Origin of the sequence: Chromobacterium vaccinii (assembly GCF_001855275.1) — a bacterium.
In the GTDB taxonomy this organism is placed as follows: Bacteria; Pseudomonadota; Gammaproteobacteria; order Burkholderiales; family Chromobacteriaceae; genus Chromobacterium; species Chromobacterium vaccinii.
Genome location: NZ_CP017707.1, coordinates 2,864,329 through 2,920,797 on the forward strand (window position 1 = coordinate 2,864,329; position 56,469 = coordinate 2,920,797).

A 56,469-nucleotide genomic window follows, 5' to 3' on the forward strand; every position below is an offset into this window, starting at 1 on the left:
TCGGCGCGCTGTACGTGAACGACTTCAACAAGTTCGGCCGCACCTTCCGCGTGCAGCTGCAGTCCGAAGCGCCGTTCCGCACCAAGGTGGATGATCTGCGCAACGTCTACGTGCGCTCGCAGACCGGCCAGATGATCCCGCTGACCGCGCTGGTGAACATCCAGCAAACCACCGGCCCGGAAACGCTGGAACGCTTCAACGTGTTCCCGGCGGCCAAGCTGGTGGGCGGCCCGGCGCCGGGCTACAGCTCCGGCCAGGCGCTGACCGCGCTGGAAGAAGTGGCCAAGGAAACGCTGCCCGAGGGCTATAGCCTGGCCTGGACCGGCTCCGCCTTCCAGGAAAAATCGACCAGCGGATCGTCCGTTCTGGTGTTCGGCTTCGGCATGATCATGGTGTTCCTGATCCTGGCGGCGCAGTACGAACGCTGGAGCCTGCCGATCTCGGTGCTGATGGCGGTGCCCTTCGCCGTGTTCGGCGCGCTGATGGCCAACTGGCTGCGCGGCCTGGCCAACGACGTGTACTTCCAGGTGGCGCTGGTGACGCTGATCGGCCTATCGGCCAAGAACGCGATCCTGATCGTCGAGTTCGCGGTGCAGCAGATGGAGGAAGGCATGGAAGCGGTGGACGCAGCGATGCAAGCCGCCCGCCTGCGCTTCCGCCCGATCGTGATGACCTCGCTGGCCTTCGTGCTGGGTTGCGTGCCGCTGGCCATTTCCAGCGGCGCCGGCTCCGCCAGCCGCCACTCGATCGGCACCGGCGTGATCGGCGGCATGCTGGCCGCCACCTTCATCGCCACCTTCTTCATTCCGCTGTTCTTCATCCTGATCATGAAGCTCAGCAAACAGAACAAGCCTCAGCAAAACGCCGAGGCCGGAGGAAACGCAGATGCTTAAGCGGGCCCTGATCCCCACCTTGCTGGCGCTGGCCGTATCCGCCTGCGCGGTGGGCCCCGACTACAGCCGGCCCAAGGTCGAGCTGCCGGAGGCCCAGGCCGGCGCCCAGGCGCCGGCGGTGGACGCCGACTGGTGGAAACGCTTCGACGACCCGGTGCTGAACCAGCTGATCGAGGAAGCCGTCAAGAGCAACCTCGACCTGCAGGCCGCCGCCGCCCGCGTCGATCAGGCCGCGGCGCAGGCCGGCATCGCCCGCGCGGCGCTGCTGCCTCAGCTTAACGCCAACGCCGGCTACCAGAGCGGCCGCACCTCGCAGCAGCTCGCCACCCCGGGCGCGCCGCTGGTCAACGACGTCCGCGCCGCCAACCTGACCGCCTCATGGGAGCTGGACCTGTGGGGCAAGCTGCGCCGCAGCAACGAGGCGGCGCGCGCCAGTTACCAGGCCAGCCGCTATGACCGCGACGCCGCCCAGCTGTCGCTGGCGGCCCAGGTGGCGCAAACCTACTTCCAGATGCGGGCGCTGGACGCCCAGCTGGACATCGCCAAGCGCACGCTGCAAAGCCGCGAGGAATCGCTGAAACTGCAGACCAAGCGCTTTCACGGCGGCCTGATCTCCGAGCTGGACCAGCGCCAGGCCGAGGTGGAGGCCGCGTCGGCCCGCGCCTCCGTGCCGCAGTTCGCCCGTTCGCTGGAGCAGACCGAAACCGCGCTCGGCGTGCTGCTGGGCCACAGCCCCAAACAGCTGGTCGACAACAGCCTGATCCGCGGCAAGGACATCAACAGCCTGGCCAGCCCGCCCGACGTGCCGGCCGACCTGCCGTCCAGCCTGCTGGAGCGCCGGCCCGACGTCGCCTCCAGCGAGCAGCAGCTGATCGCCGCCAACGCCCGCATCGGCGTGGCCAAGGCCGCCTACTTCCCCAGCATCAACCTGACCGGCGCGCTGGGCTCGCAGAGCCTGTCGCTGGACAGCCTGTTCACCGGCCCCACCCGCACCTGGAGCTTCGCCGGCAACCTGGCCGCGCCTATCTTCAACTTCGGCGCCACCGGCTATAACGTGGACGCCGCGACGGCCGGCCAGAAGCAGGCGCTGGCGCAGTACCAAAAGACGGTGCAGTCGGCGTTCAAGGACGCGCTGGATTCGCTGTCCGCCAACAGCGCCTCCCGCGACATCCTGCAGGCGCAAACCACCCAGGCGACGGCGCTGAACCGCACGCTGAAGCTGGCCGGCCTGCGCTACGACAACGGCTACGCCAGCTACCTGGACGTGCTGGACGCGCAGCGCAACAGCTTCCAGGCCGAGCTGAACCTGGTCAACGCCAAGCTGGACAAACTCAACACCACCATCGGCGTCTACAAGGCGCTGGGCGGGGGGTGGGAGGGGGAGAAGCGGTAACGTTTTCCCGCTGCTTGAATGGAAAAACCTGCCAGGAGACCGGCAGGTTTTTTTATAACTAACGACAACAAGTCTTCCGTCAAACTACCTCATCCAGCTCCGTCACCGTCTGCGCCTTGCCAATCCGCTCCATCATGGCGCGCAACCGGGCAATAGCGGTATCTACCTGCTGCAACTTCTGCCCCGCCTCGGTCCTTAGCGCATCCGCAGGTACCGCGCCGCCCAGCATCAAAGTGAGAAGCTCTCTTACCGCTCGATGCTGATCGGTCTCCAGCCGACCGATCTCACCTTGGCAGCGCGCTATTCTGGCTTGGCGCTGCTGCTCGATGGACAGCGCCGGGCCGTCAACCAGGACCGGACAACCATTGCCATCCGACTGGATAAGCTTGCCCGCCTCCTGACCGCGAAACAGCGCCTCATACACAGAGACCTCCACCTGGACGACATCCGCGGGGTAGCCTTCTCCATGGATCTCGCTATCGTAGAAACCACCCGTTCCGGCAGAATAAAAAATCGTCATTTCGCTCTCCTCAGTTATCAATATCCAATCGCGATCCAGTCGAATGCCGTTCTTTCGCCCACGCCGGAAGAGCCAAATGTCTGGGTATAACCAATCGTCGCCTTTTCCTTTGATCGCCCCCCTACCCAGAAATAGCCTTCTTGTGTCTGGCTGTTGACACTATTCTCATTGCCGTTGACCATGATGGAGAAGCATGCCGATGGGAAGCTCGTCCGGAATGTGATCTCGCCCGTCGTGAATAGCGGGCTGTTAAAACTACTCGGCAGTCCTAATGTTGCCAATAAACTCCCCTGCCCCCACTGGATGATCAGGCCGCTGGGCAACCGCTGGTAACCATTCCCCTCCATCACACCGGAGAAAACCAGGTTGCCGCTGTGCCAGAGTTGCTGCCATGGCTGCCAGGCCTGATCATTCCAGGCTGTGCGTAGCCAAACAGACATTCCACCATGCGTTGTATAGATTTGTGTAACTCCACCAACACTTCCTCTTGGACTACCCCGCATAACTTGCAACGTCCCCCAGAAATAACTAGCTGGAGGAGCGTTTAGTCCATTAAAAGTCGTATCAACAATAGAATAAACGCCAGGCTCAAGCAGAGTATTCCAGTCCACCTTATCCATTGGTTGACCTTGCGTGCGGAATGCATCCACCTTCGACGCAAACTTATCGTCTAAAAACCCATAAGATGAAGTCCATACCCGGCCTGCGTTGCTAACTTGAAATACTCGCGTCGAGTCAATGTGCAGGAATAGATTATTTGTTCCCATATTGGCACTGCTACCCGATGTATCAGCAAATAGCCCAGTATCCCCATCCGAACCGAATGCAAAACCTGAGCTAGAGTCATCTCCCGACGGCAAACCTTTACTTGCGCGAAAGGCAGTGGCCCACACTCGGTTACCGGCATCCTTACTAGCCGCATCTGCAATACCATACCCTGCCAGCGTGGTCGGTTTACCGGTGGATATCTTGCTCCAGTCATGCGCCGGCACGTCGTCGCCGGTCATTTGCCTAGCCTTGGTAACGCGGCCCTTCGCATCCACGGTCACGATGCCGTAATCGCCCGGCTCCACGCCGCTGTCGCGCAGCGTCAGTTGGCCGCTGACATCGCGGCTGCCATCGAAGACGACATTCCAGCTACCGTCGCCGGTCGCCTCGATCTTGCGCGCGGCGCTCAGCTTGGCCGCGTTGCCGGCAGGTTGCTTGCCGCTCGCTAGTTGCTCGACCTGGTCTTTCAGATAGACGGTGCGGTTGGCAAGCTGCTTGCCTTGCAGATTGTCAATGCCGTCCGGCCCGGCCAGCACCGGGTCGGAGGTTTCCAGTTGATAGATGCCGGGCTCCCAAAACAGCTTTTCCTGCAGATTGGCCATGTCATTCCTCACGGTCATGAATAGTGATGAACTGCCGACCCGCAGGCGGCAGAAGCGAAATCAAGACCGTGGCGATGAACGCATGCCTTCCCGTCCAAACGCCTGAGCCGCGCCAGGTGCGCGGCAAAAACCGGCCTCAGACAGAGGCCGGCTTTCCGGTCAGGACGACATGGTGCCCAAGCGCGCGGCGCGCGGATTGGAACGGGATTTAGGAAAGGGGTTGACGACTTCCGTCTATCCGGCGAGATGCTCAGGCGGGCTGCGCGGGCCATGCGCTGTCCGCCAGCGACGGCCAACCTGCTTGCTGCGGCAGGCGGGATAAATCGACGCAGTAGCGTTTCCACTCCGCCAGCTTGGCCTGTTCCGCAGCGCTGGCGATGCCCAACTCCACCGCGTCCTCCAAAGGCTTGCGCAACTGCAAAGCCGCTGACAACCGCTGCTGTTGCCGCAATTGCGCCGCCGCCGTCTGGGCCGCCCGTTGCGCCGCGTCGTCCACCATCCATGCATCGTCCTTCCACACGGCGAAAGCAGGAGGTTGCTGCATCGTGGCATTCAGGCTGTCCGGCGTATCGCCGATTTTCGGCATGACCAGCTGAGCCGTCTGTTTGCTCCACAACGGCGTAGCGCGCCAATCAACCTGCAAGGCCCACGCGCCATCGCAGAAAACAGCAACCTGACGCTCTCCTGCCTGCGGCGGCTGTTGCTCGCTTGTGAAACCCGGGATCAGCCAGACCTCCTCCGCATCCAGCGGCGAGCGATCCGCCGACGCCAGGCCCAAATACTCGCCGGTTTGCGGGTGATAGCTGTAAACGATTTTCTGTTGCTGCATGGCGAATCTCCTCAGTATTTGACGCAGGCGAGCAGGGCGATGTTGCGGGGGCGGGTGGAACCATAGCCAAAATTCCAGCCATTGCTATCCAAATCAGGATGAACTTCCTGGCCAGGAATCCAGGCTCGGCTCATCTGATACCACAGCTTGCTGACCGGATCCGCGCCTAAGTCTTGATATCCATCTAGCGCGTTATCGGTCGCATGAATTGGCGTGCCTACGCAAATCGCGCCCAGTGTTGGATCCGAAAAAGTCAGCGTTCCCTTTTGCCATGAACCGAATGCCCGCTTTTCCACATCTTTGCGGCTGTCGCTCCAGCCACGGATGAATTCGCCGCACAAATTGGGCAAATAGAACTTCCCGGCATCCGAGGCAAGCTGATAACCCGCTTGGGCAGTCGGCAGCGCGAAATTGCCGGCATAACGGCACACTTTGCTGACTTTCCAGTCCTGATAGTAAGCGGTGGCCGAGCCGGCGATCCCCGGCGAGCTGCCATCCACGCCGAACACCAGCGTATTGTCCGGAATCGTCACTCGGGTCGCGCTGGCCAGGCTCCAAACTTGCGCGCCGTCGACAAACAGGCGGTAAGCGGCTCCGTCATAGCTGAAGGCGATGTGATACCAGCGCGGCGAAGCGAAGACGCCGGCCGTACCCAACGCAGCGTTCGCAAAGAAATTGCCGCCATTGCTCAGCCAAACCATCGGCGCGCGGCTAGCCCGGTCGATGGCTACAGTGATTTCGCCCGCCACGCTGGAAGCATTCATGCTGACGACCCAGGCCGCACTATAACCGTTGGATCCACCGGTTCCGGCGAAAGTCGGATAATGCCAGCCCTCGATGGTGAAGGCATTGGCATTGAACGCGTCAGTCAGACCGAAGGTCGCATAACCGCCGCCAGCCACAGTCTTCAGGCTGGCGCCGCCAAACTTGGCCTGCTCGGTGGACATGTCCGTGCCGCCGTACACAATCAGTTGCTTGTTCCAGACGCGGTCCAGCAGGGTGTCCGCGGCATCCAGCCTCAGCATCGCTTGAACGGCGGGATCCACCGGAGCGAAGGTCTGGCCAATCGCCGCGTACAGATTGCCGTAAGTGGACTGGGAAACCTGGGCGCCATTCGCCCTCAGCCAACCATCAGGAGCATTCGGCATGGAGAAATAGGCAACTTGCCCCGTCGGCGCGGCAGCGCCGCTGACCTGCCCACCGCTCAGCAAAGGCAAGCCATTCACCAGCTCGAACACCACGTCCAACTGCGCATCGGCACTGTCCGCCTTGTCCCCTCGATATCGCTCCAGGCCCTGGCCTTCGCCACATCCCGCCCGGCCTATCAACAAATAGGCGCTGCGATACTGGAATTTGTCGCTGGCAAACACCGCGCTGCTGGCGCCGCAGCGATACAGCGCCTGCGGCAGGCCGCCAGTCAGGCGATTGCCCTGCGGCTCATCCCAGGTGTAAACAATTACCGTCGCGCCATCCGGAGCCGCATTGAGCCAATCCGCCGCAGCCTTGTCCTGGCCATTCCCGCCGCACACATCGAATGTGGCGGAACGGCTGACTGCTCCGGCAGCATCCAACTGCACCATGTTGTAACTGCGGGCCACAGGTCCTACGCCCACCCCGTCGATCTCAACCCCGGAAACGCCATTTTTCGCCGAATAGCCACCCGCGCGCACGCGTATCATCCGACGGCCATTCACTCTGGCCGCCACCTTGGCCAGATCGTTAGCGCTGGCGGCATCGGCAATGCCGTAGCCGGCCAGCGTAGTCGCCTTGTCGGCCTTGCCTGCCAGCATCTTGGTCATCGATGCCGCGTAGTTGGCGTCATTGCCCAGGGCGGCCGCCAGTTCCTGCAAGGTATTCAACGCGCCCGGCGCACCGGAAACGATGCCATCCACAGCCACCTTCAAATCAGATTTACTGGCCCCATCCGTGATGCCGTACCCCGCCAGCGTCGTCGCCTTGTCCGCCTTGCCCGTCAGCTTGCCGTCCACCGTCGCCGAATACTTGGGGTCGTTGTTCACCGCCGCCGCCAGCTCCTGCAGCGTGTTCAAGTTGGCCGGCGCGCCGGCCACCAGGCCATTAACCGCAGTTTGCAAATCGTTCTTGCTGGCGGCATCGCCGATGCCATACCCCGCCAGCGTGGTCGGCTTGCCGGTGGATATCTTGTTCCAGTCGTGCGCCGGCACGTCGTCGCCGGCCATTTGCCGGCCTGCGGTGACCCGTCCTTTCCCATCCACGGTCACCATGCCGTAGCTGCCCGGCGCCACGCCGCTATCGCGCAGGGTCATCGCCGCGCTGGCGTTGCCGCTGCCATCGAACATCACGTTCCAATTGCCGTCGCCAGTCATCGCGATGTTGCGCGGCGTTTTCAGCCTATCGGCGAACTCCGCCACCAGCGCGCCGGAAACCAGATCATCTATCTGTTTTTTCAGATAGGCGGTGCGGTTAGCCAACTGCTTGGCTTGCACGTTGTCCACCCCATCCGGCCCGGCCAATACCGGGTCGGAGGTTTCCAGTTGATAAATACCCGGTTCCCAGGCGGATTTTTCTTGCAGATTGGCCATCAGGCAGTCCCTCGGTTGAATTGCTTGTTGCGGCGGATGACGCCGTTGTGGCGGTTGGCCACAGCTTGGTACTCCAGGCTGGCCAGCTGGCAACGCGCCGGCGCGTACAGCGCCAGCATGCGGCGCAGCTGGGCGGCCTGGTCGTTGGTGATGGGCTGGTTCAGCAGCACCCGGTATTGGTTCCAGCTGTTCGGGTCGCCATGGACGTAGTAGCCGTTGCGGCGGATGAGGCCGTCGCGGCGCTGGCCGGCCAGGCCCTCGATCAGCCCAACCTCGCCCAGGCCCAGGCGGCGGATCACCTCGCGTATCGCCCACGGCGTGCCCTTGTAGCGGTGCAGCTCGTTGGCGCTGTGCAGCAACGCGCGGCGTGCGTCGTCGGACTCGGCCAGCGTCCAGCCTTCCTCGCCGTGGATATGGAATTGCTCGGCCAGCAGCGGCAGCACGTCCGGCTGCACGGTGTCGATCAGGTTGACCAGGAACACCGACAGATCAAGGCCCGACACCCGCTCGGTGAGCTGGGACAGCGGCCCGAAGCGCTGGTCGCGCGCCAGGATGGAGGGAACGGCGTCAGTCATCGCGCGCGCCTCCTGGCTGGGAATATCCGCCCGTCGCCGCTTGACGGCGCGGGCGAAGGCCGGGTTGCAGATGCATGGAGACCTCCTTGTGTTTGAACGGGGATGAGAGGTGGGACGGAGCGCCTGCGCGGTCCGTAGATGGGAAGGGAGGAATGGCGGCGGAACGGCCGCCGGAGAGAAGTCAGCGGGCGTGCATAGCTACTCGCAGCACGGCCAGCGAACGGCAAACGCAATGGAGGGATGCCGGCTGCGGAATCACAGGTTCGAGACTTGGCTGAACATCCTGTTGCAACTTCACAGAATGGAAATCAAGAGTGCTTGAAGGGACGCGTGCGCCGGGTTCGGAAACAGGGAGAAGGGACATGGACAGGCTCCTTGAAGCCAGGAGAGAAAAGCAGGGATGGGCCAGAAGACCAGCATGGCCCAAGCAAGAAAGGGAACGGAAACCGCCAAGCGGAAAACCTAGAGATCAAGCGGGATAAAAATCAGAAACAACAGAGGAATAAGCCAAGAGGGGGAGCAGTGACAAGGGCGCGGGAAGCCCTGTTTTGACAAAACAGAGGGGGACCGCCGGGCATCAAGCTGAGCCCGACGGCAAAATCAAGTCTAGTGTGGGCATGACGGAAGTGGGCCGCCGCCATGCATCAGCCTTACTGCATCAAACCATACCAGCCAGTATGTGGCCGGTAGCTCAGGCGGGAAGCTGCGGCCAGGCGATCTGGCCCACATCGGCGATGGTTTCGGGCAAATCGCGCAACGCTTGGCGGTATTTGACCCATGTTGCCTTCTGATCGGCCGTCAGTGCGACATCCTGCACCTGGGTCCAGTCGCAAGCGCGCAACCGTTCATCACGCTCAATACGCAAAGTTTGCAGAACAGTCGCTTTGCGCGCATCGGCAATCGCCTGTTCGCTGGCGCCAAAAACATCCCGCGCCTCCTGTTCAGATACATTCAAAATCTCCCCTCGCGGGGTTTGCACGGAACGCAGCAGCATGACAGCTCCTTAAATATTGGCAATCGGGCTAGGAATGGAGATGGCGGAGCTCCAGATCGGATCGACAGTCGTCAACGGGGATACCTTGACCCCACCTCCTTTGTATGGCGCTGCCGCATCCGGGTACAAAATAGAATCCGGCTGCATCAAGGGCTTCAGCCCCTCCGTTCCTCCATACAACTTACCTTGGCCCAAGTCAAAATCAGCCAGGAAGTCATAATGCATGCCGCCTCCGCGCAGCCAAACCACGCGGCCAATCAAATCCGTGCGCACCTTGGCGACAGCTTGGTGATAGGCGAAACCATAGTATTCAGCCCTTGTCATCCAGAAGTCAGACCAAGCGGAACCACGAATCGACAGTTCCAGCAACAGTCCGGCAACATGGTCAGTACCAAGCGAAGACGGATGTGCTGCGTTGTAATCACGAAAGATCACCAGCCTGCCGCATTTTTCATACGGGCTAGCCCAGATCGGAACAGGATAGTAGGTATTAGCATCCCCCCCGACCTCCACGCTATAACGGAACGGCAGCGTCATCTCGTTGCGAGCGTTCTGCCGCCACGCATCCAGCTCAGCCGTCTTGGCCGCCACCTTGGCGTCGATGTCGGCTTGCTTGCCGGCGACGGTGCTGGTCAGATTATTCGATGCCGTCACCAGGGCGGCGACCTGTTGCTCCAGACTCATGGTCTCTCCTTCACTTGGGATTCAAAACACTGCGTTGCAGGGTCAGGCATTGCAGCTGGATCAACGCCGCAGCCTGGGCAGTGGCCAGTTCGGCCAGATCGTCGCGGTATTGCTGGCCGCGCCGGTCGAGGTTCAACAGCGCATCGTCATGCCGGTTCAGGCGGCCATCGTGGACGGCCAGGGCTTGTTCGGCACGCTCCTGGCGCAGCTGCTGCGCGCTCAGCTCGCCATCGCGTTTGAGGCCGCGCGCCATCTCGTCTATCTGCGCCGCGCCCAGGCTAGCCAGCTCCTCGCCCAGCGCCAGACTCAAGCCGGCGCCGGTCGACTGGACCGTCACACTGCCCGCCGGCACGCCGGACAGGGTCAGGTCGAAGGCCAGCAGCAACTCCAGTCCGGCCTGCTTGTAAGCCAGCGCCTGCTTCGGATCGGACCAGATAGCCAGCGGCTGGCCGCCTTCCAGGATGAAAGCCACCTCGCGCACCCAGAATTCGGTCTGGTCGCTGGCCAACGCGGTCAGATGCAGCTGGCGCGGGCCCTGGCTCTGGCCATCGGCGATCGGGTAACGAACGATCTCGTTGCGCAAACCGGTTTGGCCCGCATCCGGCTGGTAGCCGGCATCGCCGAGCGCGACATGGGTGATCCTGAGCTGGACGCCGTCATGGCTGGCCAGCTGAATCGCGGCCAAGCCGCCATCCAGGATCTGCGGAATCAATGGGCTACTGCTCATCGCGGTTCATCTCCATTGGAAAACGCGCCACCGCCAACGGTGCCAAAACACCAGCAAAGCGCAGCGGCTGCGATAAAGGTTTGGCCGGATTCGGCCGACACTCGGCGCCGTTGCGGTTCAGCGCCCTCCCCCGCATGGCGCCGGCCCAACGCAACGACTGGTTGAATACCGCACCGATCTTGAAGCCGTAACTGCTGCGCGCGGGTTTGACATGCTCGATCATTCGCCTCAACCGGGCATACAACTCTGGATTGAGCAGCGCCTGATCCGACATCAGGTTGTCATTGGCCCAGGCGGTGAGCTCGAAGGTATAAGGCTGGCTGGAGCCGGGCTGCTCCCACCACTCTTTCAGCTCAATCTCGATGCCCAGCACCCGGAACACCTCGTTCACCGCCCAGCGCGTGCCCTTGTAGCGGTGTAGTTCGATCGCGCGCTTGATCAGCTCGCGCTGCTGCGTCTCGCCGGCGGCCAAGAGCCAGCCTTCGTCGCCGGACACGTGGAACTGCTCGGCCAGCAGCGGCAGCAGCTTGGGCTGCGCGCAGTCCACCAGGTTGACCAGCAGATCCAGGGTGTCGAAGCGGCCTTGCGTCTGCGGATTGGCCTCGTCCCCGCGCGGCACGCCCAGGCGGCGGGTCAGCTCGGCCAGCGGGCCTAAGCGGGCGTCCCGCGCCAACAGGCCCGGCGTCGCGTCCTTAGCCATTGTTGAGGCTGTCCACGGTCAGGCCCGCGATGCCGTTGGTGCAGTGCGCCCAGCCGTAGGACGGCACTTTCTGGACGGCGGCCGGCTGCTGCAGATTCACCTGGTACACGCCCGGCACCGACAGCGCCGCCACCAGCTGCGACGGCACGATGTCGTTGCCCAGCTTGGCCTGCTGGGTTTGCAGGTAGGCTTGCAGCGCATCCTGCGCGCGCTGCAGCACCTGCTTGGCGTCGGAGCCGGCATAGAGCTGCAAGCTGGCCGCCACCTGGTAGGCGAACTCCACCGGCGGCTTCACCGACACCCTGTCGGTCAGCGGCCGCACGCGATCGGCGCTGCAGGTGTTGGCCACCTTGGCCCGCAGGTCGTCGCTGGGCAGCCCGCCGCTCACCAGCGGATACAGCCAGACTTCGCCCGGCTGCGGCACATCCTCCGGTTTGCCGCCCTCTTCCAGATTGTTGGCGCTGACCACCGCCACATCGACGATGCTTTGGTCGGCGCGCAGCGCGTGGTGGCGATAGGCGGCGGCGCTGCCTGCCACGCTGAACGATTCCGGCGCCAGGCGGATGCGCTGGCGCAGCCGCTCGTCGTCCTCGGCGTCGGCGCCGCCGGCGCTGACTTCCGTGTTCCTGACGGCCACGCTCACGCTCAGGTCGTCCACCAGCTGGTTGATGGCGCCCGGCTCCTGGCCGTTGCCGTCCATGCCCGGCTCCACCGCCACCACGGCCAGCGTCACCGGCACCTCCTGGTCTTTCAGGATGTTCACCACCGCCTCATCGATGGTCTGGAACTGGATGTCGCCGCGGCCGGCCACCAGCGTCTGCCGCTTGATGACCACCGTCTGCGGCGCGCCGGCCGCGAAGGTGAAGCTCACCTTGCTGCGCGCCGGCTGCGCCGGCAAGCGGGTGACGCCCACCAGCTCGCCCAGGTAGTCCAGCATCGGCGCGCGGGCGAAGGCCACCAGGTTTTGCCGCCCGGCGTCATTGAAGACGGCGCGGGCCACGCTTTCGCGGTAGGCGATCAGGTCGATCAGCAGCCGCTCCACCTGGCCCGGATACAGCGTCTTGCCGGCCATGTTCTGGTAGGCGGTGATCAGCTCGTTGGTGATTTGCTGCGGATCGTCGTCGATAAACTTCGGAAGGTCGGTCGTCGTCTGATTCATGGCTCTTGTCCTAGATTCACAGCCTGAGTTCGGTTTCGCGGATCACGCCGTCGGCCAGCTTCCATTGCGCGCACAAGTGCGCGCCGCCGTCGGCCTCGATGCTGAACAGCACCTTCAGCAGCTGGATGCGCGGCTCGCCGTACAGCGGATGGCTGATCGCCGCCACCGCCTCCCGCACCACATGCGGGCGGGCGCGGTCCACCGGGTAATCCAGATAGCGAAACAGGTCGCTGCCGAACTCCGGCCGCAACGGATCGCTGCCCTTGGGCGTGCCCAGGATGATCCGCAAGGCCTGGTGGATGTCGTCCAGGTTCTCGACGATGTCGGCGACGCCGGCGCCGGGTCTGGCATCGCGCGGCTGCAGCGCCGGCTGCCAGTGCAGGGATGAGATGTCGGTTAGCTGTGTCATGGCCTTATGGTGCCAAAGCGCCGCCGGCGGGGCTTTTAAACCGGATTAGGAACGGAGTGGAAACCCGCCCGTTTTCAGCGGGGGTGGCGGCGGCGCTTGGAGGAGAGTGGGTTGAGTCCGCCATCCGGATGCGGACGGGCTGGGGAAATGGCGCGCCCCGTTAAAAGAGGCGCGCCGGGCAAGGCGAAGGAACAGATGAGCGGGATGGTCCGATCAGACCGCGGCCGGGCCGCTGGCCAGCACTTCGGCGGCCCGGCCCTTGCCGATCAGGCCGGCGGCCTCCAGCGCCTGGACGCCGTTCTGGGTGACCGCGTCATCCAGACTGATGTCGCGCGCCAGGGTGAAGCGCTCCCACCAGGGCCGCAGCGCCGGATTGTCGCCGAAGGCCTTGAGCATCGCCTGGATCTCCGCGTCGGTGAAGCGCGCCATGAACTGCTTGTGCGTCATCCGGCGCGGAGCGGCGACAGCGACGTCGACCGCCCAGACGAAAGCCTGCACACTCGCCGCGTCGGTCAGCGCATCCACCGCCTGCTCGGCGGCGTTGGACGAGCGGCGGATCGCCTCGCGCTCGGCCAGCGCCGCGTCCACCTCGGCCAGGGTGCCCCAGCCGGCGGCCTCGCGCTCGCGGGCGCGCTGCAGCTTCCAATCATCGGCCTCGATCAGGTGGGCGGCCTCCAGCTTGATGCGGGCCTTGCGGGCCGACTTGGCCTGTTTGAGGAACGCTGACGGGTCGCGGACTAGACCCTTGCCGTCATAGGCCCACTCGGCGATGTCTGCTGACTGGAAGTCCTCCGGCAGATCCAGCAGTAGTTGATTTTTTTCCGCCGTCGCGCCGGCGTTGGCGATGCCAACGATGGCGTTGACGTTGAGATCGATGATCGCTTTTTGCATGTCGGCCATTCCTTAGTTCATGTTCACCACGTAAGCCTGGAACGGGAAATTGCTGGTCCAGGTGTAATGGCACAGGTTGTTGTAGGCCCTCACCCGAGGGGCCCAAGCGTTGGTGGTAGTGAATACATCGTCGCCAGCGCCGGAACCGCCAGCCAAGGTACGCATGTAGTTCGTGTCGTTGCCGCTGGCATTTTTCACGCGCAGCGTCATGCTCTTGCCGCTGACAAAGACGGCGGTGAGGTTGGATGGGTTGTTGTTCATCATGCTGACCTGCGGATGAGTCTGCAGCGCATCGAGCACCGCCGAAGGCGCGTTCTGAATCGCGGCCAGAGCCGTGGCGCTGGCCCAGATGGCGGCGCGGGCGACCGCGGAACTAAGCAAGGCGGACATCGTTGCCGCAGATGCGGCAACGACCGTCATCGCAGGTTGGGACGCCACCACCGCAGCCATCGCCGTCGGCGATGCCAACACCGCAGCCATCGCTGTCGGCGATGCGATCACCGAAGCCATCGCTGTCGATGCTATCGCCGTCATTGCAACCGACGACAACGACGCCGCCGCCATCGCCGCCGATGATGCAACCATCACAGCCATTGCAACCGATGATGTCGCCACTGCCGTCATCGCAGCCAGCGATGCGACTACGGCCGCCAACGCAGCAGGGGTCACCACCACCGCCGTCATGACAGCCTGCGATGCCGCCATTGCATTCATCGCCGTTGACGATCCCGCCACAGCAGCCATCGCCACCGGCGACGCCACCACCGCGGCTATCGCCGCTGGCGAGGCCAACGCCGCCGACATCGCGATTGACGATGCCGCCACGGCCGTCATGGCCACCGATGACGCCACTACCGCGGCCATTGCCGCTGACGATGCGACCACCGCAGCCATCGCGCTTGACGATGCCGCCAAGGCTGCCATCGCAGTCGGCGACGACACGACGATCGCCCACGCAGACAGGTTAGCCAGCAAAACAGACATCGCCGTCGATGATGTCGCGACTGCTGCCATCGCAACCGGCGACGACACGACGCTCGTCCACGCCGACGCGTTCGCCAGCAAGGCTGCCATCCCGGTCGTCGACGCCGCCATCGCGGCCATCGCCGTCGACGACACCGCCACGACCGCCATCGCCGCCGGAGAGGCGATCACGGCGACCATGGCCACCGCGCTGGCGGCCACCGCCTTCATCGCGGTGGCGTTGCCAAGCAGCAGGTTGGTGATAGGCGCATTGCCGACGATGGCCGTCATCGCCGGCGCGCTGCCGGCGACCGCGCTCATCGCCGTCGGACTGTCGGCGACGCCGGCCATGATGGCGGCGCTGGAGACGATGGACGGCATCACGCCGGCGGAGGCCAGCTGCTGCTCGAAGCGCGCGCGGTTCCCCGCCTGCTGCAGATAGTTTTCCAGCGCGGCGCCGTTCATGTCGCGCAAGTAGTCGATGTCCTGCAGATCCAGGCTGCTGACCAGGCTGTGCGCCCTGAGCAGCGCCGACTGCATCACCAGATCGGTGGCGCCGGCGTTGCCGAGATCGGCGCCCAGCAGCTGGCTTTTGATCCGCGCCAGGTATTGCGCGCGGTACTCCTGCAAATCTTTTGACATGGTTCCTCCGGGTTTACAGGCCCGCGCCGGCCAGCGCAGTCAGAGTTAACAGCTGGGCGTCGACCGCGTTTTTGCGATCGACGAACTGGGCGGCGGCGGCGTCGATGTCGCTGCGGGCGCGCTTGAAGGCGGCCACCAGTTCCTGCACGGTGTCCAGGTTGAGGTCGTCGCTGGACAACAGCGCGTCCAGGCTGGCCATCTTCTGGTCCAGCGCCGTGAAGGCGTCGCGTATGCGCAGCACGTCCTCGGCCAGGCTGTTGCCGGGATTCGGCAGCGGCAGGTTCAGATGGGGGGTCTGATTGTCCATCTCCCCTCCCTTACAGCACGATCACGCGCAGATTGCGCACGCGCGGCCGGGCGGCGCTGTTGCCGGACAGGGTCAGCTTGACCCGGAGCATCGCCTCGCTGATGGAAGCCAGCTCGTGCGTCATTTCCATCCAGCCATCGCCCAGCGGCTTGCTGCCCTGGTAGGCCACAGCCTGGAAAACATCGCCGTCGTCGATGCCGGAGGCGGCAGCCGTCACGCTGGCGCCGGCCGGGATCAGCGCGTCGAACACCACCCGCACCCGGGCGTTGACGCCGGCCGGAATGGCGCGGCTGACGTAGTCGGCGCTCTGCGCGATCTGGCCGCTGACCAGCTGGGTGCCGGGGAACAGCACCGGGGACGCGCTCTCGGTGCCGAGCAGGCGGGCCGAGACGCCAACCTGCCCGCTCAGCGGGGCCGGCAGGCGCACCGGCTGGCCGTCGGCCACCTGCACCGCGCTGCCGTCGGGCAGGCCCAGGCTGTATTCGACGCGGGCGGCGGCGGACGGGCTATCGGACAGCGACAGCAGCATCAGGTCGGTGGCGTTCTTCACGTCGATCTTGCCCAGGTCTACCGTTCTGGCGGTCACCGCGTAGCTGGCGGCCAGCAGACGGAAGGCCATGTCGCGGTCCTGGTGCGCGGTCCAGCTGCTAGCGTTGCTGGACGACAGCAGCACGCCCACCTGGTAAGGCTGGCTGGTCACCCAGCGGCTAGCGCTGTTGTCCCACTTGCCCAGCTCGGCGATGGCCAGCGCGGCGTCGGCGTCGTCGCACAGCACCACCAGCGCGTATTCGACGCTGCCCTGCAGGTTCACCGGCGCGGCGAACTGGATGCGGGTGGGGCCGGACAGGACGATGTCGGCCGACTGCAGATGCGCTTCGGCCAGCACCGAGCGGGACGGCACGCCGGTGGTGGTTTCGCGGATCTGCACCGCCACCGGGCTGGCGCCCTTGGCGGTGAACCACAGCTCGATGCCGCCCAGCTGGGTGTCGGCGTTCAGCGTGAAGGTCTGCGCCAGCGGGTCCACCTGCCAGCGGGTTTCGGTGATGCGGGTGATCTGCCGGCGCAGCTCGGTCTGCAGCTCGCCCTGGCCGACGAAGACCGCCTCGCCGCGGCTGCCGCCGGCGCCGACGAACTCGACGCGCTTGACGCCGGCCGGCACGCCGGGCGGGATGGTGAACTTGCCGGCGAGCAGGCCGGCGCTATTGGCATTGAGAGGCATGGTTTCTCCTTACTGGGCGGCGGGCGCGACGCTGATGCCGTCGAACTTGAGGCTGGACAGGGCTTCGTTGGGGCCGAAGCCGGACACGTTGAAACGCACCTCGATGGAGCGCAGGGTTTCGATCGGCTTGCGGCTGGTGGACAGCAGCGCGTCGGTGGTGGTCTGGCTGACGCTGGAGCGGTTGCCGCTGCCCACCGTCAGGCGCTCGGTCAGCGGGCTGGCCCAGCTGGTCTGCAGCTCGGTCCAACGGTCCAGCGCAGGGGTCAGCGTCACCGCGGCCGGCAGCGGGTCGAAGGCGAGATAGGGGTTGATCTTCATGCTGCCGGTGCGCATCGGCTGCTCCAGCGCCGGAACCAGGCTGAAGGCCAGGCTGGTCCGGTCGGACACATCGTTGGGCACCGAAGCGGCGCTGGCGGCGATGGGCAGGGTCAGCTCGCCGCCGACGATGGCTGCGGCCTGGACGATGCCGGCGTCGCGCATGCCGTCGGACAGGAAAGGATCGACGAACAGGCCCTTCTTGGCACCGGCTTCGCGCAGCTGGGCGTCCGAAGTCAGCCGCTGCTGGGCGATCAGCTCGGCCATGCGGTCCAGCCGGCCTTGCAGCCCGGCCAGGTCGGACATCGGCACCACCCGCACGCCGTCATTGCTGACCGCGCGGTCCCGGGTCCAGGTCTGGACAATGGAGGCCAGCGGCAGCAAGGACGCCGGCACCGCCGGCGGCTGCGGATTCCAGTCGGCGGCCACGCCCTTGATCCACACCAGCTCGCCGTCTGCGCCGATGGCCAGGCGGTCGATGCGCGGCAGTTTCTGGCTGTAGCTGACCAGCACCAGGGTGCCGGCCACCGCGCCCTCCACGGTGAAGCCGGCGGCGTCGGACTGTGTGGGCTGCGCCGCGGCGATGAACTGGTAGCGAACCGTGTAGGTGCTGCCCGGCGCCGGCTCGTTGCCCGGCAGGCTCCAGTCCAGCTTGCCGGCGCTGAGCTTGTAATCGGTGCCGGCCGCATAAACGGTGCCGCCCTGCTTCACTTCCAGCACCGAGATCACGGAAGTGTCCGGCAGCGGGTCCTGAGCGCCGGTATAGCCGCCATGGGTCAGCGTGGCGGTGACTTCCTTGGTGATCCGCACTTGGCTGATCAGGGCGATGGGCGCGCGGTCGACATTGATGCGCTGGGCGCCGGCGTTGGCGCTGGTATGCGGCTCGCTGTCGATGGGCCGCAAATCGGCCGCGGCCGGATAAACCAGGCGCCGCGAGGTGCTGAGCTCCACGCCGTAGCCGTTGACGCGGGCGCGGCCCTCGCTGACGGTGTAGACCTGCTCGCCGCCGGGCAGATCGGCTGCGGCGGCCACGGCCAGGCCGGACACCACATAGGAGCCGCCCGAGCTGTCGCGGTCATAGCGCGCCAGCGCCTGGGTGACGCCGTCCAGCTGCGGCGGCGGCTCCTTGGCGCGCAGCACGCCGTTCTCCACCTGGTAGACCGGGAAGAACTCGCCGGCCTGGCCGTCGCCGGCGAAACCCCATACCGCCTCCACCTTCAGCCGCGCGGCGCCGGCTTCCTGATAGTTGCGCGCGCCCACCGCCGGATCGCGCAGGCTGGGGTCTTCCAGCTCGGTCACCACCGACTCCTGCAGATACAGGCCGATGGCGACCACGCCGACCACGGGAATCGTCAACTGCTTGGGCGCCACGCCGCGCACCGCGCCCTTCAGATAGACGGCGCCGGCCTCGCAAACGGCCTGGCCGCTGTCGGCATGGACCACGACGCGGGCGTCGCGCACCACGTTGCCGTCGCGGAACATCGCGTCGGCAACGCCCTGGATGCGGGCGGACAGGCTGGACTGGACTTCATTGAACTCGGCCGCTTGCACCGCATAGCTCGCCCGGAACAGGTGGGCGTCGAAATGCTTGGCCGGATCGAAACGGTTGTAGTAACCGTCTGGCATGTTGGACATGGCTGCAATCCTTACAGGGAGATGACGTGTTCGAAGGTTTCGCGGGTGGCCGGCGAACGATGGATGGGGGTGATGCGCTCCAGCGCGACCAAAATGCCGGGAGCGGCGATCTGGTCCGGCGTGAAGTAGCGCTGGCCGGCCGGCAGATCAGGCTGGGTCTTGCTGCCGGCGAAAACGGCGACTTCGCGGATCACCGCGGCCGGCGCGTCGCCGAACTCGAAGGCGATGCGCAGCAGCAAATGGCGCGTCGGATCGTTGGAAACGCGGTAGCGGCCGGTGGGGACGACGATTTCGCCGGCCGGGTCTTCGGTGACGAAGCGCACCTCGGTGATCAGGCGGCGGCCCACTTCCGACACCAGCGCCGTGGCGTCTATCGGTTCGGGAACGGGCTTGTCGTCCCAGGCCGCCTGGCCGATGCCCCAGGCGAAATGCAGGGTCTGGGACGCCAGCGCGGCAGCCAGCGCGGCGCGACCGCTATGGGTCAGGGTTGCCATAAGGTTGTTTTCCTCAGGTGGTTAAGGTTTGGTGGGTGAGAGAGAGATCGCCGCGCCAGCGCCGGTCATCCCAGCGGCCGCGCCAGCCATAGTGGTCGGCGCGCGGGCCGAGTCCGGCGGTGTCGCCGGTAGTCAGCCGGTACTCCAGCCGCCAACCGGTGGACTCGGCCAGCGGCCGGTCCGACCAGCGCAGGCCGCCGTCCATCCGGATCGCGCCGCGCCAGTCGATCTGGCCGGTGTGCAACGAACGTCGGGTAGTGCGCCCGCCCATCGCGTCGCCATCGTCGGGCCGGACTGCCGCCAGGCCGTGCGCCGCCACCTCGACCGCCTCGATGACCAGACGCGTTCGGCCGGGGTTGAAATCGGACAATTTGCATGCGGAGTCGGACCAGATGAAGCGCCCGGACGAGGTTTCGGCCCAGCCGCCGAAGCGGGTGTTCGGCTCGCCCAGCCGCGTGTCGCCGGACAGCACCAGCGCGGCGCGGGCGGTGCGCCGGTGCGGCGTCATCGGCAGCCAGCGTCCCCATGTCCGCTCGTCCCAGCCTCCGGTCCAGCTTGGCGAGGGCGGATTGCCGGCCAGGATCACCGGATCGCGCAACCCTTCCTTGTTGCCCAGGCCGATCAGGCGGCTGCGCATCACCGGATGGTTGAGCACCGGCGCGTCGCCGAAGTGGGCGGTGCCATAGCGCAGCATGTCCGGGTAGAGCGTGCGCGACGCATGCGCGCGCCGGCGCCCCAACCCGGTGGCTGCCGCCGGGCAAGCCGCGAACAACAGCCGCCGTCGGCCAAAGCTCAGCTGCACGCCGTCGCGCCACACGCCGGAATCATCCGACAGGAAGGCATCCGACCAGCGGTCGCCGCTCGACGCGTTCAACACGCGGCGGTCGTAGCCGCCGTACAGCCGCGCCAGGTGCGAGCGGGCCGGCGCGGCGAAACGGGCCAGCTCCAGCACCGTCAGCAAGGCGTCGCCATCCACCGGCGCGTCCAGCTCCAGCTGGAATTCCGCCCAGCGGGTGGCCGGCGCGGCGGCGTCCTCCACCTTGGCCGCGTAACCCGCCCACGACAGCGCGACCTCCACCGACCAAGGCGAGCCCTTGGCCCGGTGCCACGCCGCCGACTCCTTGATCGCGCGCCGCTTGGCCGCGTCATCGGCCAGGTAGGCCCACAACGGGCCGACCACGTTGAATTGCTCGGCCAGCAGGGGCAGCAGCTCGGCCGGGGCCTGGTCGATCAGGTAGATCAGCGCCGGCGCCAGGTCGAAGCCGGCGCTGCGCGCCGACAGCGCGTCGAAAGCCCGGCCGCGCGCGTCGCCCGCCAGCGGCGGAACCAACAGCTCAGCCATCGCTCACCATCCTTCCCAGCGTCACCTCCACCGCCGCGCAGCGCGGCCATTGGGACGAGGACAGCACCCGCTTGTCGGCCGGCTCCAGCACCCGCACGTCGTACAAGCCGTCGATGTCGTGCAGCGCGGTCTTGATCTGCGACGGCACGATGTCGCCGCCCAGCCGGCGGGCCAGGTTGGCCGCGTATCCCTGGCAGCGCTCCTTCGCCATCCGGCACACCAGATCCGGGATGCGGGTGGTCAGTACGTCCACTTCCAGCCGGATCGCGTAATCCACCACCTCGGCCGGAACCACCTCTATCCTGTCGTTGATCATGCGGGCCTTGTCGTCCGCCAGCGCCGTCCGGACGCGGCGCAGGGTTTCCGCCGACGGCGCGCCGTCTTTCCCCAGCACCACCACCTGCACCGTGCCGTCCGGACGCGGCGAAATCACCCGCACGTCCGCCGCGTCGGCCGCCGCCGTCATCGCCGCCAGCCGGTAGCGGTTGGCCGAGCCCCAGGAATAGGCTTCCGGCGCCAGCCGGATGCGCTGGCGCAGATGCTCGTCGTCCTCCGCCTCCGCCCCGCCCCGGGGCTTCTCCGCCCCGGCCACCTCCACCTTGACGCCGGGATCATCCAGCAGCTGGTTGAGATCGCCCGCCTGCGGCAGATTGCCCGCCTCGCCCGGCACGGTGGCCTCCACCTCGCAGGCCAGATCCTGCGGCTTGTCCGTCAGATTCACCGCCAGCGGGGCGGTGGTCTGGAACTGAACCGCGGCGTTGCCGGCGATGCGCGCGCCGGCGGGCAGAATCACTTGCTTCGGCCCGCCGTCGACATAGGCCGGAAAGGTCAGCGTCACCCGCGCCGCCGCCGCCTGGGCCGGCTGGCGCGCCACGCCCACCAGCTCGCCCAGGTAATCCAGCATCGGCGCGCGGGCGAAGGCCACCAGGTTTTGCCGCCCGGCGTCGTTGAAGGCGGCGCGCGCCAGGCTTTCGCGGTAGGCGAACAAATCGATCAACAGCTGTTCCACCTGACCCGGATACAGCCGCTTGCCGGCCATGTCCTGATAGGTCGCGGCCATCTGGGCGGCGACGGTTTTGGGATCGTCGTCGATGAATTTGGGCAGGTCGGCGGCGGCGAGTCCGGGCTGGCGGTTGGCCAGCATTTCCGTCAGCAGCTGCTCCATCTGTTTCGGGTACTGCTGCCGGCCGCCCAGTTTCAGATAGGCGTCGGCCATGGCGCTGGCGGCGGCGGCCGGATCGACCATGGGCAAGTCGGGCAGATCGGGAAGGTTCGGGCTCATGGACGGGTCCTTGTCGGTTGGCTTACAGCCTAAGAGCTGCTAACAAAACCTCGCAGAGAACCTGAGCCAAGGCGCGCCGGCGCAGGCAGTACCCGCCCGTACGACAAGGAGGCGCAACGCAGGATCAGGGGTTTTGTTAGCGGGTCTACGTTCGATTTCGTGGATCACGCCGCCGGCCAGCTTCCATTGCGCGCGCAAACGCGCGCCGCCGGCTGCCGGAGCAGCCGCGGTATGCCGGTCGTCGTTATCGTCACGTCATATTTGCAGGTTGCCGCGGACGCGGCTTTTGAAGCGATTTAGGAAATCAGTTGAAGCGGGCGCGGATAGAGGGTGACCGCCTCCCGGCACGGCAGGCCCATGCCCCAGCGCAGCGGGATCCCGCCGTCCAGCCGCGTCCTCTGCCAAGGCAGAACCGTGACGGTCTCGACGCCGCCATGGGCCGCGCCCAGGCTCAGCGGCCCTTGTTGGCGCAGCTCGCGCCGCGCCTGCGGATACACGCTGGCCACCTCGCCGCCGGCGGAAACGGCGGCGACCACGGGCAGCCGCTCGCGCAGCTCCACCCGCAAGTCCAGGCTCTCCAGCCGGGAGCGGGCGTTGCGGTACTGGTCCAGCATCTGCCGCAACGCTTGATAAGTGGCTTCGCCCAGGCCGCGGCCGGACAAGTCGAGATCGACCTTGAAATGGAAAGGCCGGCCCTGGTACTCGAACCACTCGCTGATGCGGCCGTCCAGGCCCAGCGTGGCCAGCACCCGCTGCAGCGCCCAGCGCGTGCCCTTGTAGCGGTGCAGTTCTATCGCCTGCTTGATCAGATCGCGCCGCCGCGCTTCATCGGCGGCCAGCTGCCAGCCCTCATCGCCGGCCACGTGCAGCTGCTCGGCCAGCAAGGGCAGAAAATCGGCCTCCACCTGGTCCACCAGGTAAACCAGGAAAGGCGCCAGATCGATGCGCTGCAAGCGCCGGCTCAGATCGGCCAGCGGCGACAGCCGCTTGTCGCCGGCCAGCGCATTGGGTGTGATGTCGGTCATCGGATAACCTTGGGAAAGGCGCGCCGGCCGGGATGGCCGAGCATGGGAAAAACAGAAAACCGGCGGCGCGCGGCCGCCGGCCGGGGATCAAGCGCCCCGGGAAAACAGCTTTAGAGAGGAACGCCAGAAGCCGCCGGCATTGGCCGCGTCGCCTTCCGGCGCGGCCTGCGCGTCCGGCGATTCGGCAAGTTGCCGCAGCCTGGCCAGCGCGTCGTCGGCCGCCGCGCGCGCGGCATCGGCGTCGACAGCCTTGCGCACCGCCTCCTTGCCCGCCAGGCGCAACGCGCGGATCGCGTACAGCGCCTGGTCGCAGGCGGCGGCCTTGGCCAGGATGCCGTCGGCCGCGTCCTTGCCGCTCAAGCCCTTCGCATCGGCCCAGGCCCGCACCGCCGGCGGCGCGTCGCCCTTGCAGCCGCCGTCTTTATAGGATTGGGCCTCGGCGGCCGCCTGCCGGTATTCCAGCGCGCGCAGCTCGCTGCCGACATAAAGCTGGCTGGCGGCGTCGGCGGCGGCGTCAATATTCCGCAGCAGGCGCGGCAACAGCTGCGCCGGACTTTCCGCCGGTTCCGGCATGTTGCCCTCATCCAGCCAAGCCTGATAATCGGCCCAAAAGCGGTGGCCCTGCGGAATGTGCGCGCCATCTGCGATGCGGATGATCACATCCGTGCGATCGGTCAATCGATACATGATCTTATTCTCCGTTTACAGTTCGGCGTCGGCGGTCCAGCGGGTTAACAACGTTGCATCATTCACATTAACCGGCGTAAAAGCCGGATTGCCCCAAGTAAAACCATTTCTGAAATCGTCGCCGCTATAGTTGTAAAGTAATTTGACTGAAATCGGCCCCGAGCTATATATATTGGTCGCGTTATAAGTCAATGCCTGCCCTGCCACCTGAGTATCGGGATTAAAGAAGAAAACCGAAGTCGGCCCACGCTTACTCTGCCGATAAGCCACCCATCCCATGTTGTCGTCGCCTCCCACAAAACGAGCCACTGCATAGCTTGTTTCGTAATAACGCTGGCACAGTGCGAGCTCCTCTGCCGGAGCACGTCGCTCGTACAATGTCGCCACCGGCCCCTCCTCCAATTGCACCTGAGCGATATCGAACACGCCGGTTTGCGGGCCAGCGATGGCGCTATGCGCCGGCAACACCGTGCTGTATGACACGCCGAAAAACACCGAAAGATAATCATCGCCATTCGGGCCGATGGTCTTGCCTTGGATCGATGGCGAAGTGAAAGTGAAGCTGTAGCGCTGCCAGCCCGTTCCCAGCTGGATCGGCGTTTCATTCTGCGCACGGGCGATGGGGGAAACGCCATCGCCGCTGCCGAAGCCTTGCTCGACATAGAACAGAATGGTTTTGGCCGCATCGGCCTTGGCCCAGAAACTCAAGGTCATGGTCTTGCCGGAAAAGCGGCGAACCCCCTCCACCCGCTGAGTGATCTGACAGTATTCGCGCGCGGGGGCCGCCGGCACCTTGGTCACCGCGATACGCAGGAAATTGGCGGCTCCGCCCAACGCATCGGTATCCGCCGCACTGGCGGCGACTTTGGAAACAGTCACACCTGACAAACCCGGCGGCACGCCCAGATCCAGGCACCAGCGGTCCGCAGAACCGTAACCGCTGACGGTCTGGCTCACCCCGCGCTGCCAAACGTCGAAACCGCCGTTGATCAGCGCATTCCGCCGGTAAGCCTGGATCGGGAAGGTCTGAGCCGGGTCGAAGGCCACCAGCTGCGAGCCGCCCAGCACCTCGCCGCGCGCGCCCACCGTCACCCGGTTGTAGCTGCCGGCGGTGACGCCGGTGCGGCCGGAGACCCGCTCGAAGGAAAGCGGCGTCTTGCCCAGCTCCACCGGCGCGCCGGCGTCCAGCAATTGCCAGATCGACCCGCCGTTGGCCGCGCCCTGCTCCACCGCGACGAACAGCCCCGGCGTCACTTCCAGGCTGATGTTGGCGTCGGCGGCGCGCGTCCAGCTGCCGGCGCCTACGACATAGATGCCGTTGTCGGGGCCGGCGGCCTGGTTCTTGACCAGCACCCGGTCGCCCAGCTGCAGCGCGACGCCGTCCACCGTCTGCAGGCCGGCCAGCGTAACGGGGCCGGTGGTGGCGGCGCGGACCGACGGCTTGCCGTCCAGCTTGGCCAGCTCCTCGGCGATGCGCGCGTCGACGCTGCCGCGGGTGGCCAGCACCACGCTCGGGTCCACCATCAGCGTCACCGCCGCGGCGTTGGACACTTCCAGGATCATCCGCACGTAAAGCTGCTTGTTGGCGCCGTCGGCCAGCACCGGCTTGTAGCTTTCCGGGAACTTGCCCACCGCGAACAGCGCGCCGTCGGCGTCGAACACGCCCACTTCGCGGATGGTGAAGCCGCCCACCTGGTCCGGAATCACCAGCTCGGCGACGATCCAGTTGGGATTGGCCGGATCGGTGGACAGGTGGTTGAGGCCGGCGCGCCAGGCCTCGCTCTTCAGCGCGGTCTGGCTTTCGGTCGGCGTGTAGTACGCGCCGTTGTCGCCCTCGCCCACCGCCATCTGGCTGAGCTTCAGCGGCGCGCCGCCGCTGGCTGCGGCGGCCAGCTTGGCCTTGCCGACGGCGGTGAGCAGGGTGAAGAAATCGTTGTTCATCATGGTCTCCAGTCAAACTGCGAATAAGATGGCGCCGCGGCTCAGAGCGGCGGGCTGGTCGGACCGTGCGCGCCCATGTGGTTGTGGCCCACCAGGCTCTTGCCGCTGGCGGTGACGTCGCCGCTGACGATGACGCTGCCCGTTACAGTGGCGCCGCCGCCGCCCGAAACCGCCAGGCCGCCCTTGCCGGTGATCGCGCCCTGCACCGTCAGCGTGCCGCTGATCTCGGTGGCTGGCGCGTTGATGCTGACCTTGCTCCCGGCCTTGACGGTGACGGTCTGGCCGCCGTCTATGGTGATGCTGGAGGCGGCTTTGATCAGCACGTCGGCCTGGGTGTCCACCACCACGTGCTTGACCCCGCCGTTGACGGTCAGCTGGTTCTGCTGCCGGTCGTACTCCAACACCGCGCCGTCGGCGAAGCGGCGCTGCCATTTCTCCTCGCTCGCCACCGGCACCGCGTCCGCCTCGGAATAGATGGCGCCCAGCACCACGCCGTCCTCGCCGCGGGCGTCCATCAGCACCGCCACCTGTTCGCCGATGTCCGGCAGCCAATAGTCCTTGTCCTTCAGGCTCTTGCGGCTGAGAACCGGCAGCCAGGCGGTCAGCAGCTGGCCCAGCTCCGGCAGCCGCACCCGCACCCGCTGGGTGGGAGCGTCATGCTCGGCCACGCTGCCGAATTTCAGCGTCGCCAGCGCGTCGGGCAGGGAAACGTCGTTCATTTCTTCTCCTTGGCCGCGGCGGGCGCCGCGCGTTTCAGGTCCAGTTCGCAGATGTAGCCTTCCTGTCGCGACAGGCGGTGGCGGGCCCGCTCGATCAGGTAGCGGCCGGACAGCTTGCCGAAGCCGGACAACTCCACGTTGCGGCCGGCGGCCAGCTGCGGCGAACCGTCCACGGTGACGCTCATCTCGGTGCGCGCCAGTTGGCGGCGCTCCATCTCTGCCTTGGCCTGCAGCTCCGCCTGCGCCCGTCCGCCCGACTTGCGGGTGAGCTTGACCACGTCGGCGCTGCTGGCCTTGCCGCCGGGCGAGCGCGCGTCGGCGCCCACCCGCGCCGTCTGCAGCTTGCGCTTGTGCGGGTCGTGGTAGCTGACCTCCACCGCGCTGGGCACCTGCGACAGCTGGTCGCGCGCGCGCCAGGCGATCAGGTCCGCCGGCGCGAACTGGCGCACGCTGGCGGACGCCACCAGCTCGGCGCGCTTCCAGAACACCAGCTTGCGGTTGTTGTCCATCACCTTGCAGACATAGCCGTAGTGGCTGGACACCCGCTGCAGGAATTGCAGGTCGGTTTCGTGGTACTGGGTCAGGCGCTCGATTTCGACATCCTCGATCTTGCCTTCCAGCTTCATGCCGTGGCGCTTGGCGATCCGCTGCGCCAGCGCCTGCAGCGTCAGCTTGTCGTAGGCGCGGCCCTCCGGCGTGCGCAGCGGATGCTGGACGCCGGTGGCCAGCGCGCGGATGTGGACCACCGACGGCGGCGCGCTGTAATCGACCTCGTCCACGTCGAAGCTGCCCAGCACCACCAGCGCCGCGCCGCGGTAGCCCAGCTTGAAGTCCAGCGTCGCGCCCTTGTCCGGGTACCAGCCGTTCAGCCAGCGGCCGTCGCAGTCTTCCAGTTCCACCTCCAGCTCGTCCGACTCTCCGGACAGATGGTCGGTGTAGCTGATGTTGAGCGCGTACTGGGCGATGTCGGCAGTGATGGACTTGCCGTTGTAGCTGAGCTCGAACGCCGGCGCCGCCACGTCCTGGATGCGGCTGTCGGTCATGAGCGCCTCCACGGCGGCAGCTCATCCAGCGCCGCCTCGTCGCGCGCCTCCAGCAGCGGGATGGCAAGCTGGGTGCCGGCCGGCAGCGTCTCGCTGATCGGCGCCTGCGGATTGGCGGCGATCAGCATCACCATCTGGCCGACGTCGCCGTAATAGCGCCAGGCGATCTGGTCCCAGCGCTCCCCTTCCTGACAGATGTGCTTGAGAAACATGGTTCACTCCAGAATGCGGCGCAGCACCGCTTTGGCGGCCAACTTCGCCATCTCGATGTCGCGGGCCGGCCAGTTTTTGTCGATGTCGCGGACCGTCGCCTCCGCCTTGCCCAGCTTGTCGGCGACGTTGTCCAGCGTGCAGCCCTGCATCGTTTCGGCCAGCGCGCCAAGCTGGCGGCCCATGGCCTGAAACTGCGGGATCAGCGGCTTGATGCTCTCAGCCAGCCGCGAATACGGCTGGATGAACTGGTTCAGTCGCTCCACGCCCTGGGCGATGCCCGGCACCGCCGTCTGCACATCCTTCAGCACGCCCGGCACCCGTCCCAGCGCCGACAGCGGATCGCGCCGCGCCAGGTCTTTCAGCTCGCGCACATCGTTGACTACCTTGCGCGCCTGCACCGCCATGGTCTTGGCCTGGGACAGCGCCTTGCTCAGGCCGGACAGGTCCGGCTTGAAGCCGGCGCCGGCCAGCGACTGCTGCAGCTTGGCCTGCGGCAAGCCGCTGACGCTGCCCAGCAGGCCAGGCTTGGGCGACGGCGCCGCCTGGCCGCGGAATTCGCGCAGCGACAGCTGCGCTTCCACCGCCAGCAGATTGCCGGTGCGGTCGCTCTGGCGGCCGGTGCTGGTCAGCTCGGTGATCACGAAATGGCCTTTGTGATCGCCATTGCCCAGCACCAATGCCAGCGCCTGGTGCGTCTGGCGGGCGGCGTGCAGCCGCTGCAGCTCGGCGTCCGGCTGGCAATAGGCGGCGTGCAGCACCAGATCGATGCGGACCTCGTCCAGACGGTCGCCGACGAACTGCAGCACCGGTTTGCCGCCTATCCGCGCGTGCTCGGCGTAATCGCTGCCGCCGCGCTGCTCCAGGCCGTCGAAATAACTGATCAGGTCGAACTCGATGTCACCCAGTACTGCGTACATCGTTTGCTCCTTTCTTCATGGATGCGTCTCCTCAGCCCCGCGCCGCGTAGCTGCGCCGCTGACGGTCCGCCTCGTAGCGCTTCATCATTCGTTCGAACTCGGCGAAAGACTGCTGCATCGCCTGTTGCGCCTGCTGCTTGACGCCGGCCGACGCCGCGCCGTTGATGGTGATCTGCGGCGAGAAGGTGATGTTGAACACGGCGGCCGGACCGGCGGGCTTGGCCGCGGCCTTGTTGGCCGTCTGCTGGATGCGTCGCAGCTGTTGCGCCTGCTGCGCCTGAGCGGCCGGCTTGGCAGCGGGTTTGGGGACAGGTTTGGCTGGCGCCGCCGGCTTGGGAACCGCCACCGGCTTGGGCGGGATCGCCCGCTTGGGCACTGCCACCGGCTTCGGCGCGGCGCCCGGCTTGCCTGCCCAGTTGCCTATCTTCTCGCCCAGCCATTCGCCGCCCTTCTGCCCCAGCCAGCTGCCCACCTGCCGGCCGACAAAGGTGCCGATGCCGGGCAACAGCATGGTGCCGATGGCTGCGCCGGCCGCGCCGCCGGCCAAGGCCCCGGCGGTGCCGCCCAGCGTCTTGCCGTAGGCGGCCGCCTTGGCCTGCGGGCTCAGACTGGATCGGCTGGTGGACAGCAGATCCATGCCCACGCCCAGCAGATCGGCCTTGCCGATCAAACTCTTCAAGCCCTTTCCGCCCTTGCTCAGCGCTTTGAGTCCCGTGTTCAGCAAGCCGCCGCCGGACTTGGGCAGCTTCAATCCGGACAGCAAACTCTTGCTCTTGCCCGGCAGGCCGCGCGCTTCCTTCAGCGCATTGCCAGGCTTGACCGATGGTTTCGCCGCCGGCTTGGACGCGGCTTTAGGCTTGGCGGGAGACTCGGCCTTGGGAACCGGCTTGGCCCTTGTCTTGGGCTGGGGTTTGGAGGCCCCGCCGGTTTTCGGCGTTTTGGCCGCTGGCTTGGCGGCCGGGCGCTTTTTCCCCTTCCCGTCCTTGCCCCCGGCTTTGGCGCCAGGGTCGCCGCCGGAGTCATCGCCGGCCAACAGGGTGCCGGCGGCTGCCATCGCCTTTTGGAAAACGTTGCCGGACGCGCCGGAGTAAGCGCGCATGGCCTTGCCCGCCATCCCGCCGGCCTTGGACACGGTCTTGCCCAGTTCCTCCAGCTGTTCCAGCCCGCCCAGTAGCGAATCGACGCTGGGCAGCACTCCGCCCAGCTTGGCGTTGAGCTTGCCGTGGAGGAAGTCCAGCGCCTCGCGCCCCTCGCCCTTGGACAGCGCGGCACGCAGTCTGCCGCTGGCGTCGGCCACCACCGCGCCGCCGCGCTTGGCGTAATCGGCCTTGCCGAGCAAGCTCTTGCCAGCGTCGCCCGGCTTGAGATCGGACCACTTGACGCCGTCCAGGCTGCGCAGCGTGACGCCGGCCAGCTGGCCGCTTTTGGATACCACCTGGCCCACGGTCTCGGCGGTCTTGAGGCCGCCCAGTATCTTGTCGACGCTGGGCAATTTGCCGCCCAAGGCCTTGTCGAGCCTGCCGTGGACGAAGTCCAGCGCTTCGCGCCCTTCGCCCTTGGACAAGGCAGCATGCAGCTTGCCGCTAGCGTCGGCGATCACCGCCCCGCCGCGCTTGGCGTAGTCGGCCTTGCCGAGCAAGCTCTTGCCGGCGTCGCCCGGCTTGAGATCGGACCACTTGACGCCGTCCAGGCTGCGCAGCGCGGCGCCGGCCAGCTGGCCGCTCTTGGACACCACCTGGCCCACCGTCTCGGCGGTCTTGAGGCCGCCCAGGATTTTTTCGACGCTGGGCAGCTTGCCGCCCAAGGCCTTGTCCAGCTTGCCGTGGACGAAGTCCAGCGCTTCGCGTCCCTCGCCCTTGGATAAGGCGGCATGCAGCTTGCCGCTGGCGTCGGCGATCACCGCGCCGCCGCGCTTGGCGTAGTCGGCCTTGCCGATCAGGCTCTTGCCGGCGTCGCCCGGCTTCAGATCGGACCATTTGACGCCGTCCAGGCTGCGCAGCGTCGCGCCGGCCAGCTGGCCGCTCTTGGACACCACCTGGCCCACCGTCTCGGCGGTCTTGAGGCCATCCAGGATCTTGTCGACGCTGGGCAGCTTGCCGCCCAGTTTGGGATTGAGTTTGGCGTGGATCGCCTCCAGCGCCTTGCGTCCATCGCCCGTCGACAGCGCGGCGTGCGCCTTGCCGCTGGCCTTAGCGACGGCGGAGCCGGCTTTCTGGGCCAGATCGGCGGCGCGGATCAGTTCCTGCCGGGTCGGCAGGCGGAGCTTGCCAAGGGAGAGATCGATGCTGGGCCAGCGCCAGCGGGAAGAAGAGGACGGAGAGGAGGAGGAAGGGCGTTTGGCGGGCGCGTCGCCGGCATCGTTGCCGCCGCCGCTCCGATTGCCGCTCTTGCTCCCTCCCCCCTGGCCGCCGCGCCCGCTGGAGCGAGGCTCGCCCGCCGGCGGCAAATTGCGCTCGGCCTTGCCCTGGTCGCGGCGCTGGCTCTCCAGCTTCTGCTCGACTTGGCGGATGGACGCGCTCAGCCGGATCGAGGCCATCACCTCGATCCGGCTTTGCTGGATGCGCAGCGTCGACTGCAGCGCGCCGCCCGGCGCGATGTTCAGCGCCCGGCCGCGCCGCAAGCTTGCCTGCCAGGCTTCGTGCTGGCGGGTCAAGCGCCCGAGCGTGGCCTCCAGCTGGCGGTGCTGGCGCTCCAGCCGCGCCAGGTCCAGCCCGGCATAAGCCCGGCGCGTGCGCTCGACATTGCCGGCCAGGTCCTTCTGCGCGTCGGACAGGCGCAAGCTGCTCTTGCGCAGATCGTCCATCGCTGAGCGCGCGGAGCGGAAGGCGTTGTCGAACACCCCGGACAGCGTCGCGCCCACCTTAAGGCCGATGAAAAACTCGCTTACCATGGTGATTGCCTGTATTTGGGGAATAGAAAGGGCGATCGGCCCCGTCCCGGCGGGCGGGAGGCGGCCGATCAGGAAAAGATTCGGGCTGGGAGCGGCTGGGCAGCCGCCCTACATGGCATCCAGCAGGTGCTGCTGGCGTTCGTTGCGGCGCTGGACCTCGCGCTCGGCGACTTCGCACCAGAACCAGTAGTCGTCCATCGCCAGCGCGTCGATCTCCGACGGCGGCAAGTTCAGCACCGTCAGCAAGACCTCGTCGAACGATTTAAGCGTTGTCGGATCCGCCCACCATTTCGCGAAAGCTGTCGGCCAGCGCGCGGCTGTCGGCGATGTCCAGCTGGTCGATGTCTTCCAGCGTCAGACCAGTCATGCGGGCGAACAAGAAGTCTTCCTGGTCGGCGTCGTCCTGGCTGTGGTGGCTGGCGGCCTTCAGGTCGGCGCGCTTCAGGCGCGCCACTTCCAGCGTGTCGATGCGTTGGCCGGCGGCGTTGGTGAACGGGTATTGCAGCTTGATCTGCATGATGGCTCCTTGAAGCGGGTTGGGATGCCGTCATTTTCCGGCAGCCCGTATCCTGGGTATGCGAAAGCGCTTTAGGGATTGGCTTTAAAAACGGCTGGCGGGGTCGGGAGGCAGCCTCCCCGCCAGCCGCGCCCAAGCGCCCGCGGACCTGATCCGCGGGCGCGCCGGGATTAGCCGCCGATGTTCTGGCGGTACAGCTCCAGCATGTCGCTGCCGCCTACGCGGAAGATGTTGGCCATGTAGTCCAGCTCCAGGATGTCCTCGCCGTCCACCACCTGCTTGACGTAGGTCGCGGTGAAGGCGGAGCTGAAGTCGGCGTTTTCATGCTGCTTGAAGGTACCCAGCGGGTTCTTCTTGAACATCACGGTCAGGAAGGTGACCAGGCTCACCTGCTGCAGGCGGCCTTGCGAGCCGTAGGTCTCAATGCTGGAACGGGCTTGCAGCTGCACTGCCTGGAACGGATTGGCGATGATCTTGGCCACATCCTTGTACAACGAGTTCCACTTGATCTCGCCTTCCAGCTTCTCGAAGCCGGCCGGCAGCTCGATCTTGCCGACCATGCCCAGCGCCTTGTGCTCCTGCATGATGGCGGACACGTCCGGCAGCTTGATCTCTTCGGCGCGGCCCAAGAGCGAGTTGCCGTTGATGTAGATGTTGGCGTTGGTGATGCGGTTGATTTCAATCTTGCCGGCCATGATTAATTGCCTCCTTTCAGGCTGAGCAGGTATTCCGAGGTGATCTCGGTTTCAAAGGTCAGGCGCTCCAGCGGCGGGGCCACGGTGTACTTGTAGCTGATCAGCAGGTGGCCGGCGGACAGCTCGGTTGCCGGATTGCGGGCCGGGTCGAACCAGGCTTTGAAGCCCAGCAGCGCGCCGTCGCCGATCAGTTTGCGGCCATAGCCGTTCACCGATTCCACCAGCGCGTCGATGGTGGCCTGGTTCAGCGGCATGTCGATGAACTGCTGGCTGAAGTAGCGGATAGACTCGTTGATCACGTCGCCGGTGCGGCGCACGTTCTCGAAGTTGCGCATGTGGCTGACGGTCGGCCAGGCCGCGGTACGGTTGCCCCACAGGCGGAAGCCGGAGCCGTAGCTGTTGAACACGGTGGTGATGCCGGACGCGTTCAGCTGGTTCACTTCGCAGTTCGGGTCGTCGATCATCGCGGTCAGCTGGCGCTCGACGCCGACCACGCCGGCCAGCTCCTGGTTGGAGCTGGACCACCAGAAGCCCTTGTCGTTGTCCACCTTGGCGCGCAGGCCGGCGGCGCGGGACGACAGCGGCTCGTAGCGCAGGCCGCCGTTGCCGTCGGCCACCATCACGTGCGGGTAGCACAGGCGGACGCGGTCGCTGGAAGTGTTGAAGTTGATGGTGCCCGCCGGGCCGCGGCCGGCCAGCGCGTCGGCGAAGGCGGTGCCGATCGGCGCGTCGACATAGGCGATGGCGTCCAGCTTGTCGGCCATGGCCGCCATTTCCGCGGCGACGGTGTTCTGGGTGCAGAAGCCCGGGGCGATCAGCAGCTTGGCGAAGAAACCGAACTTGTTGTAGGTGTCCTGCAGCGCCTTGATGCCGGTGCGATTGCCCGCGGCGTTGACGGCGCCGATGATGTCGGCGGCGGTCACCTTGGACGGGTCGGCGTAGTCGTAGCTGACCTTCAGGCCTGCGCCGATCGCGACGGTGCCGGTCTTCAGGCGGGTGATCTTGCCGTACACCGCATCCAGCACGTAGTCCTGGCCAGCGATGTAAGCGGTGGCGCCGTCGGCGCTCTTGACCACCACATTGGCTACCGCCGGATACTTCAGGCGCGCGGAGTCGGTGGCCGGGTCCAGGGTCACGGTCTCGTCCTTGGCCGAGCCTTTGTGTACCGCCGGGTCCAGCACGTTGATCACCACCACGGTGCCGGCGCCGTGATCGTAGATCCCGGTCAGCGCCTGCGGAATGGTGAAGCCGGGCAACTGCGGGCCGAAAGCCGCCGCGTCTTTTTCCGACAGGGTCAGCGTGGTGACGTTGACCGCGCCGGCCGGCGCGGTGCCGATCAGGCCGATCACCGCCGACTTGACGGTGCGCACCGGGCGCGGGCCGCGTTCGACTTCGATCGTTTCAACGCCATGCAGATAGTTTGCCGCCATGCTTACTCTCCTTGTTCAGCGGTATGGGAAGGGATGGTTTCGCCCGCGGACTGCGCGCTCAGGTAGCCCAGCGCCACCAGGGTGCGGGTGTAGCTGTGTTCTTCCGGCATCTCCACTTCCTTGCCGGGAAACAGCATGATTTCCTGGCCGTCGCCCAGGGTGACGCCGCTGATCGGACCGGAATACAGATACTTCATGGTTGCTCCTCGTATGAGACTGCGTTAAGCATGATCACGGGCTCCAGGTCGGCCTCCGTCACTTGCAAGGTATCGGTGGCCAGCGCGATGACGTAGCGCGCCACGCCGTCGCGGTAACCCAGAAAGGTTTCCGACAGCAGCCACGCTGGTTGGCAATCCGGCGGGGCGAAGCCGAGGCAGGCCCGCCGTATCGCGTCCAGCGCGTCGCAATCCCCCAGCCCGGCGTCGCGCTGGTTCAGCAGCACCGTGATCGCCAGCTGCAGCGTGCGCACCTGGCCATAGCCGTCGCGCAGCGGGCCGAACTGGCTGCCGCGCAGGCACAGCAGCGCCGCGCCCTGCGGATGCGCCAGCGGATAGTCGTCCTCGGCGCCGGCGTAATACTCGACGGTCAGTTGCGGCGCCGCGCCGCGCAAACGCGCCAACAGCGCGCCGACAATCTGGGAAGTGCTTGCCACAGCGGAACTCCAAGCAGAGGGGAAAAGGGACGCGCGGAAACCGCGCTCGGACTGCCGGCCAGCGGGGTTGCTTGCCGGATGTGGCGAAGAATGCAGCAGGGAGAGGGTGGGGTTCTTGTAGCCGCCATTACTAAATACGGCACTGACATCGCGCTGACACCGGTCATCCGGCCCGCGATACGGGGAAATGGAACAATGCCATCCATCAGAACGACATCACGCGGGAGCGCACATGCAGGCACAACTTCGCAGCAAGGGACCGGAACTGCTGGCCGACCTGACCGACCACATCACCGCGGCGCTGCGGCAGCTGGCGAACACCGAGGACAGGCAGGCTGAGAAGATCGCGCGCGAAATCACCCGGCGCATGGCCCAGCACTGGGGCGGCCAGAACGTCTACTTTCCCTTGGGCAAGAGCAGCAAATCGGCCGAGCGCGACCGCTGCATCCTGGCGGAATTCAACGGTTCCAACCACGCCTCGCTGGCGCAGAAGCACGGCATCTCGGTGCAATGGGTATACAAGATCATCAAGAACGCGCGCAGCGCATCCTGACGCCGCCTCTCTCCACGCGTTGATTCCGTCCGATTGACAAAAGCAGGATCGGCCGACACAGTAAGCTCACGCCATGGCACCGGCGCAATATCAAAATAAACAAAGAGCATCAGGAGAGATTCATCATGAAAACCCGAAACAGTCTGCTGCTGTGCACCTTGGTGGCAGGCGTCGCCGCTTGCAACAAACCCGCCAGCCAAGCGCCGCAACAGGAACAGGCCGCCGCCGGTTCCGCGGTGGTCAAGATCGGCACCGCCAACCCGCTGACCGGCCCCTTCGCCCACTGGGGGCGCGATGCCGACAACGGCGTCAAGCTGGCAGTACAGGAAGCCAACGCCGAGAAGCTGACCCTGGATGGCAAGCCGGTCACCTTCGAAGTGGTATCGGAAGACGATCAGGCCGACCCCAAGGTCGCCACCCAAGTCGCCCAGCGCATGGTGGACGCGAAGGTCGCCGGCATCGTCGGCCACCTGACCTCCGGCGCGGCCATCCCCGCTTCCCGCATCTACGCCGACGCCGGCATCCCGATGATTTCCGGCTCGGTCACCAGCCCGTCGTTCACCCAGCAGGGCTACCACAACACCTTCCGCCTGATCGCCAACGACCTGCAGCAAGGCCAGGCGCTGGCCAAGTACGCGGTGGACAAGCTGGGCGCCAAGCGCGTCGCCGTCATCGACGACCGCACCACCTACGGCCAGGGCCTGGCCGACGACTTCGCCAAGTCCGCCGAGCAGGCCGGCGCCAAGGTGGTGAAGCGCGAATTCACCACCAACACCGCCACCGACTTCATGGCGGTGCTCACCTCGATCAAGGGCGAGAAGCCCGACCTGCTGTTCTACGGAGGCATGGACGCCCAGGCAGGACCGATGGTCAAACAGATGGCCAAGCTCGGCCTCAAGGCCGCCTTCATGGGCGCCGACGGCGTCAACACGCCGGAGTTCGCCAAGCTGGGCGGCAACAACGCCGAAGGCAGCTACGCCTCCAGCGCCGGCGCGCCCAAGGAAAAACTGCCCGGCTACGGCGAGTTCAGCCAGAAGTACAAACAGCAGTTCCAGGCCGACATCCAGGCTTACGCGCCGTACACCTACGACGCCGCCAAGGTGCTGATCGCCGCGATGAAGCGCGCCGGCTCGGCCGAACCGGCCAAGTATCTGCCGGAAATCGCCAAGACCGACTACCAGGGCGTCACCGGCCCGGTGAAGTTCGACGCCAAGGGCGACATCCAGAACGCCACCGTCTCGCTGTACCAGCTGAAGCAAGGCAAGTGGGTGGGACTGTAAGCATCCCTGTCGAACGGCAATAAAAAACCCCGCCAGAAGACTGGCGGGGTTTTTCATGGGAACGAACTCAGCGCGGCGCGCGCAAAGCACAAAGCCCAGCTCGTGTGAGCTGGGCTTCGTATGGGGCGTCTGGCGGTGTCCTACTTTCACATGGCGAATGCCACACTATCATCGGCGCTAAGGCGTTTCACGGTCCTGTTCGGGATGGGAAGGCGTGGGACCACCTCGCTAAGGCCACCAGACATAAACTGGCACAAACTGGAAGAAGCCTGGGCTGGTATTCAACCAACCCGCATATATTCGGTATTTGATGTACTTCGCACATCCACTCTCGTCGCCTAGCCTTGCTAAGCCACTCAAATGATAGGATCAAGCCTCACGAGCAATTAGTATCGGTTAGCTTCACGCCTCACAGCGCTTCCACACCCGACCTATCAACGTCCTGGTCTCGAACGACTCTTCAGGGAGGTCAAGCCTCCAGGGAAGTCTCATCTTCAGGCAAGTTTCCCGCTTAGATGCTTTCAGCGGTTATCTCTTCCGAACTTAGCTACCCGGCTATGCCACTGGCGTGACAACCGGTACACCAGAGGTTCGTCCACTCCGGTCCTCTCGTACTAGGAGCAGCCCCCGTCAAACTTCCAACGCCCACTGCAGATAGGGACCAAACTGTCTCACGACGTTTTGAACCCAGCTCACGTACCACTTTAAATGGCGAACAGCCATACCCTTGGGACCGGCTACAGCCCCAGGATGTGATGAGCCGACATCGAGGTGCCAAACACCGCCGTCGATGTGAACTCTTGGGCGGTATCAGCCTGTTATCCCCGGAGTACCTTTTATCCGTTGAGCGATGGCCCTTCCATTCAGAACCACCGGATCACTATGTCCTGCTTTCGCACCTGCTCGACTTGTCGGTCTCGCAGTTAAGCTACCTTTTGCCATTGCACTATCAGCACGATTTCCGACCGTACCTAGGTAACCTTCGAACTCCTCCGTTACACTTTGGGAGGAGACCGCCCCAGTCAAACTGCCTACCATGCACTGTCCCCAATCCGGATCACGGACCAAGGTTAGAACCTCAAACACACCAGGGTGGTATTTCAAGGACGGCTCCACTGAAACTAGCGTCTCAGCTTCAAAGCCTCCCACCTATCCTACACAAGTCTGTTCAAAGTCCAATGCAAAGCTACAGTAAAGGTTCACGGGGTCTTTCCGTCTAGCAGCGGGTAGATTGCATCTTCACAAACACTTCAACTTCGCTGAGTCTCAGGAGGAGACAGTGTGGCCATCGTTACGCCATTCGTGCGGGTCGGAACTTACCCGACAAGGAATTTCGCTACCTTAGGACCGTTATAGTTACGGCCGCCGTTTACCGGGGCTTCGATCAAGAGCTTGCACCCCATCACTTAACCTTCCGGCACCGGGCAGGCGTCACACCGTATACGTCCACTTTCGTGTTGGCACAGTGCTGTGTTTTTGTTAAACAGTCGCAGCCACCTATTCTCTGCGACCTGTCAAAGCTCCTCCCGCAGGGGATTCACCTCAACAGGCATACCTTCTCCCGAAGTTACGGTATCAATTTGCCGAGTTCCTTCTCCTGAGTTCTCTCAAGCGCCTTAGAATTCTCATCCTGCCCACCTGTGTCGGTTTGCGGTACGGTTCTTATGCAGCTGAAGCTTAGTGGCTTTTCCTGGAAGCGTGGTATCAGTCACTTCAGGTCCGTAGACCCTCGTCATCACTTCTCGGCCTTAAGGAGCGGCGGATTTGCCTACCACTCCAGCCTACCGGCTTAAACAGACTATTCCAACAGTCTGATGACCTAACCTTCTCCGTCCCCACATCGCACTGCATAAAAGTACGGGAATTTTAACCCGTTTCCCATCGACTACGCTTTTCAGCCTCGCCTTAGGGGCCGACTCACCCTACGCCGATGAACGTTGCGTAGGAAACCTTGGGCTTTCGGCGAGCGGGCTTTTCACCCGCTTTATCGCTACTCATGTCAGCATTCGCACTTCTGATATCTCCAGCATCCCTTACGAGACACCTTCACAGACCTACAGAACGCTCCCCTACCACGGACGCTTACGCGCCCATCCGCAGCTTCGGTTATCAGTTTGAGCCCCGTTACATCTTCCGCGCAGGACGACTCGACCAGTGAGCTATTACGCTTTCTTTAAATGATGGCTGCTTCTAAGCCAACATCCTGGCTGTCTGGGCCTTCCCACTTCGTTTACCACTTAACTGATCATTTGGGACCTTAGCTGGCGGTCTGGGTTGTTTCCCTCTTGACGATGGACGTTAGCACCCACCGTCTGTCTCCCATGCTCGCACTTTCCGGTATTCAGAGTTTGCCATGGTTTGGTAAATCGCAATGACCCCCTAGCCATAACAGTGCTTTACCCCCGGAAGTGATACATGAGGCACTACCTAAATAGTTTTCGGGGAGAACCAGCTATCTCCGAGTTTGTTTAGCCTTTCACCCCTATCCACAGCTCATCCCCTAGTTTTGCAACACTAGTGGGTTCGGACCTCCAGTGCGTGTTACCGCACCTTCATCCTGGCCATGGATAGATCACTCGGTTTCGGGTCTACGCCCAGCAACTAAAGCGCCCTATTCGGACTCGGTTTCCCTACGCCTCCCCTATTCGGTTAAGCTTGCTACTGAACGTAAGTCGCTGACCCATTATACAAAAGGTACGCAGTCACGGAACAAGTCCGCTCCCACTGTTTGTATGCATCCGGTTTCAGGTTCTATTTCACTCCCCTCCCGGGGTTCTTTTCGCCTTTCCCTCACGGTACTGGTTCACTATCGGTCGATCACGAGTATTTAGCCTTGGAGGATGGTCCCCCCATATTCAGACAGGATTTCGCGTGTCCCGCCCTACTTCTCGTATGCTTAGTACCAAGAATGCGTTTTCGTGTACGGGGCTATCACCCACTACGGCGGTCCTTTCCATGAACCTTCCACTAACGCAATCTCTATCACATACAGGCTGTTCCGCGTTCGCTCGCCACTACTTACGGAATCTCGGTTGATTTCTTTTCCTCGAGTTACTTAGATGTTTCAGTTCACTCGGTTCGCCTCCTCTGACCTATGTATTCAGTCAGGGATACCGCCTAAGCGGTGGGTTTCCCCATTCGGACATCGCGGGATCAAAGCTCTATTGCCAGCTCCCCCGCGCTTTTCGCAGGCTTACACGTCCTTCATCGCCTGTGATCGCCAAGGCATCCACCAGATGCACTTAGTCGCTTGACCCTATCATTTCAGCAGCCTAAACCACTAAAACAACAAGATGTGTTTGTGCGACGACTGCACCGCCCCTTTTGATATGGCGACGCAGCCTTAGATACAATCAAATACCCAAGATGACGATTTGTCCGCATGCAGAATTAACTGCATGCCTTCATCTCGCCGTCTCAATATATTCGGCTTCTTCAGTTTGTTAAAGATCGGGCGTTTATACAACGCAAACAGAATCAAACTTCTCAATTTGATTTTGTTTGCATTGAGTGGTGGAGGATGACGGGATCGAACCGACGACCCCCTGCTTGCAAAGCAGGTGCTCTCCCAACTGAGCTAATCCCCCAACTGGTGGGTCTGGTAGGACTCGAACCTACGACCCCTGCGTTATCAACACAGTGCTCTAACCAGCTGAGCTACAAACCCAGTAAACTTCTCTGCGCCAGGCCTCTCGACCCGGCTGCCCTTAACTACAAATAACCGATAGGCTGTAAGTGCTTGGCAATCGCCATTCTCTAGAAAGGAGGTGATCCAGCCGCAGGTTCCCCTACGGCTACCTTGTTACGACTTCACCCCAGTCATGAATCCCACCGTGGTAAGCGGCCTCCTTGCGGTTAGCCTACCCACTTCTGGTGAAACTCACTCCCATGGTGTGACGGGCGGTGTGTACAAGACCCGGGAACGTATTCACCGCAGCATGCTGATCTGCGATTACTAGCGATTCCGACTTCACGCACTCGAGTTGCAGAGTGCGATCCGGACTACGATCGGTTTTCTGAGATTAGCTCCACCTCGCGGCTTGGCAACCCTCTGTACCGACCATTGTATGACGTGTGAAGCCCTGCTCATAAGGGCCATGAGGACTTGACGTCATCCCCACCTTCCTCCGGTTTGTCACCGGCAGTCTCATTAGAGTGCCCAACTTAATGATGGCAACTAATGACAAGGGTTGCGCTCGTTGCGGGACTTAACCCAACATCTCACGACACGAGCTGACGACAGCCATGCAGCACCTGTGTTACGGCTCCCTTTCGGGCACCAAGATATCTCTACCAAGTTCCGTACATGTCAAGAGCAGGTAAGGTTTTTCGCGTTGCATCGAATTAATCCACATCATCCACCGCTTGTGCGGGTCCCCGTCAATTCCTTTGAGTTTTAACCTTGCGGCCGTACTCCCCAGGCGGTCAACTTCACGCGTTAGCTACGCTACCAAGGATTCAAACCCCCAACAGCTAGTTGACATCGTTTAGGGCGTGGACTACCAGGGTATCTAATCCTGTTTGCTCCCCACGCTTTCGTGCATGAGCGTCAGTGTCATCCCAGGGGGCTGCCTTCGCCATCGGTATTCCTCCACATCTCTACGCATTTCACTGCTACACGTGGAATTCTACCCCCCTCTGACGCACTCTAGTCGTGCAGTCTCCAATGCCGTTCCCAGGTTAAGCCCGGGGCTTTCACATCAGACTTGCACAACCGCCTGCGCACGCTTTACGCCCAGTAATTCCGATTAACGCTTGCACCCTACGTATTACCGCGGCTGCTGGCACGTAGTTAGCCGGTGCTTATTCTTCCGGTACTGTCATCCCCGCCAGGTATTAACCAGCGGGATTTCCTCCCGAACAAAAGTCCTTTACAACCCGAAGGCCTTCTTCAGACACGCGGCATGGCTGGATCAGGCTTGCGCCCATTGTCCAAAATTCCCCACTGCTGCCTCCCGTAGGAGTCTGGGCCGTGTCTCAGTCCCAGTGTGGCGGATCATCCTCTCAGACCCGCTACTGATCGTCGCCTTGGTGAGCTCTTACCTCACCAACTAGCTAATCAGACGTCGGCTGCTCGTATAACGTGAGGCCTTACGGTCCCCCACTTTCCCCCTCAGGGCGTATGCGGTATTAATCCGGCTTTCGCCGAGCTATCCCCCATTACACGGTACATTCCGACGCATTACTCACCCGTTCGCCACTCGTCAGCGGTGCAAGCACCCTGTTACCGTTCGACTTGCATGTGTAAAGCATGCCGCCAGCGTTCAATCTGAGCCAGGATCAAACTCTTCAGTTCAATCTCAAGCAAATTTTCTGGCACGCAAGTTCAAAGAAATAAACAAGTATCTCTTGTCTCTTGCAGTGCAAGTGTTCGGCTTTCGCCAAGCACTTACACCTATCGGTTATTCGTTCTGTTAAAGAGCAGTGCCGTCCGCCGCGTCGTCTTCACCGGAACCGTTTCGTTTCCGCTGCTTCGTTCGCTGCGTCAGCTGAGGAGACGAACTATACCTGCGCCCTCACCCTCGGTCAACAGGTTTTTTGAGAAAACATGGAGGTTTTTACAGGAAAATAGCCAATAGCCTGTTTTTAAATGATTTTTCATTTTATCCTTTTCAAAAAAAGATCGAATCTCCTGTATCCGCAAGCCTTTCCGATCGTTTTCAACACCTTGAAAATTTCCAGAAAGCAAAAAAATAAGCCTGTTTTTTCAAAAATCATCGAAAAGATACAACTTCTCGGCCGCCTTGGCGTGACGTTGTCATTTCATGTTAGGATGAAATGCCTTCATCATCAGGATGCGCGCCATGAACATTTCCCTGCGGCAACGAATACGGGGTCTGCCCTCCGGCTTCCACCTGCTGATGTTGAGCGATGCGCTGAGCGGTCTGGCGATGGGCGCCGGCTACGTCAGCATCAGCTGGTGGGTGGTATCGACCGGCGGCGCGCGCGACATGGCATGGTTCAGCACATTGACCGCGCTGGTGATGCTGATCGCGCTGCCGCTGACCGCGCCGCTGGGCGACCGCTTTCCCAAGAACCGGGTGATCGCCGGTGGCATCCTGCTGGCGATGCTGTCCGGGATGGCCTTGGCCGCGATGGCCTGGTTCGGCTTCTACAGCCTGGCCTGGGTCGTCGCCAGCGAATCGATGGCCATGTTCGCCTGGGCCATCGTGTTTCCCTCGATGCTGAGCATCGCTTCCGAACTGGTGCCAGCCGCGCGGCTGACCGACGCGCTGTCGCTGCAAAAAAGCTCGCAGTCGGTGGGCAATCTGATAGGGCCGGTGGTAGGCGGCAGCCTGATGGCCTTCATGCCCGCCTGGCTGGCGCTGGGCGCTTACGCCATTCTGCTGGCTGTCGCGGCAATCGGCGCGCTGCGCATCCAGATTCCGCCTCGCGACCTGGCCGACTTGCGCGATGAAAGCTTCGTCGACCAGGTGCGCAGCGGCCTGCGCGTGCGCTGGCGCATCCCGCTGGAGCGCAGCTGGGCGTTCTGGGGCTTGCTGGTGATGACCGCCTACCTTCCCATGGTGGTCACGCTGCTGCCGATCAAGCTGCATCAATTGGGCCTGCCCGCGATCTGGCTGGGCGCCTGCGAAGCGGCCGCCAGCGGCGGCCTGCTGATCGGCTCGCTGTGGCTGACCCACCGCCTGCTGCAATACTGTAGCCGGCCGCGCGCCCGCGCATTCGCCATGTGGGCGCTGGCGGCGGTGTTCCTGGTGGTGGCGCTGACCGACAGCCCTTATCTGATGCTGGCGATGTTCGGCATCGAAGGCATGCTGCTGTCCATCACCATGCTGATCGGCCAGACCCATCGCACGCTGGCGGTGCCGGAGGCTTACCGCGCCCGGGTATCGGCGATCAATGTGCTGGTGGCCAAACTGGGCGGCATGCTGGGGCCGGCGCTGGCGGGCATCCTGCTGGCCAGCTGGTCGCTGGATGGCGTCTACCTGTTCTTCGCGCTGTTCCACCTGCTGACGGTGCCGCCGATGCTATTGCTGCCCGGCGTTAACCGCTTCCTCGGCCTGAGCCACGATGAGGTCAAGGACTGGTATTTGCGCCAACATCCCGAAGCCTTCGAACCGATCGCCCCGGCCGCCGGCAAACTGAAGCAGCCCATATAAAGCAAAACGGCGACCGAAATGGCCGCCGCTTTCACATATCTATATATAAGGTAAGGAACTGCCTCAGAGCACGTAGCGCGCCAGGTCCTCGCGCTCGGCCACTTCGCCCAGCTTGGCGTCAACGTAGGCGCCGTCGATCTTGCATGCGCCGGACTTGGCGTCGAAGGCCACTTCCTCCAGCAGCTTCTCCATCACCGTGTACAGGCGGCGGGCGCCGATGTTCTCGGTTTTCTCGTTGACCTGCCAGGCGATCTCGGCCAGCCGCTGGATGCCGGACTCCTCGAAAGCCAGTTCCACGTCCTCGGTGGCCAGCAGCGCCTGGTACTGGCGCGTCAGGCAGGCGTTGGTGCTGGTCAGGATGGCCTTGAAGTCGTCCACCGACAGCGACGACAGCTCGACGCGGATAGGCAGGCGGCCCTGCAGTTCCGGAATCAGGTCGGACGGCTTGGACAGCTGGAAGGCGCCGGAGGCGATGAACAGGATGTGGTCGGTCTTCACCATGCCGTACTTGGTGGACACCGTGGTGCCTTCCACCAGCGGCAGCAGGTCGCGCTGCACGCCGGCGCGCGACACGTCGGCGCCGCTGTGGCCTTCGCCGCGGCTGGTGACCTTGTCGATCTCGTCGAGGAACACGATGCCGTTCTGCTCGACATTTTTCAGCGCCTCGGCCTTCAGTTCCTCTTCATTGACCAGCGTTGCAGCTTCCTCATCGATCAGCAGCTTGAAGGCGTCGGCCACCTTCATCTTGGCAGCCTGCTTCTTGCCGGCGCCCAGTCCCTGGAACATGCCCTGCAGCTGGCTGGCGAAATCCTCCATGCCCGGCGGCGCCATCACGTTCATCTGGGCGGCCGGCGCGGCGATTTCCAGCTCGATCTCTTTATCGTCGAACTTGCCCTCGTGCAGCATCTTGCGGAATTTCTGCCGAGTGGCGCCATCCTCCTGCTTTTCCTCGACCGCCGGCTCCTCGGCGAAAAAGCCGGACGGCTGCTTGCGCGGCTGCGGCAGCAGCACGTCCAGGATGCGCTCCTCGGCGGCGTCCTCGGCGCGCGCGCGGTTGCGCTTGATCGCCGCTTCGCGGGTGCCCTTGATCGCCACGTCCACCAGGTCGCGGATGATGGTGTCGACGTCACGGCCGACATAGCCGACCTCGGTGAATTTGGTGGCTTCCACCTTGATGAACGGCGCGCCGGACAGCTTGGCCAGGCGGCGGGCGATCTCGGTCTTGCCGACGCCGGTGGGGCCGATCATCAGAATGTTCTTGGGGGTGATTTCGCTGCGCAGCGGCTCCGCCACCTGCTGGCGGCGCCAACGGTTGCGCAGCGCGATGGCAACCGCGCGCTTGGCCTTGTGCTGGCCGATGATGTGCTGGTCCAGCTCGTGGACGATTTCCTGCGGGGTCATTTGCGTCATGACGTTCTCCGCCCGGCGAGCCTCGCCGGGCCATGCATTCGGGATCAGGCCGCGTCGTCCGGGCCCAAGGTTTCGATCAGGTGGTTGTGGTTGGTGTAGATGCAGATGTCGCCGGCGATCTCCAGCGATTTCTTCACCACCACTTCCGGCGCGAGGTCGGTGTTCTCAAACAGCGCGCGCGCGGCCGACTGGGCGAAGGCGCCGCCGGAGCCGATGGCAGCGATGCCCTGCTCCGGCTCCAGCACGTCGCCGTTGCCAGTGATGATCAGCGTGTGATCCTTGTCGGCTACGATCAGCATCGCCTCCAGCCGGCGCAGCATGCGGTCGGTGCGCCAGTCCTTGGCCAGCTCCACCGCCGACACCAAGAGATTGCCCTGATGCTTTTGCAGTTTGGCCTCGAAGCGCTCGATCAGCGTGAAGGCGTCGGCGGTGCCGCCGGCGAAGCCCGCCAAAACCTTGCCGCCATGCAGCTTGCGTATCTTGCGCGCGGTGGCCTTGATCACGATATTGCCCAGGGTCACTTGCCCGTCGCCGCCCAGCGCCACGCGCTCGCCGCGACGGACGGACACGATGGTGGTGCCGTCGAACTGCTGCATATTGGTATTCCAATCAATGGCGGCCGGCGATGTGCCGGCCTTTGACCGATATATGCAGACGATCGCCGCGATTGCAAGCGCGCGCGCAACACCTGCCGCCCCTGCGCTAGAAAATGAGAATTGTTTGTATTATCATTTCCAATATGAAATCCTCCGCTATCCTGCAATATTCCGCCCTCGGCGGCGTGCTGGCCGCGCACGCGCTAGCATTGACGCTGCTGAACGGCATGCCCGCGAGCGAGCAGACCGTCACCCCGCCCCAGGCGCTGCGGATGGAGATGATTTCGCTGGCGCCGGCCGACAAGCCCGCGGCCGCGCCCAAGTCCGCCCCCGCGCCCGAGCCGGTCAAGCCGCAGCTCAAGCCTCAATCCAAGCCCACGCCGAGCAAGCCTGCCGTCCAGCCCAAGCCGGACCTGCAGCCGGTGAAGACCCAGGCAGACGCGCCCGCCCCCGCCAAGGCGATCAGCGTGGCCCCGGCCGCGCCGGCTCCCGCCGCGGAAGCGCCTAAAAACGCCGGCGGCGGCAAGACCGAAGGCCGCGACCTGCCCGTCACCGAACCGCAATCCCGCGGCGGCTACCTGAACAACCCGGCCCCGGCCTACCCGACGGTGTCCCGCGAGGAAGGCGAGGAAGGCACGGTGCGCCTGCGCGTCCACGTCAGCGCCCAGGGCCTGCCGCAGGATGTGTCGGTGCAGAGCAGCAGCGGCTTCCCGCGGCTGGACCGCGCCGCGCTGGCCGCCGTCAAGCGTTGGCGCTTCATCCCGGCCAAGCGCGGCGGCGAGGCCATCGCCTATCCCTTCATCGTGCCCATAGAATTCTCACTCAAGTCTGCCAATACATGAACGTACTGTCCGTATTCCAACAAGGTGACGCCGTGCTGATCGCGGTGTTCATGATCCTGATCCTGATGTCGGTGCTCACCTGGTACCTGATCATCGTCCGCGGCGTGCAGACCCTGCGCCTGCGCCGCGCCAACCGCGAGGCGGAAAACGCGCTGTGGGGCGCGGCCGACTGGCGCCAGGCTGAAACCAGCCTGCAGCATAGCCAGGGCCAGTTCGCCAACCTGGCCCGCGCCGGCCTCGCCGCGCTGAAGCAATACCAGAGCCAGGCCGGCCGCGCGCTGGGCCAGGCCTGCGGCGTCGACGAATTCCTCACCCGCGCCATCCGCAAGGTGCTGTCGCAGGAGATGGCCCGCCAGGAAGCCGGCCTGACCGTGCTGGCCTCGATCGGCTCCACCGCCCCCTTCGTCGGCCTGTTCGGCACCGTGTGGGGCATCTACCATGCGCTGGTCAACATCGGCCAGGCCGGCCAGATGAGCATAGGCGCGGTCGCCGGCCCGATCGGCGAGGCGCTGGTGGCCACCGCCGCCGGCCTGGCCGCCGCCATCCCGGCGGTGCTGGCCTACAACGCGCTCACCCGCGCCCAGCGCGTGATGTCGCAGGAACTGGACTACTTCGCCCATGACCTGCACGCCCAGTTGCTGACCCAATCCGGAGAAAGCCATGGCGTTCGGTAGTTTCAACCAGGGCCCGGCCGCGCCGATGGCCGAGCCCAACACCACGCCGCTGGTCGACGTGATGCTGGTGCTGCTGGTGGTGTTCATTATCACCACGCCGCTGCTGACCAACGCGGTCAAGGTGGACCTGCCGCGCGCGCAGGCCGCCGAGCACCAGGACAAGCCCGAGCAGATCCGCCTGGTGGTGGACGCCGCCGGCAAGCTGTTCTGGGACGACAAGCCGGTGGCCGAGGCCGATCTCCCCGCCCGTTTCGCCGCCGCCTCCGCCGCCAACCCGGAGGTTGAGCTGCACCTGTCGGCCGACAAGGCGGTGCGTTACGAGACCGTGGCCAAGGCGCTGGCCGCCGCCCAGAAGAACGGCGTCGGCAAGATAGGCTTCGTCACCGCCGCGCAATAGGCCCATCCCGAGATCCGCCCCGCCCCCGCCCGGGAAGCGGGGCTTTTTCATCTCTGCGCGCCGGACGACCCCTCCGGCCGAGGCCCCGCCCTCTGGCCCCCGCCCCGGCTGCATGGCACTATCTTCCGCGCAGCCATTCATCCATCCCGCCGCGCCCGGCGCGGCGACAGCAACGGTCCCACACGATGCCGCTCCGCTTTCCCCCACTCGCCCTGGCCGCCGCGCTCGCCTGCGCCGGCCAGGCCGCCTACGCCGCCCTGCAACCCGCAGCCGACGCGCCGCTGGCGCGCCGCTCCAACTCTGTCTGCCATCACCTCGCCGACAACAGCCTGGACTGCACCACGGAAAACCAGTTCACGATCCTGAAGCCGGCCGGCAAGGACCTGCTGTCGCGCATCGACTTCACCTATTCCGACACCGACAGCCTGGAAGTGCTGGACGGCGAAGTGCGCCAGCCGAACGGGCGCGTGGTCAAGCTGGACAAGTCGCAGGTGGAAACCCGCGCCGCGCCCAATCCCTACGCCGGCGTCAGCCGCGACAAGCAGACCTGGATCGCCTTCCCCGAGCTGGCGGTGGGCAGCGTGGTCAGCTACCGCGTCAAGCGCCACATGGCCTCGCCGCCGCTGAGCCGCGAGCTGCTGTACCGGCTGGACTTCGACGCCGAGCCCACCCGCAACGACAGCTTCCGCTTCGAACTGGACTCGCGGCGCCCGCTGCTGTGGCGCGGCGAGAAGATGGACGACTTCAAGATCGACGCCAGCGCCGACGGCAAACGCATCGTCGTCGAACAAAAAGCGCCCCGCTATTTGAACTTCACCAATGAATGGGACAACAGCGCGCTGCGCAGCTGGCCGCGGCTGAGCATCGCCAGCAGCGACTCGCCGCAAAGCCATTTCGGCGTCTACGCCGGGCGCTACAACCAGATCCTGGCCGCGCCGCTGCCGCCGGCCGCCGCCGCCGAAGTGGAGGCGCAGCGCGGCAAGCCCGCCGCCGAACAGGTCGCCGCCTTCATGCAGCACATCAACGGCCATTACCGCTATCTGAACGACCAGCGGCTGGCCGAGCGCGGCCTGGTGCCGTTCACGCTGGCCGAGATCGAACAGCACGGCTACGGCGACTGCAAGGACCTGGCCACGCTGCTGACCGCGATGCTGCGCGCGTCCGGCATCGCCGCCGAGCCCACGCTGGTATTCCGCGGCAACGACGCGCAGCGTCCGCTGCTGCCCGGCCTGGGCACCGTCAACCACATGATCGTCCGCGCCGTGGTGAACGGCAAAACCGAGTGGCTGGACCCGACCAACCCCTTCTTCGTCCCCGGCCGCATCATGCCTGACCTGCAGGACCGAACCAGCTACCGCATCGGCGGCGACGGCCTGGTGCGCGAGGAAGCGATCCCGATGCAGGCGGCGACGCTGACCAGCCGCAGCGAGCGCGTGGAAACCCTGCGCCGCGACGGCAGCGCCGCCATCGCCATCCGCGGCGAAGTCTCCGGCTGGCCGCTGGTGCAGCTGGCGATGCAGGACCGCTTCCAGGGACCGGCCAGCTCCGACCAGAGCCTGTGCCGCGCGGTCAACAAGCAGCCGCGGGAATGCAAGGTGGTCCGCCCCGCCACCGGCTTTCTGCAGCCGGCGCGCTACGCGGCGCGCATAGACAGCGTCGACCAGCGCGCGGTGGAGAAGATTTCCGGGCTTTATCTGTACGACCCCGGCCTGGAGCATGACTGGGATGGTTTCGCCAGCTATCTGGCCAACGGCAACCAGGCCGACGTCTACCTGGGCGACGCCGAAACCACCGAACGCGCGGTGACGCTGCGCGGCGCCCGCGCCATTCAGCCGCCATTCAGCTGCCAGGCCAGCTCGCGCTGGTACGACCTGTCGCTGGAGCAGCGGAAAACGCCGGACGGCATCCGCTACCAGTACCGGCAGACCCGCAAGGTGCGCTGGCTGAGCCATGACGAGATCGCCAGCCCCGAGTTCGTCCGCTTCAACGAAGCGGCGCGCGCCTGCGCGATTCAGGCACGGCAGATCATCAAGCTCTGAGCAAAAACGCAATCCGCACAAAGGACGGCCCCGGCCGTCCTTTTTCATGCCGTTTTAACAAGCAATTCCTTTAAAAACTGCCACGAAAATTCAATAGCGATCACATGCAAGCCTTGCTGCATGATGCGCATAGCATGACAATGACGGATTGGCAGCCATACTAAGATAGCAAGGTCATAGAGAAGCAAACCATGAAACAGACCTCAACAAGCCATGGCGGCGGCCGCGAAGTGCAGCTGGCGCCGCACGAACTGATCGTCACCAAGACCGACCCCACCGGCCACATCACTTACGCCAACCGCGTGTTCATGCGCATCGCCGGCTACGCCGAGCACCAGCTGCTGGGCAAGCCGCACAATCTGATCCGCCACCCGGACATGCCGCGCGGCGCCTACCGGCTGATGTGGCAGACGCTGCAGGCCGGCCACGAATTCTTCGCGCTGGTGAAGAACGCCACCCTGGACGGCGATTACTACTGGGTGCTGGCCAACGTCACCCCGGACTACGACCTCAGGGGCAAGCTGCAAGGCTATTACTCGGTGCGCCGTCCGCCCAGCCGCGCCGCCATCGCCGCCATCGAACCTATCTACGCCGAGATGCGCAAGATCGAGGCCGCCCACGGCAAGGCCGCCGCTCCGGACGCTTCGCGCGACTGGCTGCTGGCGCTGCTGGAAGAAAAAGGCTGCAGCTATCAGGACTTTGTCCTGGGGCTGAACGCCGACGTGCTGAAAGCCAAAGGAGTCGCAGGATGAGTTCGCCGCGCAAACCCACCCCCTTCCTGCGCTCCCACCTGGCCTGGATGCTGGGCGCCTTCAACTTGCTGGTGCTGCTGTCGATACTGGACGACTACCTGCTCCCCCCGCTGGCCCACCACGCGATCAGCGTGCTGCTGATGGCATCCACGCTGACCCTGTCCTGGTGGCTGTGGCAAAAGAGCGGCCACATCTTCCTGCTGCTCAACACCCTGACCCGCCAGCTGGGCCTGGCCTGCAGCGGCGAACTGCACCACCGCAGCACCCAAACCCGGCAGATGGGCGAGGTTGGCCAGGTGGCCTGGCAACTGAACGACTTCCTCGACCTGGTGGAAACCTACTTCAAGGAAATCAACACCTGCTTCCAGGAAATCAGCCAGGGCAACTTCAGCCGCCGGCCGCTGAGCCAGGGCCTGCCCGGCATCCTGGCCAGCTCGCTGGAAAGCGTCAACGCCGCCATCCAGTCGATGGCCGACAACGACGGCTTCGTGCGCCGCAACCGGCTGTCGTCCCAACTGGCGGCGCTGAACAATCCCCATCTGCGCCAGGACCTGGCCGGCAGCCAGCGCGATCTGGCCGCCATCAGCCAGGCGATGGACCAGGTCGCCGGCATCACCCGCGACAACGCCGCCGGCGCCCGCGTCAGCCTGGACAGCGCCAACGAGCTGTCCGGCCACCTGGACACCATCGCCGGCAGCGTCAGCAGCATGGACACCGCCAGCCAGATGCTGGCCCAGGAATGGCAAGGCATCGAGACCTCGCTGGCCGACATCTCCGCCATCGCCGACCAGACCAACCTCTTGGCCCTGAACGCGGCGATCGAGGCCGCGCGCGCCGGCGAAACCGGACGCGGCTTCGCCGTGGTGGCCGACGAGGTGCGCAAGCTGGCCGAACGCAGCAAGAGCACCGCCAACCAGGTGCAGGGCGTGCTGGAGTCGTTGTCCAGCCGCATCGGCGACATGCAGGCCCAGGCCAGCGCCGCCGGCGGCGTGGCCGGCGAGGTGCAGTCCTCGGTGGACTCGTTCCGCCAGCGCTTCTCCAGCCTGGCCGAGCAATCCGACCTGGTGCTGCGGCAGGTCAGCGCGGTGCAGCAGAAATCGCAAACCTCGCTGCAGAAAGTGGGCCATGTGATCTACAAGCAGAGCGCCTACCACGCGATCGAGGAAGCGCAGGACGCGCCGCCTGCGCTGGAGCTGGAAACCTGGCTGGAGAGCGACGGCTCGGCGCTGTTCGGCAGCGCCGCCCAATCCCTGCGCCCGCCTCTGCTGCAACTGCGACAACAGGTGGACGCCGCGCTGCGCGCCGCCAGCCAGGACGGCCAGCTGGACGAGGCCGCCATCGTCTCCAGCATGCGGGCGGTGGAACAAGCCAGCCAGAAGCTGCAATCAGGCCTGGAGGAACTGGGCGGGCGGTGAGCCGCCGCCATCGATAGCGACAGCCGGGCGACGCCCGGCTTTTTTCATGCCCGCGCGCCGCAAGCCAAGCGTCAGTGCCGGCTGGGCAGCCGGTAGCGCAGCAGCCAGAAATGCTCGCGCCGCAGCAGGGCCATCTCGGCCGCGCCGTACGGCGCCAGCAGGATGCGGAACTCCGCCTCGGTCGGGAAATTCTTCAGCACCCGGCTCTCCCCGCCGTCGTGCAGCGGCCGGCGCTGGTAGCCGTTGCCGGCATCGTCGTACTCCATCACCGGAAACTGCCCGCCCTGAATCTCGCTGTTGTCCAGCAGGATCACCGTCGCGCCGGGCGCCAGACAGCCGTGCAGCGCCGCCAGCGCCGCCTCGCGCCGCTGGCGCGGCAGATGGGAAAACCACAGGCCGGCGAAGGCCGCGTCGAACGGCTCCGCCGGTTTGGGCAGCGCTTCGATCTCCGCCGCCGCGAACGCCACCCCGCCCACCCCGGGCCGCTGCCCGGCCAGCGCCAGCGCGCCGGGCGACACGTCCAGCGCCAGATAGGCGCGCGCCGCCGGCGCCAGATACTGCGTCCAGTAGCCGCTGCCGCAGGCCAGCTCCAGCACCCTGCGGCCGAAATACTGCTGCGGCAGCCAGCGCCGCAGCCAGGCCAGGTCCAGCGCCCGCTCCGGCTGCTCGTAAACCGTATCGTAGAACGCCACGCGCTCCGCGTAGCCGTCGTCATCCCGATTCATTCCCGCGTCCCTGCCATCAAACACTCAATCAGCATAACACGCTGGCGAGATGCTATTTCATCAACATCATTACGTAAATAATAAATGTATTTCATTATAAAAATCATATTTGAATACAGACTCTAGCCGTAATCGATAATTCATCCCGCCAAATGCCGCCTCAAAATCATGGCGTCAAACCTGTCCCTTCGATCCCCCGACGGGATGTTCCCAAAAAAAAAGCCCCTCCGGCAAAAACCGGCGGGGCGGGAGACAATCCAGTTCGATCTCGCGGCGGATGCCTCGCTCAGAAGAAGCCCAGCTTGTCCTCGCCGTAGCTGACCAGCAGGTTCTTGGTCTGCTGGTAATGCTCCAGCATCATCTTGTGCGTCTCGCGGCCGATGCCGGACTGCTTGTAGCCGCCGAATGCGGCGTGCGCCGGATAGGCGTGATAGCAGTTGGTCCATACCCGGCCGGCCTCGATGTGGCGGCCCATGAAGAAGGCGGTGTTCATGTCGCGCGTCCACACGCCGGCGCCAAGGCCGTACAGCGTGTCATTGGCGATCGCCAGCGCCTCGTCGCGATCCTTGAAAGTGGTGACCGACACCACCGGGCCGAAGATCTCCTCCTGGAAGATGCGCATCTTGTTGTGGCCGTGGAACACGGTGGGCTGGATGTAGAAGCCGCCGGCCAGATCGCCGTCCAGCTGCGCTCTCCCGCCGCCGGCCAGCAGCTTGGCGCCCTCGTCGCGGCCGATGGCCAGATAGCTCTGGATCTTGTCCATCTGCTCCTGCGACGCCTGCGCGCCTATCATCGTCGCCGGGTCCAGCGGGTTGCCCTGCTTGATCGCCGCCACGCGGGCCAGCGCCTTTTCCATGAAGCGGTCGTAGATGGATTCGTGGATCAGCGCGCGGCTGGGACAGGTGCACACCTCGCCCTGGTTCAGCGCGAACATCACAAAGCCCTCGATCGCCTTGTCGAGGAAGGCGTCATCCTTCGCGGCGACGTCGCCGAAGAAGATGTTCGGCGACTTGCCGCCCAGCTCCAGCGTCACCGGGATCAGGTTCTGGCTGGCGTACTGCATGATCAGCCGCCCGGTGCCGGTTTCGCCGGTGAAGGCGATCTTGGCGATGCGCTTGGAGCTGGCCAGCGGCTTGCCGGCCTCGACGCCGAAGCCGTTGACCACGTTGAGCACGCCCGGCGGCAGCAAGTCACCCACCAGCTCCATCAGCACCAGGATGGACAGCGGCGTCTGCTCGGCCGGCTTCAGCACCACGCAGTTGCCGGCGGCCAGCGCCGGCGCCAGCTTCCACGCCGCCATCAGGATTGGGAAGTTCCACGGGATGATCTGGCCGACCACGCCCAGCGGCTCGTGGAAATGGTAGGACACGGTGTTGGCGTCGATCTCGCCCAGGCTGCCTTCCTGCGCCCGCACGCAGGAAGCGAAATAGCGGAAGTGGTCGATCGCCAGCGGAATGTCGGCGGCGCGGGTCTCGCGGATCGGCTTGCCGTTGTCCCAGGTTTCCACCTCGGCCAGCAGGGCCAGGTTTGCCTCCATCCGGTCGGCGATCCTGTTCAGCACGATGGCGCGCTCGGTCACCGGCGTGTGGCCCCAGGCGTAGCGGGCGGCATGGGCGGCATCCAGCGCCAGCTCCACATCCTGCTCGTCCGAACGCGGGATCTCGCACAGCGGCTGGCCGGTGATAGGCGTCACGTTCTCGAAGTAGCGGCCATTGACCGGCGGCACCCAGCGCCCGCCGATGTAGTTGGCGTAACGCGATTTCAGTTCGAATCCTGGCTTGAGTTGCATGGCGGTCTCCTTGACGTTGTGGCTCCTGCAAACCGCTTGTTGCGCAAGTCCCATGCCAGCCATTATCCGCATTGCATGGCAACATCGCGCCGAGCCAGACCAGCCCAAGCGTTCGGCCTCCGCATGCCGCGGCGCAGCAAGCAACTGGAAAATCAGCCGCTTGCCAGCGTGGCGAAAGCGGCCATAATCGGCTGCATTCCCCACCGAAACTGTCGCGCATCGGCACAGCTGTCCCGCTGCCGCGCGACACCTCGCCGGAGCCGCGCATGACACCCACCGCCCGCTTGCCGCTGGACGAGATCCGCCGCCGCTTTTTCGCCGGCCAGCCGCTGCCCGGCCAGGCGTTGCCGCCATCCATCCTGCACTCCTGGCAGCGCTGCCAGGGCCTGGGCCTGTCCGCCGGCGGCCGCGGCGGCGACCGGCTGACCGACGGCGAGCTGCGCGACCGGCGAGAGGCCAGCGCCGACTGGCTGGAGCCGGCGCGGCCGGCGCTGGCCGGACTGTACGAGCAGGTGTCGGCCGGCGGCCTGGCGCTGGTGGTGGCCGACCGGAGAGGACTGGTGCTGGACCAGGCCGGGGACATCGGCTTTCTCGACAAGGCCGAGCGGCTGGCGCTGACGCCGGGCATGGACTGGAGCGAGGCCGCGCGCGGCACCAACGCCATCGGCACCGCGCTGGCCGCGGCCGACAGCGTGCTGGTGCGCGGCGCCGAGCACTATCTGGAGCGCAACCGGGCGCTCAACTGCGCCGCCAGCCCGCTGTTCGGCCCCCAGGGCCAATTGCTGGGCGCGCTGGACATCAGCGGCCCGGGCCGCAAGCTGGGCGACGCGCAGCGGCTGGCGCTGCTGGCCGCCCGCGGCCAGATCGAGGCCCGCCTGCTGGAAGACGCCGCGCGCCACGGCTGGCTGCTAACGCTGCACGCCGATCCGCGCTGGCTGGGCAGCCCGGCGGCCAGCCAACTGGTATTCGACGATGATGGCCGGCTGCTGGCGGCCAACCGCGCCGGCCTCGCATTCTGCGGGCTGGAGCCGGACGCCTGGCAGCCGCGCCATTTCGCCGCGCTGTTCGGCCAGAGCCTGGAACACTGGCTGGACCGCCATGGCCCGGCCGCCGGCCTGCTGGCGTTCGGCCACCACCGGCTGTCGGCCCGGCTGCGCCCGCCGCCGCTCCAGCTCCCCAAGTCAAGCGCGCCCGCCGGCGGCATGCCGCGCCCGCCCGCCGCGCCGGCGCTGGATGGTTTGCCGGACGGCTTGTTCTCCACCGCGCTGAAATTGCTGGAAGCGGACATTCCAGTGTTGATCCTGGGCGAAACCGGCACCGGCAAGGACAGGCTGGCCCGCGCGCTGCACGCCGCCGGCAGCCGCCGCGGCGCGGCCTTCGCCGCGGTCAACTGCGCGGCGATACCGGAAGGACTGATTGAGGCCGAGCTGTTCGGCTACCAGCCCGGCGCCTATACCGGCGCCAGCCGCCAGGGCAGCAAGGGAAGGCTGCGCGAAGCCGACGGCGGCGTGCTGTTTCTGGACGAGATCGGCGACATGCCGCTCAGCCTGCAGGCGCGGCTGCTCAGGGTGCTCCAGGAGCGCGAGGTGACGCCGCTGGGCGGCGGGCCGGCGCGGCGGCTGGACATCCGCCTGATCTGCGCCACCCACCGCGACCTGCGCGCGCGAGTGGACGACGGCGGCTTCCGCGCCGATCTCTACTACCGGCTATGCCATTACCCGCTCAGCCTGCCGCCGCTGCGCGAGCGCGGCGACGCGGCGGCCATCGCCCAAACGATGCTGGACGGCATGGGCGCCGCCCGGCGCGGCATTTCGCTGGCGCCGGAGCTGGCGCGGGCCATCCGCGGCTATCGCTGGCCAGGCAATCTGCGCGAGCTGGCCAACCTGCTGGCCACGCTGCTGGCGCTGGCCGACGACGGCGCCGCGCTGGGCGTCGAGCATCTGCCCGCCGCTCTGCGCGAGGAGATGGCGGCGCAGGGGCACGCGGTGGAGGACAGCGCCATCGCCGACCTGCTGCGCCGTTGCGGCGGCAACGCCAGCGCGGCGGCGCGGGCGCTGGGCATCAGCCGCTCCACCTTGTACCGGCGGCTGGGCAAGACGCCGCGGTAAGGCATCGCCGCCCGCCCCTGCGGCTTGACAGACAGCAGCGGGAGCGCGCGAAATCGCCAACCGGCTCAGCCGGCTTCCGCCATCAGCGCGGCGAACATTTCGCGTATCCAGCGCTGGCCAGGATGGCCATGATTG

General features: G+C 65.1%; 50 protein-coding genes, 2 tRNA genes and 3 rRNA genes (2 of these 55 cut by a window edge). 12 read left to right on the forward strand and 43 right to left on the reverse strand.

Features of this window, described 5'->3' with window-relative positions; all coding sequences use genetic code 11:
- Together BKX93_RS13225 and BKX93_RS13230 are read left to right on the forward strand one after the other, a co-directional pair.
- Positions 1–893, forward strand: partial view of an efflux RND transporter permease subunit gene (locus BKX93_RS13225; protein WP_070980160.1) — the 3' end only. Its footprint begins 2,251 nt before the window's first position; only the last 893 of its 3,144 coding nucleotides appear in the window; the start codon falls outside the window, past its left edge; the stop codon is at positions 891–893.
- Positions 886–2,286, forward strand: coding sequence for an efflux transporter outer membrane subunit (locus tag BKX93_RS13230; protein WP_070980162.1), 1,401 nt, complete (start codon positions 886–888; stop codon positions 2,284–2,286). Before BKX93_RS13225 ends, BKX93_RS13230 begins: the two co-directional genes overlap by 8 nt.
- A gap of 79 nt (positions 2,287–2,365) precedes the next feature.
- Here the strand turns inward: BKX93_RS13230 and BKX93_RS13235 are convergent, their stop codons facing one another.
- The 33 genes from BKX93_RS13235 to BKX93_RS13395 all read right to left on the reverse strand — a co-directional run bounded on the left by BKX93_RS13235 (position 2,366) and on the right by BKX93_RS13395 (position 34,633).
- Entirely contained in the window at positions 2,366–2,806 is a 441-nt protein-coding gene (locus BKX93_RS13235; protein WP_070980164.1) for a tail fiber assembly protein, read from the reverse strand.
- A gap of 17 nt (positions 2,807–2,823) precedes the next feature.
- Positions 2,824–4,176, reverse strand: coding sequence for a pyocin knob domain-containing protein (locus BKX93_RS24720; RefSeq protein WP_070980165.1), 1,353 nt, complete (start codon positions 4,174–4,176; stop codon positions 2,824–2,826).
- A gap of 250 nt (positions 4,177–4,426) precedes the next feature.
- Positions 4,427–5,005, reverse strand: coding sequence for a tail fiber assembly protein (locus BKX93_RS13245; RefSeq protein WP_070980167.1), 579 nt, complete (start codon positions 5,003–5,005; stop codon positions 4,427–4,429).
- Positions 5,006–5,016: 11 nt separating this feature from the next.
- Positions 5,017–7,470 carry a tail fiber protein gene (locus BKX93_RS13250; protein WP_186009421.1) on the reverse strand — a complete coding sequence of 818 codons (2,454 nt, stop codon included), beginning with the start codon at positions 7,468–7,470 and terminating at the stop codon, positions 5,017–5,019.
- 95 nt (positions 7,471–7,565) lie between these two features.
- Complete coding sequence (locus BKX93_RS13255) at positions 7,566–8,141, reverse strand: phage tail protein (RefSeq protein ID WP_070980170.1); 576 nt, start codon at positions 8,139–8,141, stop codon at positions 7,566–7,568.
- Between the two features lie 691 nt (positions 8,142–8,832).
- Positions 8,833–9,135, reverse strand: coding sequence for a tail fiber assembly protein (locus BKX93_RS24000; protein ID WP_083340545.1), 303 nt, complete (start codon positions 9,133–9,135; stop codon positions 8,833–8,835).
- 9 nt (positions 9,136–9,144) lie between these two features.
- Positions 9,145–9,819, reverse strand: a complete 675-nt coding sequence (locus BKX93_RS13265; RefSeq protein WP_070980172.1) for a hypothetical protein — start codon at positions 9,817–9,819, stop codon at positions 9,145–9,147.
- 10 nt (positions 9,820–9,829) lie between these two features.
- Positions 9,830–10,546, reverse strand: a complete 717-nt coding sequence (locus BKX93_RS13270) for a phage tail-collar fiber domain-containing protein (protein ID WP_070980173.1) — start codon at positions 10,544–10,546, stop codon at positions 9,830–9,832.
- Entirely contained in the window at positions 10,536–11,246 is a 711-nt protein-coding gene (locus tag BKX93_RS13275; RefSeq protein ID WP_070980175.1) for a phage tail protein I, read from the reverse strand. Before BKX93_RS13275 ends, BKX93_RS13270 begins: the two co-directional genes overlap by 11 nt.
- Positions 11,239–12,405, reverse strand: a complete 1,167-nt coding sequence (locus BKX93_RS13280; protein WP_070980177.1) for a baseplate assembly protein — start codon at positions 12,403–12,405, stop codon at positions 11,239–11,241. Before BKX93_RS13280 ends, BKX93_RS13275 begins: the two co-directional genes overlap by 8 nt.
- Before the next feature lie 16 nt (positions 12,406–12,421).
- Complete coding sequence (locus tag BKX93_RS13285; RefSeq protein WP_021476611.1) at positions 12,422–12,814, reverse strand: GPW/gp25 family protein; 393 nt, start codon at positions 12,812–12,814, stop codon at positions 12,422–12,424.
- Positions 12,815–13,027: 213 nt separating this feature from the next.
- Positions 13,028–13,705 (reverse strand): hypothetical protein, encoded by a 678-nt coding sequence (locus BKX93_RS13290; RefSeq protein ID WP_046157979.1) that lies wholly within the window; start codon positions 13,703–13,705, stop codon positions 13,028–13,030.
- A 12-nt stretch (positions 13,706–13,717) separates the two neighbouring features.
- Positions 13,718–15,310 (reverse strand): hypothetical protein, encoded by a 1,593-nt coding sequence (locus BKX93_RS24725; RefSeq protein WP_145929318.1) that lies wholly within the window; start codon positions 15,308–15,310, stop codon positions 13,718–13,720.
- Positions 15,311–15,323: 13 nt separating this feature from the next.
- The gene (locus tag BKX93_RS13305; protein WP_021476606.1) at positions 15,324–15,617 is read right to left on the reverse strand and encodes a hypothetical protein; all 294 of its coding nucleotides are present in this window, start codon (positions 15,615–15,617) and stop codon (positions 15,324–15,326) included.
- Positions 15,618–15,627: 10 nt separating this feature from the next.
- Positions 15,628–16,836, reverse strand: coding sequence for a hypothetical protein (locus BKX93_RS13310; protein ID WP_046168393.1), 1,209 nt, complete (start codon positions 16,834–16,836; stop codon positions 15,628–15,630).
- 9 nt (positions 16,837–16,845) lie between these two features.
- The gene (locus BKX93_RS13315) at positions 16,846–18,786 is read right to left on the reverse strand and encodes a DUF4815 domain-containing protein (protein ID WP_052717647.1); all 1,941 of its coding nucleotides are present in this window, start codon (positions 18,784–18,786) and stop codon (positions 16,846–16,848) included.
- 11 nt (positions 18,787–18,797) lie between these two features.
- Positions 18,798–19,280, reverse strand: coding sequence for a hypothetical protein (locus BKX93_RS13320; RefSeq protein ID WP_046157942.1), 483 nt, complete (start codon positions 19,278–19,280; stop codon positions 18,798–18,800).
- A gap of 13 nt (positions 19,281–19,293) precedes the next feature.
- Positions 19,294–20,622 (reverse strand): phage tail protein, encoded by a 1,329-nt coding sequence (locus BKX93_RS13325; RefSeq protein ID WP_070980180.1) that lies wholly within the window; start codon positions 20,620–20,622, stop codon positions 19,294–19,296.
- Positions 20,615–21,904 carry a baseplate J/gp47 family protein gene (locus tag BKX93_RS13330; protein ID WP_083340547.1) on the reverse strand — a complete coding sequence of 430 codons (1,290 nt, stop codon included), beginning with the start codon at positions 21,902–21,904 and terminating at the stop codon, positions 20,615–20,617. The genes BKX93_RS13325 and BKX93_RS13330 overlap by 8 nt, the downstream gene beginning before the upstream one ends.
- A 296-nt stretch (positions 21,905–22,200) precedes the next feature.
- Positions 22,201–22,929: a phage tail protein I gene (locus BKX93_RS13335; protein ID WP_046168843.1), complete on the reverse strand. Its 729-nt coding sequence runs from the start codon at positions 22,927–22,929 to the stop codon at positions 22,201–22,203.
- 87 nt (positions 22,930–23,016) lie between these two features.
- Positions 23,017–23,616, reverse strand: coding sequence for a hypothetical protein (locus tag BKX93_RS13340; RefSeq protein WP_070980182.1), 600 nt, complete (start codon positions 23,614–23,616; stop codon positions 23,017–23,019).
- A gap of 15 nt (positions 23,617–23,631) precedes the next feature.
- Complete coding sequence (locus tag BKX93_RS13345; protein ID WP_222103259.1) at positions 23,632–25,560, reverse strand: phage tail-collar fiber domain-containing protein; 1,929 nt, start codon at positions 25,558–25,560, stop codon at positions 23,632–23,634.
- Positions 25,561–25,598: 38 nt separating this feature from the next.
- The gene (locus BKX93_RS13350) at positions 25,599–26,276 is read right to left on the reverse strand and encodes a phage baseplate assembly protein V (RefSeq protein ID WP_070980185.1); all 678 of its coding nucleotides are present in this window, start codon (positions 26,274–26,276) and stop codon (positions 25,599–25,601) included.
- Positions 26,273–27,319 carry a phage late control D family protein gene (locus tag BKX93_RS13355; RefSeq protein ID WP_244887179.1) on the reverse strand — a complete coding sequence of 349 codons (1,047 nt, stop codon included), beginning with the start codon at positions 27,317–27,319 and terminating at the stop codon, positions 26,273–26,275. The genes BKX93_RS13350 and BKX93_RS13355 overlap by 4 nt, the downstream gene beginning before the upstream one ends.
- Positions 27,316–27,531 carry a tail protein X gene (locus BKX93_RS13360; RefSeq protein WP_046157938.1) on the reverse strand — a complete coding sequence of 72 codons (216 nt, stop codon included), beginning with the start codon at positions 27,529–27,531 and terminating at the stop codon, positions 27,316–27,318. The genes BKX93_RS13355 and BKX93_RS13360 overlap by 4 nt, the downstream gene beginning before the upstream one ends.
- 3 nt (positions 27,532–27,534) lie before the next feature.
- On the reverse strand, positions 27,535–28,449 hold the full coding sequence (locus BKX93_RS13365; RefSeq protein ID WP_052717717.1) for a phage tail protein: 915 nt from the start codon (positions 28,447–28,449) through the stop codon (positions 27,535–27,537).
- Positions 28,450–28,480: 31 nt separating this feature from the next.
- On the reverse strand, positions 28,481–31,339 hold the full coding sequence (locus BKX93_RS13370; protein ID WP_070980190.1) for a hypothetical protein: 2,859 nt from the start codon (positions 31,337–31,339) through the stop codon (positions 28,481–28,483).
- Between the two features lie 108 nt (positions 31,340–31,447).
- The gene (locus tag BKX93_RS25380; RefSeq protein ID WP_021476592.1) at positions 31,448–31,585 is read right to left on the reverse strand and encodes a hypothetical protein; all 138 of its coding nucleotides are present in this window, start codon (positions 31,583–31,585) and stop codon (positions 31,448–31,450) included.
- Positions 31,586–31,601: 16 nt separating this feature from the next.
- On the reverse strand, positions 31,602–31,856 hold the full coding sequence (locus BKX93_RS13375) for a phage tail assembly protein (RefSeq protein WP_021476591.1): 255 nt from the start codon (positions 31,854–31,856) through the stop codon (positions 31,602–31,604).
- Positions 31,857–32,026: 170 nt separating this feature from the next.
- Positions 32,027–32,551, reverse strand: a complete 525-nt coding sequence (locus BKX93_RS13380; protein WP_046159141.1) for a phage major tail tube protein — start codon at positions 32,549–32,551, stop codon at positions 32,027–32,029.
- Between the two features lie 2 nt (positions 32,552–32,553).
- Positions 32,554–33,981: a phage tail sheath subtilisin-like domain-containing protein gene (locus BKX93_RS13385; RefSeq protein WP_046168908.1), complete on the reverse strand. Its 1,428-nt coding sequence runs from the start codon at positions 33,979–33,981 to the stop codon at positions 32,554–32,556.
- Between the two features lie 2 nt (positions 33,982–33,983).
- Positions 33,984–34,178, reverse strand: a complete 195-nt coding sequence (locus tag BKX93_RS13390) for a hypothetical protein (RefSeq protein ID WP_021476589.1) — start codon at positions 34,176–34,178, stop codon at positions 33,984–33,986.
- The gene (locus BKX93_RS13395) at positions 34,175–34,633 is read right to left on the reverse strand and encodes a Gp37 family protein (protein ID WP_046168909.1); all 459 of its coding nucleotides are present in this window, start codon (positions 34,631–34,633) and stop codon (positions 34,175–34,177) included. The genes BKX93_RS13390 and BKX93_RS13395 overlap by 4 nt, the downstream gene beginning before the upstream one ends.
- A 232-nt stretch (positions 34,634–34,865) precedes the next feature.
- On the opposite strand from BKX93_RS13395, the gene BKX93_RS13400 reads away from it, so the two are divergent.
- Positions 34,866–35,186 (forward strand): Mor transcription activator family protein, encoded by a 321-nt coding sequence (locus BKX93_RS13400; protein ID WP_021476587.1) that lies wholly within the window; start codon positions 34,866–34,868, stop codon positions 35,184–35,186.
- Between the two features lie 125 nt (positions 35,187–35,311).
- Entirely contained in the window at positions 35,312–36,466 is a 1,155-nt protein-coding gene (locus BKX93_RS13405; RefSeq protein ID WP_070980192.1) for a branched-chain amino acid ABC transporter substrate-binding protein, read from the forward strand.
- A 127-nt stretch (positions 36,467–36,593) separates the two neighbouring features.
- Here BKX93_RS13405 and rrf read toward each other — a convergent pair.
- The 5 genes from rrf to BKX93_RS13430 form a co-directional block, all read right to left on the reverse strand.
- Positions 36,594–36,708, reverse strand: a 5S ribosomal RNA gene (gene rrf / locus BKX93_RS13410).
- Positions 36,709–36,831: 123 nt separating this feature from the next.
- Positions 36,832–39,722: ribosomal RNA gene (locus BKX93_RS13415) — 23S ribosomal RNA — on the reverse strand.
- Positions 39,723–39,977: 255 nt separating this feature from the next.
- Positions 39,978–40,053 (reverse strand) — tRNA-Ala (locus BKX93_RS13420).
- A gap of 3 nt (positions 40,054–40,056) precedes the next feature.
- Positions 40,057–40,133: transfer RNA gene (locus BKX93_RS13425), tRNA-Ile, on the reverse strand.
- A gap of 93 nt (positions 40,134–40,226) precedes the next feature.
- Positions 40,227–41,762 (reverse strand): 16S ribosomal RNA (locus BKX93_RS13430).
- Together the 16S, 23S and 5S rRNA genes with 2 tRNA genes alongside form the textbook arrangement of a ribosomal RNA operon.
- A 508-nt stretch (positions 41,763–42,270) precedes the next feature.
- Between BKX93_RS13430 and BKX93_RS13435 the strand changes: the two genes are divergently transcribed.
- A complete protein-coding gene (locus BKX93_RS13435) occupies positions 42,271–43,587 on the forward strand; it encodes an MFS transporter (RefSeq protein ID WP_186009422.1) in 1,317 nt (438 codons plus the stop codon).
- A gap of 63 nt (positions 43,588–43,650) precedes the next feature.
- On the opposite strand, the gene hslU is transcribed toward BKX93_RS13435, so the two are convergent.
- The gene (gene hslU, locus BKX93_RS13440) at positions 43,651–44,997 is read right to left on the reverse strand and encodes an ATP-dependent protease ATPase subunit HslU (RefSeq protein WP_070980196.1); all 1,347 of its coding nucleotides are present in this window, start codon (positions 44,995–44,997) and stop codon (positions 43,651–43,653) included.
- Positions 44,998–45,041: 44 nt separating this feature from the next.
- Positions 45,042–45,593: an ATP-dependent protease subunit HslV gene (gene hslV / locus BKX93_RS13445; RefSeq protein ID WP_043630155.1), complete on the reverse strand. Its 552-nt coding sequence runs from the start codon at positions 45,591–45,593 to the stop codon at positions 45,042–45,044.
- A gap of 143 nt (positions 45,594–45,736) precedes the next feature.
- On the opposite strand from hslV, the gene BKX93_RS13450 reads away from it, so the two are divergent.
- From BKX93_RS13450 to BKX93_RS13475, 6 genes are all read left to right on the forward strand, one after another.
- Positions 45,737–46,435 carry an energy transducer TonB gene (locus tag BKX93_RS13450; protein ID WP_070980197.1) on the forward strand — a complete coding sequence of 233 codons (699 nt, stop codon included), beginning with the start codon at positions 45,737–45,739 and terminating at the stop codon, positions 46,433–46,435.
- Positions 46,432–47,109 (forward strand): MotA/TolQ/ExbB proton channel family protein, encoded by a 678-nt coding sequence (locus BKX93_RS13455; RefSeq protein WP_046158958.1) that lies wholly within the window; start codon positions 46,432–46,434, stop codon positions 47,107–47,109. Before BKX93_RS13450 ends, BKX93_RS13455 begins: the two co-directional genes overlap by 4 nt.
- On the forward strand, positions 47,096–47,506 hold the full coding sequence (locus BKX93_RS13460) for an ExbD/TolR family protein (RefSeq protein ID WP_021475413.1): 411 nt from the start codon (positions 47,096–47,098) through the stop codon (positions 47,504–47,506). Before BKX93_RS13455 ends, BKX93_RS13460 begins: the two co-directional genes overlap by 14 nt.
- 185 nt (positions 47,507–47,691) lie before the next feature.
- Positions 47,692–49,545 (forward strand): DUF3857 domain-containing transglutaminase family protein, encoded by a 1,854-nt coding sequence (locus tag BKX93_RS13465; protein WP_070980199.1) that lies wholly within the window; start codon positions 47,692–47,694, stop codon positions 49,543–49,545.
- A 191-nt stretch (positions 49,546–49,736) separates the two neighbouring features.
- Positions 49,737–50,297 carry a PAS domain-containing protein gene (locus tag BKX93_RS13470; RefSeq protein WP_046158956.1) on the forward strand — a complete coding sequence of 187 codons (561 nt, stop codon included), beginning with the start codon at positions 49,737–49,739 and terminating at the stop codon, positions 50,295–50,297.
- Entirely contained in the window at positions 50,294–51,712 is a 1,419-nt protein-coding gene (locus tag BKX93_RS13475) for a methyl-accepting chemotaxis protein (RefSeq protein ID WP_046167731.1), read from the forward strand. The genes BKX93_RS13470 and BKX93_RS13475 overlap by 4 nt, the downstream gene beginning before the upstream one ends.
- Positions 51,713–51,783: 71 nt before the next feature.
- On the opposite strand, the gene BKX93_RS13480 is transcribed toward BKX93_RS13475, so the two are convergent.
- Together BKX93_RS13480 and adh are read right to left on the reverse strand one after the other, a co-directional pair.
- A complete protein-coding gene (locus BKX93_RS13480) occupies positions 51,784–52,437 on the reverse strand; it encodes a class I SAM-dependent methyltransferase (protein WP_070980201.1) in 654 nt (217 codons plus the stop codon).
- A 286-nt stretch (positions 52,438–52,723) separates the two neighbouring features.
- Positions 52,724–54,226: an aldehyde dehydrogenase gene (gene adh, locus BKX93_RS13485; RefSeq protein ID WP_046158953.1), complete on the reverse strand. Its 1,503-nt coding sequence runs from the start codon at positions 54,224–54,226 to the stop codon at positions 52,724–52,726.
- A 266-nt stretch (positions 54,227–54,492) separates the two neighbouring features.
- Here adh and BKX93_RS13490 point away from each other — a divergent pair, with 266 nt between their 5' ends.
- A complete protein-coding gene (locus tag BKX93_RS13490) occupies positions 54,493–56,334 on the forward strand; it encodes a sigma-54-dependent Fis family transcriptional regulator (protein ID WP_070980203.1) in 1,842 nt (613 codons plus the stop codon).
- Positions 56,335–56,399: 65 nt separating this feature from the next.
- On the opposite strand, the gene BKX93_RS13495 is transcribed toward BKX93_RS13490, so the two are convergent.
- A protein-coding gene (locus BKX93_RS13495; RefSeq protein WP_070980205.1) for a LysR family transcriptional regulator crosses the window boundary here: on the reverse strand, positions 56,400–56,469 show its end. 836 nt of this gene lie beyond the right edge of the window; only the last 70 of its 906 coding nucleotides appear in the window; its start codon lies beyond the right edge, outside the window; its stop codon occupies positions 56,400–56,402.

What these genes read in the sequence shown, in the direction of transcription:
- BKX93_RS13320 (WP_046157942.1), bottom strand. Translation starts at nt 19,280, where the DNA reads ATGGCAACCCTGACCCATAGCGGTCGCGCCGCGCTGGCTGCCGCGCTG.
- BKX93_RS13405 (WP_070980192.1), top strand. Translation starts at nt 35,312, where the DNA reads ATGAAAACCCGAAACAGTCTGCTGCTGTGCACCTTGGTGGCAGGCGTC.
- BKX93_RS13345 (WP_222103259.1), bottom strand. Translation starts at nt 25,560, where the DNA reads ATGATGAACAACGATTTCTTCACCCTGCTCACCGCCGTCGGCAAGGCC.
- BKX93_RS13325 (WP_070980180.1), bottom strand. Translation starts at nt 20,622, where the DNA reads ATGGCTGAGCTGTTGGTTCCGCCGCTGGCGGGCGACGCGCGCGGCCGG.
- BKX93_RS13230 (WP_070980162.1), top strand. Translation starts at nt 886, where the DNA reads ATGCTTAAGCGGGCCCTGATCCCCACCTTGCTGGCGCTGGCCGTATCC.
- BKX93_RS13450 (WP_070980197.1), top strand. Translation starts at nt 45,737, where the DNA reads ATGAAATCCTCCGCTATCCTGCAATATTCCGCCCTCGGCGGCGTGCTG.
- BKX93_RS13255 (WP_070980170.1), bottom strand. Translation starts at nt 8,141, where the DNA reads ATGACTGACGCCGTTCCCTCCATCCTGGCGCGCGACCAGCGCTTCGGG.
- BKX93_RS13455 (WP_046158958.1), top strand. Translation starts at nt 46,432, where the DNA reads ATGAACGTACTGTCCGTATTCCAACAAGGTGACGCCGTGCTGATCGCG.
- BKX93_RS24720 (WP_070980165.1), bottom strand. Translation starts at nt 4,176, where the DNA reads ATGGCCAATCTGCAGGAAAAGCTGTTTTGGGAGCCCGGCATCTATCAA.
- BKX93_RS13280 (WP_070980177.1), bottom strand. Translation starts at nt 12,405, where the DNA reads ATGAATCAGACGACGACCGACCTTCCGAAGTTTATCGACGACGATCCG.
- hslU (WP_070980196.1), bottom strand. Translation starts at nt 44,997, where the DNA reads ATGACGCAAATGACCCCGCAGGAAATCGTCCACGAGCTGGACCAGCAC.
- BKX93_RS13380 (WP_046159141.1), bottom strand. Translation starts at nt 32,551, where the DNA reads ATGGCCGGCAAGATTGAAATCAACCGCATCACCAACGCCAACATCTAC.
- BKX93_RS13460 (WP_021475413.1), top strand. Translation starts at nt 47,096, where the DNA reads ATGGCGTTCGGTAGTTTCAACCAGGGCCCGGCCGCGCCGATGGCCGAG.
- BKX93_RS13470 (WP_046158956.1), top strand. Translation starts at nt 49,737, where the DNA reads ATGAAACAGACCTCAACAAGCCATGGCGGCGGCCGCGAAGTGCAGCTG.
- BKX93_RS13340 (WP_070980182.1), bottom strand. Translation starts at nt 23,616, where the DNA reads ATGTATCGATTGACCGATCGCACGGATGTGATCATCCGCATCGCAGAT.
- BKX93_RS13245 (WP_070980167.1), bottom strand. Translation starts at nt 5,005, where the DNA reads ATGCAGCAACAGAAAATCGTTTACAGCTATCACCCGCAAACCGGCGAG.
- adh (WP_046158953.1), bottom strand. Translation starts at nt 54,226, where the DNA reads ATGCAACTCAAGCCAGGATTCGAACTGAAATCGCGTTACGCCAACTAC.
- BKX93_RS13360 (WP_046157938.1), bottom strand. Translation starts at nt 27,531, where the DNA reads ATGTTTCTCAAGCACATCTGTCAGGAAGGGGAGCGCTGGGACCAGATC.
- BKX93_RS13390 (WP_021476589.1), bottom strand. Translation starts at nt 34,178, where the DNA reads ATGAAGTATCTGTATTCCGGTCCGATCAGCGGCGTCACCCTGGGCGAC.
- BKX93_RS24725 (WP_145929318.1), bottom strand. Translation starts at nt 15,310, where the DNA reads ATGTCAAAAGATTTGCAGGAGTACCGCGCGCAATACCTGGCGCGGATC.
- BKX93_RS13365 (WP_052717717.1), bottom strand. Translation starts at nt 28,449, where the DNA reads ATGTACGCAGTACTGGGTGACATCGAGTTCGACCTGATCAGTTATTTC.
- BKX93_RS13355 (WP_244887179.1), bottom strand. Translation starts at nt 27,319, where the DNA reads ATGACCGACAGCCGCATCCAGGACGTGGCGGCGCCGGCGTTCGAGCTC.
- BKX93_RS13235 (WP_070980164.1), bottom strand. Translation starts at nt 2,806, where the DNA reads ATGACGATTTTTTATTCTGCCGGAACGGGTGGTTTCTACGATAGCGAG.
- BKX93_RS13475 (WP_046167731.1), top strand. Translation starts at nt 50,294, where the DNA reads ATGAGTTCGCCGCGCAAACCCACCCCCTTCCTGCGCTCCCACCTGGCC.
- BKX93_RS13265 (WP_070980172.1), bottom strand. Translation starts at nt 9,819, where the DNA reads ATGAGTCTGGAGCAACAGGTCGCCGCCCTGGTGACGGCATCGAATAAT.
- BKX93_RS13330 (WP_083340547.1), bottom strand. Translation starts at nt 21,904, where the DNA reads ATGAGCCCGAACCTTCCCGATCTGCCCGACTTGCCCATGGTCGATCCG.
- BKX93_RS13435 (WP_186009422.1), top strand. Translation starts at nt 42,271, where the DNA reads ATGAACATTTCCCTGCGGCAACGAATACGGGGTCTGCCCTCCGGCTTC.
- BKX93_RS13305 (WP_021476606.1), bottom strand. Translation starts at nt 15,617, where the DNA reads ATGGACAATCAGACCCCCCATCTGAACCTGCCGCTGCCGAATCCCGGC.
- hslV (WP_043630155.1), bottom strand. Translation starts at nt 45,593, where the DNA reads ATGCAGCAGTTCGACGGCACCACCATCGTGTCCGTCCGTCGCGGCGAG.
- BKX93_RS13335 (WP_046168843.1), bottom strand. Translation starts at nt 22,929, where the DNA reads ATGACCGACATCACACCCAATGCGCTGGCCGGCGACAAGCGGCTGTCG.
- BKX93_RS13490 (WP_070980203.1), top strand. Translation starts at nt 54,493, where the DNA reads ATGACACCCACCGCCCGCTTGCCGCTGGACGAGATCCGCCGCCGCTTT.
- BKX93_RS13270 (WP_070980173.1), bottom strand. Translation starts at nt 10,546, where the DNA reads ATGAGCAGTAGCCCATTGATTCCGCAGATCCTGGATGGCGGCTTGGCC.
- BKX93_RS13275 (WP_070980175.1), bottom strand. Translation starts at nt 11,246, where the DNA reads ATGGCTAAGGACGCGACGCCGGGCCTGTTGGCGCGGGACGCCCGCTTA.
- BKX93_RS13350 (WP_070980185.1), bottom strand. Translation starts at nt 26,276, where the DNA reads ATGAACGACGTTTCCCTGCCCGACGCGCTGGCGACGCTGAAATTCGGC.
- BKX93_RS13480 (WP_070980201.1), bottom strand. Translation starts at nt 52,437, where the DNA reads ATGAATCGGGATGACGACGGCTACGCGGAGCGCGTGGCGTTCTACGAT.
- BKX93_RS24000 (WP_083340545.1), bottom strand. Translation starts at nt 9,135, where the DNA reads ATGCTGCTGCGTTCCGTGCAAACCCCGCGAGGGGAGATTTTGAATGTA.
- BKX93_RS13315 (WP_052717647.1), bottom strand. Translation starts at nt 18,786, where the DNA reads ATGTCCAACATGCCAGACGGTTACTACAACCGTTTCGATCCGGCCAAG.
- BKX93_RS13285 (WP_021476611.1), bottom strand. Translation starts at nt 12,814, where the DNA reads ATGACACAGCTAACCGACATCTCATCCCTGCACTGGCAGCCGGCGCTG.
- BKX93_RS13400 (WP_021476587.1), top strand. Translation starts at nt 34,866, where the DNA reads ATGCAGGCACAACTTCGCAGCAAGGGACCGGAACTGCTGGCCGACCTG.
- BKX93_RS13375 (WP_021476591.1), bottom strand. Translation starts at nt 31,856, where the DNA reads ATGCAGATCAAGCTGCAATACCCGTTCACCAACGCCGCCGGCCAACGC.
- BKX93_RS13370 (WP_070980190.1), bottom strand. Translation starts at nt 31,339, where the DNA reads ATGGTAAGCGAGTTTTTCATCGGCCTTAAGGTGGGCGCGACGCTGTCC.
- BKX93_RS13385 (WP_046168908.1), bottom strand. Translation starts at nt 33,981, where the DNA reads ATGGCGGCAAACTATCTGCATGGCGTTGAAACGATCGAAGTCGAACGC.
- BKX93_RS13465 (WP_070980199.1), top strand. Translation starts at nt 47,692, where the DNA reads ATGCCGCTCCGCTTTCCCCCACTCGCCCTGGCCGCCGCGCTCGCCTGC.
- BKX93_RS13310 (WP_046168393.1), bottom strand. Translation starts at nt 16,836, where the DNA reads ATGCCTCTCAATGCCAATAGCGCCGGCCTGCTCGCCGGCAAGTTCACC.
- BKX93_RS13290 (WP_046157979.1), bottom strand. Translation starts at nt 13,705, where the DNA reads ATGCAAAAAGCGATCATCGATCTCAACGTCAACGCCATCGTTGGCATC.